This window comes from Natrinema pellirubrum DSM 15624 (assembly GCF_000230735.2).
GTDB lineage: Archaea > Halobacteriota > Halobacteria > Halobacteriales > Natrialbaceae > Natrinema > Natrinema pellirubrum.
Genome location: NC_019962.1, coordinates 446,522 through 503,540, shown reverse-complemented (window position 1 = coordinate 503,540; position 57,019 = coordinate 446,522). Strand labels below are relative to the sequence as shown.

51 protein-coding genes and 1 pseudogene (2 of these 52 cut by a window edge) are annotated in these 57,019 nt (G+C 65.3%); 19 read left to right on the top strand and 33 right to left on the bottom strand.

Going from position 1 to position 57,019, the window contains the following annotated elements:
* On the bottom strand, positions 1-477 hold the 5' portion of the coding sequence (locus NATPE_RS02475; RefSeq protein ID WP_006180166.1) for an IS1595-like element ISNpe22 family transposase. Its footprint begins 408 nt before the window's first position; 477 of the gene's 885 nt are visible here — the first part of the coding sequence; it begins with the start codon at positions 475-477; its stop codon lies beyond the left edge, outside the window.
* A gap of 676 nt (positions 478-1,153) precedes the next feature.
* Between NATPE_RS02475 and NATPE_RS20935 the strand changes: the two are divergent.
* Positions 1,154-1,831, top strand: a pseudogene (locus NATPE_RS20935) (IS6 family transposase).
* Between the two features lie 527 nt (positions 1,832-2,358).
* Here NATPE_RS20935 and NATPE_RS02460 read toward each other — a convergent pair.
* Entirely contained in the window at positions 2,359-2,616 is a 258-nt protein-coding gene (locus NATPE_RS02460; RefSeq protein WP_241432727.1) for a hypothetical protein, read from the bottom strand.
* A gap of 73 nt (positions 2,617-2,689) precedes the next feature.
* On the opposite strand from NATPE_RS02460, the gene NATPE_RS02455 reads away from it, so the two are divergent.
* Positions 2,690-4,024 (top strand): IS4-like element ISH32 family transposase, encoded by a 1,335-nt coding sequence (locus NATPE_RS02455; RefSeq protein ID WP_012289608.1) that lies wholly within the window; start codon positions 2,690-2,692, stop codon positions 4,022-4,024.
* A 514-nt stretch (positions 4,025-4,538) separates the two neighbouring features.
* Here NATPE_RS02455 and NATPE_RS02450 read toward each other — a convergent pair.
* From NATPE_RS02450 to NATPE_RS02440, 3 genes are all read right to left on the bottom strand, one after another.
* On the bottom strand, positions 4,539-5,153 hold the full coding sequence (locus NATPE_RS02450; protein ID WP_015298713.1) for a hypothetical protein: 615 nt from the start codon (positions 5,151-5,153) through the stop codon (positions 4,539-4,541).
* Positions 5,114-5,476, bottom strand: coding sequence for a hypothetical protein (locus NATPE_RS02445; protein ID WP_241432728.1), 363 nt, complete (start codon positions 5,474-5,476; stop codon positions 5,114-5,116). The genes NATPE_RS02450 and NATPE_RS02445 overlap by 40 nt, the downstream gene beginning before the upstream one ends.
* A 289-nt stretch (positions 5,477-5,765) precedes the next feature.
* Entirely contained in the window at positions 5,766-6,173 is a 408-nt protein-coding gene (locus tag NATPE_RS02440) for a hypothetical protein (RefSeq protein ID WP_006180171.1), read from the bottom strand.
* Between the two features lie 224 nt (positions 6,174-6,397).
* Between NATPE_RS02440 and NATPE_RS02435 the strand changes: the two genes are divergently transcribed.
* The gene (locus tag NATPE_RS02435; protein ID WP_172637283.1) at positions 6,398-6,664 is read left to right on the top strand and encodes a helix-turn-helix domain-containing protein; all 267 of its coding nucleotides are present in this window, start codon (positions 6,398-6,400) and stop codon (positions 6,662-6,664) included.
* A gap of 21 nt (positions 6,665-6,685) precedes the next feature.
* Here the strand turns inward: NATPE_RS02435 and NATPE_RS02430 are convergent, their stop codons facing one another.
* The 4 genes from NATPE_RS02430 to NATPE_RS02415 form a co-directional block, all read right to left on the bottom strand.
* Positions 6,686-7,087, bottom strand: coding sequence for an HVO_A0114 family putative DNA-binding protein (locus tag NATPE_RS02430; protein WP_006180173.1), 402 nt, complete (start codon positions 7,085-7,087; stop codon positions 6,686-6,688).
* Positions 7,088-7,236: 149 nt separating this feature from the next.
* On the bottom strand, positions 7,237-8,487 hold the full coding sequence (locus NATPE_RS02425; protein ID WP_006180174.1) for a hypothetical protein: 1,251 nt from the start codon (positions 8,485-8,487) through the stop codon (positions 7,237-7,239).
* Positions 8,488-8,530: 43 nt separating this feature from the next.
* Complete coding sequence (locus NATPE_RS02420) at positions 8,531-9,040, bottom strand: hypothetical protein (RefSeq protein ID WP_006180175.1); 510 nt, start codon at positions 9,038-9,040, stop codon at positions 8,531-8,533.
* Positions 9,037-9,633 carry a DUF7437 domain-containing protein gene (locus NATPE_RS02415; RefSeq protein WP_006180176.1) on the bottom strand — a complete coding sequence of 199 codons (597 nt, stop codon included), beginning with the start codon at positions 9,631-9,633 and terminating at the stop codon, positions 9,037-9,039. Before NATPE_RS02415 ends, NATPE_RS02420 begins: the two co-directional genes overlap by 4 nt.
* Before the next feature lie 225 nt (positions 9,634-9,858).
* On the opposite strand from NATPE_RS02415, the gene NATPE_RS02410 reads away from it, so the two are divergent.
* Positions 9,859-10,245, top strand: a complete 387-nt coding sequence (locus NATPE_RS02410; protein WP_006180177.1) for a thiol-disulfide oxidoreductase DCC family protein — start codon at positions 9,859-9,861, stop codon at positions 10,243-10,245.
* Between the two features lie 57 nt (positions 10,246-10,302).
* On the opposite strand, the gene NATPE_RS02405 is transcribed toward NATPE_RS02410, so the two are convergent.
* The 5 genes from NATPE_RS02405 to NATPE_RS02385 form a co-directional block, all read right to left on the bottom strand.
* Positions 10,303-11,541, bottom strand: a complete 1,239-nt coding sequence (locus NATPE_RS02405; RefSeq protein WP_015298712.1) for an MFS transporter — start codon at positions 11,539-11,541, stop codon at positions 10,303-10,305.
* Positions 11,542-11,615: 74 nt separating this feature from the next.
* Entirely contained in the window at positions 11,616-14,117 is a 2,502-nt protein-coding gene (locus NATPE_RS02400) for a heavy metal translocating P-type ATPase (RefSeq protein ID WP_006180179.1), read from the bottom strand.
* Between the two features lie 51 nt (positions 14,118-14,168).
* Complete coding sequence (locus tag NATPE_RS02395; RefSeq protein ID WP_006180180.1) at positions 14,169-15,497, bottom strand: hypothetical protein; 1,329 nt, start codon at positions 15,495-15,497, stop codon at positions 14,169-14,171.
* 114 nt (positions 15,498-15,611) lie between these two features.
* Positions 15,612-15,941, bottom strand: a complete 330-nt coding sequence (locus NATPE_RS02390) for a hypothetical protein (protein WP_006180181.1) — start codon at positions 15,939-15,941, stop codon at positions 15,612-15,614.
* A 450-nt stretch (positions 15,942-16,391) separates the two neighbouring features.
* Complete coding sequence (locus tag NATPE_RS02385; RefSeq protein WP_006180182.1) at positions 16,392-17,975, bottom strand: sulfatase; 1,584 nt, start codon at positions 17,973-17,975, stop codon at positions 16,392-16,394.
* 214 nt (positions 17,976-18,189) lie between these two features.
* On the opposite strand from NATPE_RS02385, the gene NATPE_RS02380 reads away from it, so the two are divergent.
* Positions 18,190-18,984: a hypothetical protein gene (locus tag NATPE_RS02380; protein ID WP_006180183.1), complete on the top strand. Its 795-nt coding sequence runs from the start codon at positions 18,190-18,192 to the stop codon at positions 18,982-18,984.
* Between the two features lie 24 nt (positions 18,985-19,008).
* Here the strand turns inward: NATPE_RS02380 and NATPE_RS02375 are convergent, their stop codons facing one another.
* On the bottom strand, positions 19,009-19,944 hold the full coding sequence (locus tag NATPE_RS02375) for a phosphatase PAP2 family protein (RefSeq protein ID WP_006180184.1): 936 nt from the start codon (positions 19,942-19,944) through the stop codon (positions 19,009-19,011).
* 249 nt (positions 19,945-20,193) lie between these two features.
* Between NATPE_RS02375 and NATPE_RS22530 the strand changes: the two genes are divergently transcribed.
* From NATPE_RS22530 to trpB, 3 genes are all read left to right on the top strand, one after another.
* Positions 20,194-20,334, top strand: coding sequence for a hypothetical protein (locus tag NATPE_RS22530; protein ID WP_006180185.1), 141 nt, complete (start codon positions 20,194-20,196; stop codon positions 20,332-20,334).
* Positions 20,335-20,338: 4 nt separating this feature from the next.
* Entirely contained in the window at positions 20,339-21,322 is a 984-nt protein-coding gene (locus tag NATPE_RS02370) for a YeiH family protein (RefSeq protein WP_006180186.1), read from the top strand.
* A gap of 401 nt (positions 21,323-21,723) precedes the next feature.
* Positions 21,724-22,875: a tryptophan synthase subunit beta gene (gene trpB, locus NATPE_RS02365; RefSeq protein ID WP_006180187.1), complete on the top strand. Its 1,152-nt coding sequence runs from the start codon at positions 21,724-21,726 to the stop codon at positions 22,873-22,875.
* Here the strand turns inward: trpB and NATPE_RS02360 are convergent.
* The 3 genes from NATPE_RS02360 to NATPE_RS02350 all read right to left on the bottom strand — a co-directional run bounded on the left by NATPE_RS02360 (position 22,870) and on the right by NATPE_RS02350 (position 25,218).
* Positions 22,870-23,280 carry an HIT family protein gene (locus tag NATPE_RS02360; RefSeq protein ID WP_006180188.1) on the bottom strand — a complete coding sequence of 137 codons (411 nt, stop codon included), beginning with the start codon at positions 23,278-23,280 and terminating at the stop codon, positions 22,870-22,872. The genes trpB and NATPE_RS02360 overlap by 6 nt on opposite strands.
* A 51-nt stretch (positions 23,281-23,331) precedes the next feature.
* The gene (locus NATPE_RS02355; RefSeq protein WP_006180189.1) at positions 23,332-24,393 is read right to left on the bottom strand and encodes a glycosyltransferase family 4 protein; all 1,062 of its coding nucleotides are present in this window, start codon (positions 24,391-24,393) and stop codon (positions 23,332-23,334) included.
* A 222-nt stretch (positions 24,394-24,615) separates the two neighbouring features.
* On the bottom strand, positions 24,616-25,218 hold the full coding sequence (locus tag NATPE_RS02350) for a hypothetical protein (protein ID WP_006180190.1): 603 nt from the start codon (positions 25,216-25,218) through the stop codon (positions 24,616-24,618).
* 193 nt (positions 25,219-25,411) lie between these two features.
* On the opposite strand from NATPE_RS02350, the gene NATPE_RS02345 reads away from it, so the two are divergent.
* The 3 genes from NATPE_RS02345 (at position 25,412) to NATPE_RS02335 (ending at position 29,109) form a co-directional block, all read left to right on the top strand.
* Positions 25,412-27,229, top strand: a complete 1,818-nt coding sequence (locus NATPE_RS02345; RefSeq protein ID WP_006180191.1) for a S9 family peptidase — start codon at positions 25,412-25,414, stop codon at positions 27,227-27,229.
* A 75-nt stretch (positions 27,230-27,304) separates the two neighbouring features.
* Positions 27,305-28,273 (top strand): ABC transporter ATP-binding protein, encoded by a 969-nt coding sequence (locus tag NATPE_RS02340; protein ID WP_006180192.1) that lies wholly within the window; start codon positions 27,305-27,307, stop codon positions 28,271-28,273.
* Complete coding sequence (locus NATPE_RS02335) at positions 28,270-29,109, top strand: ABC transporter permease subunit (RefSeq protein ID WP_006180193.1); 840 nt, start codon at positions 28,270-28,272, stop codon at positions 29,107-29,109. Before NATPE_RS02340 ends, NATPE_RS02335 begins: the two co-directional genes overlap by 4 nt.
* Before the next feature lie 39 nt (positions 29,110-29,148).
* Here the strand turns inward: NATPE_RS02335 and NATPE_RS02330 are convergent, their stop codons facing one another.
* A complete protein-coding gene (locus tag NATPE_RS02330) occupies positions 29,149-30,210 on the bottom strand; it encodes an NAD(P)-dependent glycerol-1-phosphate dehydrogenase (RefSeq protein ID WP_006180194.1) in 1,062 nt (353 codons plus the stop codon).
* 197 nt (positions 30,211-30,407) lie between these two features.
* Between NATPE_RS02330 and NATPE_RS02325 the strand changes: the two genes are divergently transcribed.
* Positions 30,408-31,484 carry a hypothetical protein gene (locus NATPE_RS02325; RefSeq protein ID WP_006180195.1) on the top strand — a complete coding sequence of 359 codons (1,077 nt, stop codon included), beginning with the start codon at positions 30,408-30,410 and terminating at the stop codon, positions 31,482-31,484.
* Here the strand turns inward: NATPE_RS02325 and NATPE_RS02320 are convergent.
* Entirely contained in the window at positions 31,481-32,470 is a 990-nt protein-coding gene (locus NATPE_RS02320; protein WP_006180196.1) for an NAD-dependent epimerase/dehydratase family protein, read from the bottom strand. The two genes, NATPE_RS02325 and NATPE_RS02320, sit on opposite strands and share 4 nt — an antisense overlap.
* Positions 32,471-33,127: 657 nt before the next feature.
* On the opposite strand from NATPE_RS02320, the gene NATPE_RS02310 reads away from it, so the two are divergent.
* From NATPE_RS02310 to NATPE_RS02285, 5 genes are all read left to right on the top strand, one after another.
* Entirely contained in the window at positions 33,128-34,132 is a 1,005-nt protein-coding gene (locus NATPE_RS02310; protein WP_006180198.1) for an RAD55 family ATPase, read from the top strand.
* Between the two features lie 157 nt (positions 34,133-34,289).
* Positions 34,290-35,366 carry a hypothetical protein gene (locus tag NATPE_RS22935; RefSeq protein WP_015298711.1) on the top strand — a complete coding sequence of 359 codons (1,077 nt, stop codon included), beginning with the start codon at positions 34,290-34,292 and terminating at the stop codon, positions 35,364-35,366.
* Between the two features lie 76 nt (positions 35,367-35,442).
* Positions 35,443-35,853 carry a GIY-YIG nuclease family protein gene (locus tag NATPE_RS02295; protein WP_006180201.1) on the top strand — a complete coding sequence of 137 codons (411 nt, stop codon included), beginning with the start codon at positions 35,443-35,445 and terminating at the stop codon, positions 35,851-35,853.
* Between the two features lie 49 nt (positions 35,854-35,902).
* Positions 35,903-36,466, top strand: a complete 564-nt coding sequence (locus tag NATPE_RS02290; protein WP_006180202.1) for a peroxidase-related enzyme — start codon at positions 35,903-35,905, stop codon at positions 36,464-36,466.
* Positions 36,467-36,724: 258 nt separating this feature from the next.
* On the top strand, positions 36,725-37,375 hold the full coding sequence (locus NATPE_RS02285) for a class I SAM-dependent methyltransferase (protein ID WP_006180203.1): 651 nt from the start codon (positions 36,725-36,727) through the stop codon (positions 37,373-37,375).
* Positions 37,376-37,516: 141 nt separating this feature from the next.
* On the opposite strand, the gene gltB is transcribed toward NATPE_RS02285, so the two are convergent.
* Positions 37,517-42,076 carry a glutamate synthase large subunit gene (gene gltB / locus NATPE_RS02280; RefSeq protein ID WP_015298710.1) on the bottom strand — a complete coding sequence of 1,520 codons (4,560 nt, stop codon included), beginning with the start codon at positions 42,074-42,076 and terminating at the stop codon, positions 37,517-37,519.
* A gap of 415 nt (positions 42,077-42,491) precedes the next feature.
* On the bottom strand, positions 42,492-43,973 hold the full coding sequence (gene proS, locus NATPE_RS02275) for a proline--tRNA ligase (RefSeq protein WP_006180205.1): 1,482 nt from the start codon (positions 43,971-43,973) through the stop codon (positions 42,492-42,494).
* Between the two features lie 378 nt (positions 43,974-44,351).
* Between proS and NATPE_RS02270 the strand changes: the two genes are divergently transcribed.
* On the top strand, positions 44,352-45,326 hold the full coding sequence (locus tag NATPE_RS02270) for a quinone oxidoreductase family protein (RefSeq protein WP_006180206.1): 975 nt from the start codon (positions 44,352-44,354) through the stop codon (positions 45,324-45,326).
* A gap of 155 nt (positions 45,327-45,481) precedes the next feature.
* On the opposite strand, the gene NATPE_RS02265 is transcribed toward NATPE_RS02270, so the two are convergent.
* The 9 genes from NATPE_RS02265 to NATPE_RS02225 all read right to left on the bottom strand — a co-directional run bounded on the left by NATPE_RS02265 (position 45,482) and on the right by NATPE_RS02225 (position 53,841).
* Positions 45,482-46,705, bottom strand: coding sequence for a hypothetical protein (locus NATPE_RS02265; RefSeq protein WP_241432729.1), 1,224 nt, complete (start codon positions 46,703-46,705; stop codon positions 45,482-45,484).
* A 2-nt stretch (positions 46,706-46,707) separates the two neighbouring features.
* Positions 46,708-47,295 carry a hypothetical protein gene (locus NATPE_RS02260; RefSeq protein ID WP_015298709.1) on the bottom strand — a complete coding sequence of 196 codons (588 nt, stop codon included), beginning with the start codon at positions 47,293-47,295 and terminating at the stop codon, positions 46,708-46,710.
* A gap of 48 nt (positions 47,296-47,343) precedes the next feature.
* On the bottom strand, positions 47,344-48,006 hold the full coding sequence (locus tag NATPE_RS02255; protein WP_015298708.1) for a hypothetical protein: 663 nt from the start codon (positions 48,004-48,006) through the stop codon (positions 47,344-47,346).
* Positions 48,007-48,200: 194 nt separating this feature from the next.
* Positions 48,201-48,701 carry an 8-oxo-dGTP diphosphatase gene (locus NATPE_RS02250; RefSeq protein ID WP_006180208.1) on the bottom strand — a complete coding sequence of 167 codons (501 nt, stop codon included), beginning with the start codon at positions 48,699-48,701 and terminating at the stop codon, positions 48,201-48,203.
* Positions 48,702-49,017: 316 nt separating this feature from the next.
* Positions 49,018-49,866 carry an agmatinase gene (gene speB / locus NATPE_RS02245; RefSeq protein WP_006180209.1) on the bottom strand — a complete coding sequence of 283 codons (849 nt, stop codon included), beginning with the start codon at positions 49,864-49,866 and terminating at the stop codon, positions 49,018-49,020.
* On the bottom strand, positions 49,866-50,240 hold the full coding sequence (locus NATPE_RS02240) for a translation initiation factor IF-5A (protein WP_006180210.1): 375 nt from the start codon (positions 50,238-50,240) through the stop codon (positions 49,866-49,868). Before NATPE_RS02240 ends, speB begins: the two co-directional genes overlap by 1 nt.
* Before the next feature lie 384 nt (positions 50,241-50,624).
* On the bottom strand, positions 50,625-51,713 hold the full coding sequence (locus NATPE_RS02235; RefSeq protein WP_006180211.1) for an enolase-like domain-containing protein: 1,089 nt from the start codon (positions 51,711-51,713) through the stop codon (positions 50,625-50,627).
* A 43-nt stretch (positions 51,714-51,756) separates the two neighbouring features.
* Positions 51,757-53,403 carry an ABC1 kinase family protein gene (locus NATPE_RS02230; protein WP_006180212.1) on the bottom strand — a complete coding sequence of 549 codons (1,647 nt, stop codon included), beginning with the start codon at positions 53,401-53,403 and terminating at the stop codon, positions 51,757-51,759.
* A 66-nt stretch (positions 53,404-53,469) separates the two neighbouring features.
* On the bottom strand, positions 53,470-53,841 hold the full coding sequence (locus tag NATPE_RS02225; RefSeq protein WP_015298707.1) for an Hsp20/alpha crystallin family protein: 372 nt from the start codon (positions 53,839-53,841) through the stop codon (positions 53,470-53,472).
* A gap of 571 nt (positions 53,842-54,412) precedes the next feature.
* On the opposite strand from NATPE_RS02225, the gene NATPE_RS02220 reads away from it, so the two are divergent.
* Positions 54,413-55,717: a molybdopterin molybdotransferase MoeA gene (locus NATPE_RS02220; RefSeq protein ID WP_015298706.1), complete on the top strand. Its 1,305-nt coding sequence runs from the start codon at positions 54,413-54,415 to the stop codon at positions 55,715-55,717.
* A 76-nt stretch (positions 55,718-55,793) separates the two neighbouring features.
* Here the strand turns inward: NATPE_RS02220 and NATPE_RS22070 are convergent, their stop codons facing one another.
* Together NATPE_RS22070 and NATPE_RS02215 are read right to left on the bottom strand one after the other, a co-directional pair.
* Positions 55,794-55,949, bottom strand: coding sequence for a rubrerythrin-like domain-containing protein (locus NATPE_RS22070; RefSeq protein ID WP_006180215.1), 156 nt, complete (start codon positions 55,947-55,949; stop codon positions 55,794-55,796).
* A 64-nt stretch (positions 55,950-56,013) separates the two neighbouring features.
* Positions 56,014-57,019 carry the 3' portion of an EstA family serine hydrolase gene (locus NATPE_RS02215; RefSeq protein WP_006180216.1) on the bottom strand. 122 nt of this gene lie beyond the right edge of the window, so only the last 1,006 of its 1,128 coding nucleotides appear in the window; its start codon lies off the right edge, out of view; it ends in the stop codon at positions 56,014-56,016.

Here is a 57,019-nt window from a genome sequence, read left to right as displayed (position 1 = left end):
GTCATATGTTCCGCGCCCGCGTCGAGAGAGGCCGCGAGAGCGCGACCAGCGGTCGCGCTCGCGGCCTTTCAAGCCGGCAGAGACGTAGAACTCGTCAATTTCGACCGGGCCACGGAGATCGAGTGACGGCACGTCAAGCGCTTCGGCGAAGCGCTCGACACGCCTGTGGATCGTTTTGTAGGTGACCTCGATTTCGCACTGTAACTGCCTGAGACTCGTGTTAAACCGCAAAAACGCGTAGATCGAAAACAGCCACTTGCGGAGCGCAATCTTCGAGTGAGCGAAGATCGTGCCGGTCTTATCGTTGAACGTGCGGCCGCAATCCTTACAGAGATACCGCTGAAAGTGCCCGTAGCTGCCGTTTCTGACCGTTCGGTCAGAACGGCAGCGAGGACAGGAAACGCCGTCACGCCAGCGAACCTGTTGGAGCAGGTCCGCTGCGACCGATTCCGACCCAAACACATCTAGCGGAATCATCCGTGTCGGACACCGCTGACGCGGTGTCCTTGTCCTCTTCGACTCGACAGCGGCAGCTCACCAGTATCAACAATCTCCTACAGAAGAGCGTTAATTAGGGACGATATTGTGAATAGTTGTCAGTGACATTATGGTATAACACGCCCGTAATGTGTTAATCAACAAGCGCAAGAAGTGTGAATCCTGCCATCATTGTCACAAATAAAAAGAGACCCATTACTAGGGTCTGACCTAGTTCAGATGATGTAAAGTGGATGCCCAAAACGGTACCAATTACCACACCGAGAACGGCTAAAAACGGTGCAGCCACGATGGGAGCCCATTTGTTGTTCCATGCATCCCAGTTAGTTGTGAACACCCTAGATTTCAATAATTTCCTCATTTTGGAAATAATATGGGCTACACGATAATACTTCTTGGGGGGATACGCAGGCGCACGTATAGTGAGTTAGAATTTCACATAATAGATACTTCCATTACCTGCACCTATTTCCGGATGAGATGATATAGCCGTCGTGTGGCCAGCCTGTTTCATCGTGTTTCTGGAGTCTGTTAAGGGAAATGTGGTTGAACCACTATTCATCTCAATTGTATTCGGTGAGAAAATAGTTGAGAGGGCACTGTCTAGTTGAGTCAGTTTGAGAAGTGAGCAGGTCGTTGAGTAACTTGCCGAGAGATGCTCGCAGACCTGCTCAGTGAGAGTTATGACGGGGATTTAGAAGAATCTTGGGAGAACGAGCGGACGGCGACGCCCGTCAGGGCGTTCGCCGTCCGTCTCCATCAGACTGGTTGTTCGCTTCGAGAGACAACAACGATTCTGGCTGAATTAGGCGTTGAACGCTCTCATGGTGCTGTCTAGAATTGGGTTCATCGGCTAGCTGACAGCGGCTGCGACCCGCCTGAGGCGCAGCCAAAGCGGGTCGCGGTTGACGAGACCGCTGTCAAGATAAACGGCGAGTGGTCTTGGTTGTACGCTGCAATAGACACCGAGACAAAACTGATTCTTGACGTCGCGTTATTTGGTCGGCATGACACTGATCCGGCGGCTGCATTTCTGCAGCGACTGGACGAGAAACACGATCTCTCCGAGGCTGAGTTTCTCGTCGATCAGTTCGGCTATCGGACTGCCCTCTCTCGAGTAGGATTGAGCGGTCGGGTCAACTATACCGACCGAAACCTCATCGAAAAGTGGTTTCACACACTCAAAATACTGATCGACCGCTTCCATACTTCGTGGGTGGGAAGTCGGTCGAACGTCCGCGGGTGGCTTGAACAGTTCATGCATTACTACAACCGTCAGAGACCGCATCAAGCTCTCGACGGAAAGACGCCGGCCGAGGAGGTGCTGAACTAGACAGTGCCGTTTCCTATATATGTAGAATTAACATCCCTTCTGGTTCGGGATTATTAGTATGTGGAAATTATTTGGGGAGGGGATTCTGCCATAATTTCCCACATGATTCGGTGATTGGGCAGAATGCTTAGTGATTGCAGGTTAGGAGTACGCCGAATTGGGCAGAATGCTTAGTGATTGCAGGTTAGGAGTACGCCGATGTTCAAATATTCAGCTATCTCGTGTGGTCACGTCGCCGAAGGCACCGAGACCGTCCATACTACTGGCTGTGAGAATACAGTTCCATCAACCAGTACCGGTGGTACCATCACGTTAGGGCCTAAATCGAATACGTAGTACCAGTGCATCTCCCCCGATTCACGATCGAGGGCGCTAATTGTTACCTCAGTGGGTGCGAATTCGGGTCTCTGAGCGGAAGTACGACCGTTGCAGTTTTAACGCAGATCCCTAGGTGGCCAACTGGAGCATCACGACGCCATCGTTCTGTTCGAGTTACAGAGTACAGAACAGGGTCGACTAACTAAATACTACGCCTCACGCGTTTTGAACATTCCCAGTGGAAGAAACTTTCCAAACAGAAGCTTGAGCATCAAAAGCAGCCAAGCAGCATAAAATACGCTAACGACTATGACTCTCTCTGGAGTTTGTGGACTGTAGTCACTATACGGAAGAACCGTCATCAGAACACCGGTCAGTAGCATCGCACCGGCTAATGCTACAAGTATTTTACCCATAACTATCACGAAGTCTTTCGGATCTCTCCAGCCGATATCTTCCCAAGTCATCATCCGTTCTAGTTTAGCAGAGTGTACCGTCGTCTGATTAGATATCGTTGTAACTACCAGTCAGAGAAATCCGGTGGATAGTGTGACTTACTCCCCACCGGATTCAGTGATTGTTGATCGGATTCAAAGAGCGTTTCCCTCCGATGAGTTGCGCGAGCGCGCTCGCGCAACGAATCTCGTCGAGCGTGAACGGAAATTCGACGCTGTTGCGCTGTTCTACACGCTTTCACTTGGCTTCGCTGCTGGGTCAGACCGATCTGTACAGGCTTTTCTCGAACGATTCGTCGAAATGTCCGACTGCGATGAACTCTCCTATGCAACCTTCCACGGGTGGTTCTCTCCACCGTTCGTTGCACTCCTTCGAGAGATTCTCGATGATGCCATCGAGAATCTCGATACCAGAAATGCCGACCTTAGCGGACGTCTCGAACGCTTTCGAGACGTCCTCATTGCCGATGGGAGCATTGTTTCTCTCTATCAAGACGCCGCGGATGTGTACGCTGCGACCGGTGACGATCAGGCCGGTCTGAAACTTCACCTAACAGAATCACTCTCAACTGGCCTTCCAACACGGTACCGAACAACTGACGCTAAAACCCAAGAACGGAGCCAGCTACCCACCGGCGAGTGGGTAGCTGGCGCACTTGTCTTGCTCGATCTCGGTTTCTACGACTTCTGGTTGTTCGACCGCATCGACCAGAATAACGGCTGGTTCGTCTCCCGTGTGAAAGACGACGCAAACTTCGAGATCGTCGAAGAGCTCCGGACGTGGCGGGGGAACAGTATCCCGCTCGAAGGAGAGTCGCTGCAGGACGTCCTTGACGACCTGCAGCGACAGGAAATCGATGTTCGCATCACCCTCTCGTTCGAGCGAAAGCGAGGGTCGTGCACCAGCACGACCCGAACGTTCCGACTGGTCGGTGTTTGGAACGAGGATACTGAAGAGTACCATCTCTATTTGACAAATCTCTCGAAAGACGACTATAGTGCGCCCGATATCGCACAGCTCTATCGGGCGCGCTGGGAAATAGAATTATTGTTCAAAGAACTGAAATCACGCTTCGGACTTGACGAAATCAACACGACCGATCCGTACATCATCGAAGCTCTGGTCATCATGGCCGCAATCTCACTGCTGATGAGCCGTGTTATCGTCGATGAACTCCGGAAACTGGACGTGAAACAACGGGAAAGCGCCGACGACGCCACAGCGTCGTCGCCGCAACTTCCTCGTCGACGATGTTCTCACGCTGTCGAACGCCATTCACACCTGATTCAGTTGTACGTGATGCTCGATTTAGGGTACGAACTTCCGGATTTAGATGAGTTGTTGCTGTGGGCTTCACGTGATCCAAATCCGCATCGACCGCGGTTACGTGAGCAGGTTGAGTCAGGCGAGTTCTGGTAACGAACTCGCCTGACGACCGGGGAAGCACCTGTGTCGATAGCGGCAGCGCTGGAACGGCGACGCACTCACGGCTGTGAGTGCGCCGCCTCGAAGGTATCACACAACAAATCAGCGACTGCCTGCTCCAGCGAACCCAGTCTCCTGAGCTAATCCGCCTCAATTCGGTATAGTCTCCGCTGAGATCCTGCTTCACTCCGTCACTAAACTAGAACAGATGCCCAAGTCATAGATCAAATTTCTACCCGCACCATATTAATATTTGAGGTCCCTATCTAGTTAGCGTAGTTTGAGGAACGAGAAGGTCGTAGAATGAGTTTGGAATGTTGCTCGCAGGCCTGCTTAACGAGAGCTACGCAGCGGAATTTGATCTCGATTAGATTTGGGTGGTCAGCTCAGTCCTGTCGACCAAAGCCATATCAAAAAGTGGTTTCACACGCTCAAAAACCCCATGTTGAAAACCTTTAGTGCATCCCGAAATGGGGAGGTCTACTATCTCCGGGATGATGTTGACGTCTTAGACCGGGATTTCGTCACCTAACTCGTCGGCCAAATCACTCATGATATCTATGGCCGCATCTGCCGTACAACCAGCCACATTGGTACAGCCGATGTCTGCCAGGGCAGTTGCGATCGGTACGGCAGGGAACCCGAGGCACACGAAGAGGATACAGACGGCAAGAAGCGGCCCTGTAGCAGTAGCAGCGGCACAGGGCAGGCAGCTGCTTGCCTCGATGACACAGAAGACAACGTCATCTTGGTCGCAGGATGCCTGCGCCCCAACTTCTCGAGACCCCCCTGAGAAGGACTCGGTTTGTCGGTCGGTGACCTCTAACTCAACTTTAGCAGCAGGCAAGCCGTTATTTTCCGTTGCGATCTGTGCCTCAGCCCTCTCAACAGGTTCCGCCTGAATGCGATCATATCGATGATCTTCGCTGTCGACATGAGTGATCGTGACTTCGCCAGTTTCCGACTGGACTGCCACATCCGTATTCTCACGATCGAGTTCTTCTGTATCGATGGAATGGAGGAATTTCTCAGCCTCTTCATCGGTTGCACTCCGGATCAGAGACGTTTCATCGTCCGTTACCCTCAGCCGTGCTTCAGTTCCTTCAACCCAGTCAGAGTCCACACCGCGAACCCATTCGTCGAAATAGAAACTTGCGGCGTCTGTCTCTCCTTGTGCGCGAGTAAGAGCCGTCCCGTGATTTGCAGGAATAGCGACAACACCTTCTTGCCCCCGAGTACGCGGGCGTCTTCCGAACGGAATTTGAGGTCAGGGATTTCTTTTTTGAGCTTCTCTATCCTATCCGATTCCAGCAACTGATCAATATCGATGGATGCTTCTTCTGGCGTTGCACCAACCGAGGCTGTCATCCCAAGGAGGGATGCAGTCCCAGCAGCCGCAGCATTTCGTAGGACCTTACGTCTGTTTAGGTTACGATCTTCTATCATCGTACCAACAACCAATAATCGCATTGAATATAAATATTCTAATTAGTTAATAGAATAATAATCTTTATTAAGTTAATATAATAAACCCTTCATACACTGTGATGATCGTGTTTCCCGAGTGCTGTCTGGTTTAGCAGCGCTACTGGTGTCGTACCGTCGTTTCTTGTCTATCTGCATCCCTCGATAAGCGATTAGTTCCTCAAATTAGACCAGGATAGAACCCCAGAGGCCCGAAATCGAAAATAAGCCGAATCCGTTCATACGAGCCCTGACGAACGAAATCCGTTACCTATCCATCGCTGTCCCGCTGCCGATTCTGCTCGAGCGCCCCGGGCACCGGACCTCGAAACGCCGTCGTGAGCGAGCTACTACGAGACACCCTCGGTGCATCGCCGTCGTGGGCCGCCGGGTCGTAGGGGATCGCCATCTCCGGGCCGAACAGCAGGAGGCCGACGTGGCTGGCCTCGGCTCTGATCTCTCGAACGTGCCGGCAGGCCTCGGACCGAGCGTCGGTATCCATAGTCGGAGTGGTTTCCGTTCCGGCTTGAATGTCGCCGAGCAACGACCGCGTGAGTCGGTCGATCGCCTCGAGGCGCTCGCGGACGGTGCCGTCCGTCAGTTCGGCATCGGGCGTGGATGGGGTCGATACGTCGGATCGGTCGGGACCTTCATGGTCCCGTGAATTGTCGTCGGACATGGCTTCCGTAGCTTGATACGGGAGCTGTCGCGGCCCGGTGCCCTGACACCGGGCCTCCCACGTTCTGCCGACCTGATTAGCGACAGAGCGCGTTTCCCGTAAAATACTGTCTCTATTAGAGCTGCATAAAACTAACCACTAATAGATGACTCTTGGATTGTTTATCAGTGATTTGATACCGTTCGACCGATAGGCGTAAGAAGCCATTCGGGTACAATTAGACGATGCGAAAACCCGGTGATTGGATGCAGTTACCGACTGACGAGCGGGTTCTCGAAGTACTCCACTCGTCAGGACTCATCCTCTCGCCAGCTGTCATAGGAAAGAACATCGACAAGAGTCGCGAACAGGTCAATCGCCGTCTCTCTGTCCTCGTCGAGTACGGACTCGTCACTCGAGTCGAGCGCGGCTACTACGAAATCGCTACGCCCGGCGTGCGGTATCTCGAGGGGGAACTCGATGCCGACGATCTCGAATCCGATAGCGAATAGATCCGGCGCTCACTGCGGTCGTTAGGGAGTAGCGGGGGCGGAATCACCGCCGTCGTGCGCGAAGGGACTGATGATGAGGTCGTCGTAGGGAAAGACCGGCCGCTTCGACTGGCCGTCGTCGTCGAACCGGATGATCCCCAGCGCCTCGAGGGTCGTCAACTCCTCGTGGACGTTCTTTACGTCGCGACCGACGACCCGGGCCGTCTCGCGGATGCTATCGGGGTGTTCGTCGCGGATCACGCGAAGCAGCGTGTACGTTCGCTCGTTGAACACGTCGCTTAGCTGTCGCTCGTTCGCGAACGTTACCGTCGCCGGTCGGTCGACGGACTCGCCGCCCCGCAGCGTTCGAATCGCCTCGAGGCCCTCCTCGTACAGTCCGTCGCCGTCCCCGATCGTGACCAGGAGTACGTTTGTGGTGGGCATGATGTGTCACCTGCCGTGGTCGTAGACGTGTGATCGGCAGTCCGTGTCGAGATCGTCGTCGGTCGAAGCCGTCCGCTATATCGTTAGTTCGGGAACCAACGCGGAAAGAGTACTGATTGAGGAGATCACCGAGCGGCCGCTCGAAGCGATCACACCGGCTCCCGAAGCGCCCAGCTATCCGCGAGCGGTTCGAGCCGATGCGGCTCGGTCCCGCGCTCGGCGAGAATCCCCGCGTGGAACAGCATCGTCTTCAGTTGGAAGACGGTCGGCGAGTGGTAGATCGACCCGTCCTCGAGCGGCGCTCGCCGGAGGTCGCCGTCGTCGGTCAGGACCCGGCCGCGGACGCCGTCGTCGCCGCGGACGAACAGCTCGACGGTGAAGGAGGGGTGGAGTTCGTGGAGATATTCGACGACGTCGACCAGCGACGGGTCGGCGATCCCGTCCTCGTACATGTGCTGGAGTTCCCGGACGAGCAGGCCCGTCGCCTCGTAGTCGAAGAGGACCCGCCGGACGAGCCGGCCCCACGCCGGCGCGAGGTCGACGAACCGTTTCCGCGATCGGTACCAGTCCGCGAACTCCGAAAGCGCCGCCTCGACCGACCCGCTGTGACTCTTCGCGAACCGGACGACTTCCTCGCCCAGCGGGGTCAGGGAATCGCCCTCGAGGCCCGGCCGGTCCTCGATCAGGCCCAGGAACGCGGCCCCGCGTCGCGCGTCATCGACGGCCCCGACGATGTCGTATTCCGACAGCAGCGTCGCCGTCTCACCGGCCGCGTAGTGGGCCAGCGGATACCCCAGGTAGTTCTTCGGATGGTTCAGCCCGAAGGAGGCGTCGGCGACCCCCTGGACACTCGCCTGGAACCGCAGGGCCGTCGCCTCGGTCGTCGTCCGGTTGCCGACGACGCGGGGGACCTCGAGGGGCTCGACAGAGCCCGCGCTGTCGACGCCGAGGACGCCGACGTTCAGTTCGGTCGCGAGCGTGCGATCGGTCTCGGCGATCGCGTCGATCGGCGCGGCGAGATACGCCGCGTTCGCCTCGCCGAGCCGGTCGTAGGCCTGGACGATCCCCCGCTCGGTGTCGACGCCGCCGCTGGTCTCGCCTTTCGCCTCGATGGCGATCAGGGGCGGCTCGTCGCCGACCCGCTCGACCGCCAGCAGCTCGGGCTCGAGGGTACGCACTCCCACGAGATCGGGGTAGCCGCTACCGAGTTGGACGTGGTTGAACGGGGCCAGCCGCTCGCGGATCGCGGGCGCGACCGGGCGGCCAGGGAGCCACTCCTCGCTGGCGAACTGGGTGTCGGCGACTGCGTAGGCGGCCGACTCGTCGTCGGCGGGAAAGAGTCGCCGTTTGGCGTGGGCGAGGACCCGCGGTTCCGAGAGCGGCCGGGCCGCACTGCTCATGGCTCAGGATTGCCCAGCGGTTTCAAGAAGGTTCCGGCGGCCGTTACCGATCGAGCAGGTCTTCGACGAATCGGAAGCCGTCGACGAACGCGACCGAGTCGCCGTAGCCCTCGCTCTCGAGGACGGTTTCGATTCCCTCGCCGGCAGCGATATCCGTCGTATACACGTAGACCTGTGTCGCTGCCCCGGATCCGAGTACCTGCGCGGCGAGCCCGCCGAGCGCCGCATCCGCCCGCTCCACCTCGTCTTCGGGTCGGCCGTCGGCGCTCGCGATGTACCGCTGGACGCCGTCCATCGTTCGGGAGACGACCGGCATCGAATAGTCGAGCGGCTGCGCGATACGTAGCCACCCCTCGTCGATCGCAGTATCGACCGGCAACGGCTTGCTCGAGTCGGGTATTTCGCTCGCCGTCAGTTCCTCGTAGACCCGCTGGGGAACGACGACCGGACGGTCGGCGCCGTTGAAGAACGTTCGGACCCGCCGATACCGCTCGTTCGATGGCGACCCGATCGTGACGACGAATCCCGTATCGGCGATATGAACGGTCGTCACGCGTCGTCGGTGAAATCAGTCGCGTCGTCCGCGGCGACATCGGCGAGCGACGCGCCGGACGAGTCGAGATCGAAGTGATCCTGTACGACCGGACGGAGCGCCTGCAAGATGGCCTCGGCTTCGATCGGTGAGCAATCGAGGTCCCGTGCCATCAGACGATGGGTCGTGTCACCGCGTTCTCGATCGACGGCGTACGAGAGCGCGATCGCGAGCCCGCCGACGCCGTGGCGATCGATATAGGCGTCGATGTCGTCGTCGGTCGCGCGACGGCCGACGGCATCGATCAATGCGGGTGTGATGGTGTATTCGGTCCCGGAACTGGTGAGCGTGAGATCGACATCGACCGCCGCGTACCGGTGGGGCTGATCGGTCGTCGTCGGCTCGATCAACCCGGCTTCTTCGAGGCGGTTTACGTCTGCATAGGCCGTCCCCTGCGGGAGGTCGAGCGCGTCCATGAGTTCGCTGACGGACATCTCGTCCGTTCGCGAAAGCGCCGCGTAGAGCCGGGCGAGTCGAGGTTCCTCGAGGAGATCGGCGACCGAGAGGAAGGCACCGACGACGTCATCAGTTCCGTGATCGGTAGTACGGGACATGCGAGTATCTGATTACAAATTACAGCAAAAGAGTAATAGGTGTTTCGGGGCGGGAAGTCGCCCGAACCGGCCGGAGACATCGACTCCCCGGACCGAGACCGCAACCGAACCTCGAGGTTCGATTGCGATGCCGACGAGGACGACCTCGTCGGTGGCGCCTCGAGTCCGACCCGCACTCGAGCCGGCGGGAACAAGCGTTAGTAGCGTCGGGTCCCCAGATGGGGTATGAGCGAGGCCACGCTCGTCTACGACGACGACTGCGGGTTCTGTACGTGGTGGGCCGACTTCTTCGACGACCGGGCGGATCTCCGGATCGTCGGCTTCAGTGATCTCTCAGAGGACCTGCTGGCTCGGCTGCCCGAGGACTATGAGGAATGTTCGCACATGGTCACCGACGAGGGGGTCTACTCCTGTGGGGCCTCGATCGAGGAGGCGTTCAGGCGGACGGAACTGGTCGAGCCCGCCGGCGACGCCGTTGGGTTCCTCCGGCAGTTCGAGGACTACGAACGGTTTCGGGAGCGCGCCTACCGGTGGGTCGCCGACAACCGCGGCCGATGGGGACGGTACCTCTCGAAGACCCCACCGGCGCGACGGAAGTCGGACGACGGCTAGCTCGAGTCACGCCGGCCGGGGCTCGTGACCCCGTACGGCCTCGAGCGAGAGCGACCGTCAGGAATCGCCGTACCGAAACCGCAACACGCTGCCGGCGACCGCCACGACGAGCCCCGCCGTGGCCAACAGCCCCAGCCCCGGCGCGTACGAGCCGGTGCGGTCGTACAGCGTCCCGACGAGTACCGGGCCGAGGAAGCCGCCGATCTCGCCGACAGCGAAGATGAACCCGACCGCGGTGCCGGTCAGGCGCGCGCCGATCCCCTCGAGTTCCGGCGGGATCGCCCGGATGAGCGGCGAGAGCCCGCCGAAGCCGAACCCGGTGACGAGGACGCTCCCGAGCAGGGCGAGTCCGAGCCCGCTCGAGAGGATCCCCGAAATCCCGAGCGCGGCGATCAGCCCGCAGCCGATCAGGGCGGAACGGCGGACGCCGAGCCGGTCGGCGACCGCCGGGACGGCCACCACGCCGACGACGTTCGCGGCCACCAGCAGGCTCGTCGTCCGGCCGGCCCGATCGGCCGAGTAACCTCGGGCCTCGAGCAGCGTCGGGAGCCAGCTCTGGGTACCGTGGGCGATCAGCAGGTACATCGTCCCGACGACGACCACCAGCTGCAGTTCGCGGTGGGTCAGCACGAGTTTCAGGTCGCGAGCGATCGCCGCAGGAGAGAGCGAGGAGTCCGCGTCGTCGGCGTCGTTGGCCGCTCGATTGCGGGCGTCGATCCCCAGTCGGTGCGCGACGCCGAGCCACAGCAGGCCGTACGCGATCGCGACGACGCCACTCCAGAAGAAGAGGGGCCGCCAGCCACCCAGCAGCGGGCCGAAAACGGGCCGGCCGACGGCGAAGACGCTCGCGGTCCCCGTCGACGCGCCGACCAGATAGATCGAGGACGGGAGGCCGGTTTCGTCGGGCGGGAACAGCACCGAGACGAGCTTCGGGAGCCCGAAGGTGATCGCGGTCGCGCCGACACCGATCAGGAGGGTCGCGGCGAGCAGGGAGGGGAAGCCGGCCGCGAAGCTGCGAGCGACCTGTGCGAACCCGTAGATCAACACGCCCGCAGCGAGGCTCCGGCCCGGCCCGATCCGGTCGACGACGACGCCCGAAAACAGCGCGATCGGGATGTAGGTCAACGGGACCGCCCCGGCGACGGCGCCGGCCTGGGTCCCTGAGAGCCCGAGATCGTCGATGATCGTCGAGAGATAGGCCGGCAGCGAGAACCAGACGAACATCAGACAGGTATAGCCCAGCGTTCCGACGACGACGGCCGCGTACGCGCGGCGACGGTCCATCCGTCCAGTCATCCGGCCGTGGATCGGTTACGGCGATCCCTGTAGTTTGTCCTCCCGGTACGTCTCCCCGGCATCGACTCCCCGGCTCAGTCCGCGAGCAGCGAGCGCTCGGCGTTGCCGACGATCAGCAGGGTGCCGATCACGACCGCGACGGTCGTCACCAGCGGGTTCACGAGCCCGAGAACCGCCGGTGGGATCGCGAGAGCGTTATAGACGAACGCGAGCCCGAGGTTCTGCCTGATCCGATCGCGGGCGGCCCGGGCCAGCGCGAAGGCGCGCTCGACCGCCGCGAGGTCGTCGTCGGCGATGGCGACGTCGGCCGCGTCGGCGGCCAGCGCCGTCCCGCTGCCCAGCGAGATACCCAGATCGGCCGCGGCCAGCGCGGGCGCGTCGTTGGTTCCGTCGCCGACCATCGCCACGCGGCCGTCGGCCCGGAGCCGATCGATCGCCGCCGTCTTCCCGTCGGGCGAAACGCCGGCGAAGACGTGATCGACGCCCGGATGCGCCGCGAAGGCGTCGGCGGCCGTCCCGTCGTCGCCGGTCAGGACCACGACCTCGACGCCGGACTCGGAGAGCGCCGTCACCGTCTCCTCCCACCCCTCACGCGGTTCGTCGCCGACGATCACGAGCCCCTCTGCATCCCCGTCCCGGCCGACGACGACCGGGAGCCGTCCCGCTTCCCGCGCTCGTTCGATCCGCTTCTCGAGCCCGTCCTCGAGCGTCCAGCCTCGCTCCCGGAACAGGTCCGGGTGGCCGACCAGTATCCGCCGGCCGTCGACGGTCCCCTCGACGCCGGTCGCGTGGGTGTGAAAGTCCCGGACCTCGAGGTCGCTCGCGGCGGCCGAGCCCCCGTCGGCCCGGGCCGCGCCGTCGGCCTCGCCAGTTGTCTCGCTCCCGTCGCCGAAGGCCGCCGCGATCGCCGCCGCGGCCGGGTGGGCCGCCCGCCGCTCGAGGGCGGCGGCGGCCGCGAGCAGGTCGTCGGGGGCGTCGGCTTCGCGGACGGACATCTCGCCGGTCGTCAGCGTCCCGGTCTTGTCGAAGACAACGACGTCGATCGCACGCAGACGCTCGAAGACCGTCTCGTCGAAGACGACGATGCCGCGCTCGAGGGCCGCTTCCAGACTCGTCGCGACGGAGTAGGGTGTCGCGAAGCCGAGCGCCCACGGGCAGGCGACCATGAGCGTCATGAGCGCCGCGAGCGCGGTCGCGGTCGTGCCGGCACCGGTGAGAGCGGCCCCGACGCCGACGAGGGCGGCGACCGCGAGGACGGCGGGGACGAGTCGGGCGGCGAGTTCGTCGGCCTGCCGGGTGACGCCGTGGTCGGCGCTCTGGACGTTCCAGACGACCCGGGTGAGTCGCTCGATGCTACTGGTGGTCCGCTCGCCGACGTCGACGACCGCCGCGTCGGTCGTGACGACCGAGCCACCGACCACCTCGTCGCCGGCTTCCTTCGGGACCGGGAGCGACTCGCCGGTGACGACGGCCTCGTCGACGGTACACTCGCCTTCGGCCAGCCGGCCGTCGACCGGGATCCGCTCGCCCTCACGGACGAGCAGGCGGTCGCCGGACTCAAGGTCGGCGACCGGGATTTCGGTCGTGGAGCCGTCTTCGGCGTACAGCCGGGCAGTGTCGACCTGCGAGACGGTAAGGTCGGTCAGCCGGTCGGTCGCACGGCGCTTGACGGTCGACTCGTAGTAGGTCGCGCCCATTACGAGCGAAGCGACGACGATGGTCAGATCGAAGTAGACGTCGGTCCGACCGAGGGCGGCGGTGGTCGAGGCGTACGTGTACGCGGCCAGAATCGTCAGCGCCGCGAGCAGGTCCGTCGTCGGCCGCCGAAGCTTCAGACTGACGTACGCGCCCCGGAGGACGGGCCCGCCGGTCAGGTAGACGATCGCGCCGGTCAGGACGACAAAGAGCGGGAGATAGAGGGAGCCGCTAAAGCCGGTGAACGACCCCTCGAAGTGGGCGATCGCGCCCCAGTCGGTAAACGCGGTCAGGTACATCGGATAGAAGACCGCCACGAACGGCAACAGCAGGAAGGAACCGAAGACGACGCCGACGACGTACCGCATTTCGAGCATATCGTCGGCGCGGCGCTTCCGGAGCCCGTCCATCTCCCGGGAGCGGCGGGTGCCACCGGTATCCTCGTCAGCGCTTGCGTCCTCGCGCCGGTAGGCGGTGTAGCCAAGCGTACTCAGCGCGTCCTCGAGGGCGTCCGCGCCGATCCGATCAGGGTCGTGATCGACCCGGACTGTCTCGGTGACGTAGCTCGCCTCGGCATCGCGGACGCCGTCGCGGCCCTCGGCGACGGACTCGAGGTAGGCCTCGCAACTGGCCGAATGCATGCCGTCGACCCGGAAGAAGGTCCGGACGGTCCCGTCGGTCTCCGCCGTCGTGTCCGGGCTCGAGTCGGCCGGCCGGTCCGTCGAACGGGGGCCGTCGTCGCCGGTTCCGTACTCGGCGGCGATATCGCGACAGCCGCTCGAGCAGAAGTCGTCGGCGGCCCGCTCACCGGCCCCCGAGAGCGGCGTGCCGCAGAGCCGACAGCGGTCGGTTCCGTCGCCAGTCGCGTCTCGATCGCTCACGCTAGGCGATGTGGGTTCGACGGCAATAACAGTGGCCGATCCGACCGTCGCTCATCGCCGCTCGACGACGGTCCCCTCGTCGCCGACCGCGACCGCCCGCCGTCCGTCGGGCGCGACCGCGACGGCGATCAGCGACTCGAGCGGGCCCGTATCGACCGCGTCCCAGTCGGCCCCGCCGCGCTCGTAGATGATGCCGTCAGCGTCGCAGGCGATCGCCTCCCCCTCCCGACGGGCCAGCCCACAGATCGCTTCCTCGCTGACCCGTTCCGGCGTCCACGTCGACCCGCCGTAGCGGTGGACGACGCCGTCGTCCGCGCTCACCAGACAGTCGCCGCGGCCGAGTGTCGCGACGGCCTCGAGCGTGCCGCCGGCGCCGACGGGGCCGACGCGGTCGAACGACGCCCCGCCGTCGGCCGTCTCGAAGACCGCGTCGTTCGTATCACAGCAGTAGCCGACCGCGGAGTCGGCCAGCGCCACCCCGCTCAGGCTCGAGCCGCTGCCGGGGGTGACGGGCTCGTCCCACCCGATCGTCCCGTCGCGGTATCGTCCGCGGAGGACGGCTCCGGAGCCATCGATCAGCAGAACCGTCTCGTCGCCGCTTCGGCCGGCGACGGCGACTCCCAGCCAGTTGTTCGTGATCTCGAGCGGGGCCGTGTAATCGGTGTGCAGTCCCGTCTCGGGCTCGAGTCGGCCCACCGCGCCGCTGTCACCGGCGATCCAGACCGCCGCGCCGTCGGCCGTCGCGTCGACCCCCTGTAACTCCTCGCCCTGCGCGGCCGGCCCGTCCGCGAGCGCGACCGACCACTCGGTGTCGCCGCCGGTGGCCGAGAGGACGACCCCGTCCTCGCCGACCGCGTGGGCCGCGCCGCCGTCGGTCACGCAGACGTCCCGCAGCGTCGCCTCGGTGGGAACGTCGACGGGCCGCCACTCCCGGACGTGGGGCCGCCTGGTCTCGCTGGCGGCGTCGGTCCCGGATGCTCCGCCGCTGGTATCGACATCGGGACGGTCGTCGTCCGAGCCGAGAGCGACGCCGTCGTGTCCGTCGCGGTCCGCGGATTCGGCCGCCACATCCGGGCGCTCGAGCGCCGTGTCACCGGTCGCCGCTCGATCGGCGGTCGTCGCCGCGCGGTCTCGAGCGGCCGACGGTTCGCTCGCCCGGTCGGTCGCGGCATCCCGTCCCGCGGACGGCCGCCACAGGTACAGGGCGATCGGCGGGACGACATAGGACGCCAACGCGAGGGCGATGAACGCGCGGTGATAGACCGACAGCGTCCCGAACGCCGTCAGTCCGGCTGCCGCGACCGCGTGGATCCAGGTCTTCGTGTACTCGCGAAAGAACGGGAGGAAGCCGTCGCTCGAGCGTTCGTCGTGGGTGGCCATCAGTTCCGTGACTGTCGTCTTGCCTACCGGACTGGGGAGCAAAAACGTGCTGCAGGCAGTCCCCTCGGTCCCATCGACCGGAAATGAGAGCCCGTCGGGGTGGGCGACAGAGACTCACGATTCCGTCTCGAGCGAGACGGTGAGGACGCCGTTGTTGTAGAACGCGTGGCGATCGGCTCCGAACTCGAGGCCGGGCGGGAGCGGCGTGACGGTGCGTTCGAGGGTTTGGTCGTCAGTCGTGGTGGTCTCGTCGCCGAGGTGGCCGTCGGTTCCGGCGCGGTCGACCGCGAATCGGAGGCGACGCGAGCCGACCTCGACGGTCACGTCGTCCATCGCTGCGGGGGCGACGTCGACGGCGGCGCGGAGTCGCTCGGCCGACGCCTCGTAGACGACCTGCGTGGGGAACGGGAACGACGCCGGTTCGGCGGAGCCGTTGGCGGACATGGCTCCACGTTCCGACGGCGGTGGGAAACCGTCCGGCGTGTACAGTTGCGCGCTTGATACCGTTGCACCACGGCCTTCGGAACAACGTGCGGTGGCGCGCGCTGTCGGTCGCCCGAACGATAGTGAGGGCGGCCGATGACACTGCGCGAGGGATGAGAGACGGAACGAAGTGACCGAACGAATCGGCTGGGGAGGACGTGGTAATCCCTAGTAGCCACGATAGCAGAACGGTCGTTGTGATATCGATCTCGACCGATCTATTGAGAAATCGGTTCAAAAGAGCGTTCTGCTATCGTGGCAACACGGAGGGGCCTCGCCCTCCCCAGCCGATTCGCTCACTGCGCTCGCTCATCCCTCGCGCAGCGTCGTCGCCTCCCCTCACTGACGTTCGGGGAGCCGCCAGCGCGCGCCACCGCACGGGGTGTGAGCGGTCACCGGCCAATCACGCCGTCACAGATAGCCCAGATCCGCAAGTCGATCTTTGGTCCCCTCGCGCATCTCGACCTCGCCCGACTCTCCGGCCGCCTCGAGCGGGTCGAACCGCGCCTCGAGTCGCCGCCGGAGCGCCCGGACCCGATCGGGTTCCGCGTCGCTGATATCGGTTCCCTCGAGCGGGTCCGATCGAACGTGATGGAGGCGTTCGAAGCCGTCGTCGCCGCGGACGTACTTGTAGTCGGCCGTCCGGACCGCCCGCAGCCGCCGGTCGAACGCGCGGACGCGGTCGGGGATCGCGCCGAAGCGGGCCTCGAGGCGCTCGATCGAGGGCTGCGGGGCGACGTACTCGGCGAAGACGGCCTCACGGGGGTCGTCGTCCGAGTCGGGATGGAGCGACCGGCTCGACCACCCCTCGCGGAGCGCGGGGTCGTCGATACCAGCCGTCTCGAGCAGGGTGGCAGGGAGATCGAGCAGGCTCACGAGGTCGTGGCGGGCGTCGCCGCCGATGAAGGGCCCGCCGTGGGCGACGAGGGGGACGTTCAGCAGGGTGTCGTAGAGGTTGTACTGGTGGCCGAAGAAGCCGTGTTCGCCGACGTGTTCGCCGTGGTCGCCACAGACGACGAAGAGGGTGTCCTCCCACTCGCCGGCGTCGGAGAGTGCAGCCCGGAGCCGGCCGACCTGGTGGTCGACGTAGGTCAGTTCCGCGCGGTAGAGGCCCCGAAGCATGGCGAACTCCCGGTCGGAGATCTCGTAGTCCTCGCAGTCGTAGGCTCGGGGGTCCTGTCTGATCGCCGTCGCATCCTCGTAGCTGGCTCCCTCGGGGAGGAACCGCTCGGCGTACTCGCGGGGCGGGTCGTACTCGACGTGGGGCTCGATGAAGTTACAGAACAGGAAGAAGGGACGGTCGTCACTTCGGCTCTCGAGCCAGTCGGCGGTCCAGTCGACCGCGCGGGCGGAGCCGTCGTCGCCGGCCGGTTGGAGCAGTTCGCTGTAGAGGATGTTGGCGGCATTGACGACGGGGTTGCCGTCGAAGAGCCGCTCGCGGGTTGCGTCGAGTTTCTCCCGGAAGTCCTCGCCGCGGACGACCGCGCCCATGTCGGCGTCTGCCTGAATGTACTGCCACCCCTTGCGCAGTCGGTCGAAGCCGCGGTCGAAGCCGAACTCCTCGGTGATCCAGGTGTTGTTCGAGACGCCGACCGTCTCGTACCCCGCGTCAGCGAAGGCTTCCGGTAGCGTCCGCAGGTCGCCCTCGAGATAGGTGTGGCCGCCGTGGGTGCCGTGTTCGGAAGGATAGGTGCCGGTAAACAGCGACGCGTGGGAGGGCAGCGTCCACGGCGCGGTCGCGAAGGCGTTCTCGAAGGCGACACCCTCGGCGGCGAGTCGCGCCACCGTGGGCGTCGGGCGCGCGCCCGTGCCGTCGCCGTTCGCGGCCCGATCACCCGGACGCGATTTCGAGCCGACGTGATCGGGACCCGCCGCGGTCCCCTCCGAAAGCCCTTGCAGGCCGACGCTTTTCGACCGCGCCGTGTCGAGAACGACGAGAACCACGTTCCGCACAGTACGATGTGACTCGTCGTCACGTCCGTTCGAGTCCGACATGGATGGGGGTATCTCCACGCGGTGGAGGGAAGGTCACCAGCCCGGAGTATGCAGGGCCGTAATCAGTTCTATCGCCCGATTTGTCGTCGGAAGCGCTCCAGAACCGCAATATCCGATATCGCTCGAGGCGGGCGATGACCGGGACGGTCCCGGCCGGGTAGTCAGTTGCCGGTCGAATCTTCATCCGGCCGGACGGCGTACCAGCGATGAACGGATGACTGCACCCCACGACGACGCGACGACCGACGAATCGATCGATGACCGACCCGGAATCGAGGACCTCACGGACCGCGAGGAACTGGTCGACCCGGAGAGCGGACTCACAGCGGCATCCGACGCGCTCGGGGGCGGGGCGCTCCCGGTTCTCGGCGGCGGCCTCCTGCTCGCGGCCGCCGTCCGCTCGCTGGCCGCGAACCGCCGGCGGGCGATCCCGCTTGCCGTCGCCGGGGGCGCGCTCGCCGGGTACGGGCTTCGCAGACGTCGTTCGAGCGCCGAGAGCGATGGCGTGCCGGCTGTCGAGGGCGGCACCGACGGGAAAGACGTCTCGGACGCGGCCAGTGCGGCCGCCGAACGGGTCGACTCCGGCCGGGAGTCCGAGATCGAGGGCGACGGCGAGATCACGGCCGACCGGGGGATCGACGACCCCGCGGACTCGGGCTCGCGGATCGAGTTCACCGACGAGCCGGACGAGGACCCCTCGCGGTCCCGGCCAGATCTCGGAGCCGACGAGGGAGAGCCCCGACGCGAGACCGGGACGGACGAGGTGGAAGTAGACGTCTCCAACACCGCGATGGCCGACGAGACCAGCGAGGCGACCGGGCCGGACCCGACTCAGGCCCAGCCGACCCAGACGGCGGAGACGGAACCGGAGGCCAGCCCCGCTGAGGACGCCTCCGAGATGAAAGTCGAGCCGCCCGATGACGACGAATCCGAGTCGGAGACGGACGACGAGGCGGCAACGGACAACGCGGAAGCGACGGACGACGAGGCGGACGAGGACGAGAAATAAACGCGGTCCTCGCCCCCGACGGACTTACTGCGATCGCGAGGGCGACTGACGCCGAAGGCAGTTCTCGAGGTCCGAGTGGTAGAGAACGGGCGCCGCGACGAACGCAGCGGCGGCGACGCCGAGAACCCCGCTCGCGGCGAGCAGCGGTTCGGGCCAGTAAATACTGGTAAGCACGGCCAGCGACGCGGCCGCGAGGAGGACGGCGACGGCTCGCGCCGCGAGCGGTCGGCTCGTTCGTATCGGACCGTGTCCGGCCTCGAGCCCTCGAGCGAGGGCCGGGAGCTGCCAGCCGGCGAACGCGCCGATCGACGTGCCCAACAGGAGGACGGCGTCGGGGTCGGCGTCGCTCGTGGCGACGGCGATGGCGGCGAACCCGACCGCGAGCCCGAGTCCGAGCGTGCCGCGGCGGGTTGGATACCGATCCAGCAGCCGCCAGAGGAGGACCAGAAACGCCAGCCCGACGCCGACGCCGGCGACGACGTCAACGAGGTAGTGGACGCCGAGCCCGACCCGAGAGAGGCAGACGGCCGTCACGAGCGCGGCGGCGGTGAGATACCGCTGCCGTCGCGTGCCGACCGAGAGGTACTCGGCAAGGCTGACGTAGACGACCGTCGTCATCAGGGCGTGACCGCTCGGAAAGCCGTAGCCAGTCGCGGTCGCCGTCGCACGGTGGAGCGGCTGAACCGCCGCCGGCAGCGCACCCGCCTCCACGAGTACCCGCTCGGGCCGGGGGAGGGCGAAGACGTGCTTCAGGCCCGTGATCAGCGACAGGCCGGCTACCATCGCGCCGAGTACGGCGGCGGCCTCGTCCCGGCGGGCCGTCGCCCCCCAGTAGGCGACCCCCACGATCAGCCCGAGGAACCAAACGTCTCCCAGTTGGGTCACGAGCCCGAGCAGGACGACGGCCCACTCGGGGGCGACCTCGCGGAACGCGTCGAACCACTCGAACCCTCGAGACATACCCCACGCTACGGGCGACGGGATACATAAGCGATTCCGACGAGCGCGGCCGGCCCGATTCGCGATCCACAGCCCGTATTTCAACGCCCACCCGGTGCCGCCCGAGATGCTCGAGGCCTCGAGCGAGTCGTCGAAGCGAACCGACAGTCCGTCGATCGAATCGATCTGCCGAATATACCGGAAACATGCGCCGGGATCTACGACGGAATCGACAACAGTTAACTACGGCCGTCTCTCGAACACGGACACATGTCGACCGATGGCTGGCTGCCGATCGGCGACGCCGTGACGGATCGCTGGACGGTCCTCGAGCGCGACTGGCAGAGCGTGCTGATCGGCGCGGCGATCGTCGCACTCGTCGTCCTCCTCGAGTTGCGGATTCCGTGGTGAGGCGATGAACGGGCGTCGACTACTGCCGGGCCTGCTGGCTCTCTGTCTGGGTGCGCTCCTCGCCCGAACGCTCGCCGGCGCGCTCGGCGTCAATCATCTCCTGCTGGCGATCGCGCTCGGATTCGTCGCGGCGAACGCCGTCGGGATTCCCGATTGCCTCGAGCCCGGTATCGAGACGCACAAGCTCTGGCTGGGCACGGGGATCGTACTCATGGGCGCGTCGATCTCGCTCGAGACCGTCCTCGAAGTCGGTGGAGTCGTCCTGCTACTCGTCGTCGGCGTGACCGCGACGACGCTGCTGGTCGTGGAACTCCTCGCACGCAACGTGTTCGGGCTGGCCGACCGAATGGGGTCGCTGCTGGCGGCCGGTGCCAGCATCTGTGGCGTCTCGGCGGTCGTCGCGGTGGCCGGCTCGATTCGGGCCCGCGAGGAGCAGATCGCATACGCGGCCGCGACGGTCCTGCTGTTCGACGCGGTCACGATCGTCGTCTACCCGATCGTCGGCGATCTGTTGGGTCTCTCGGGGATGGTATTCGGGACGTGGGCCGGCGTCAGCATGTTCTCGACCGGTCCCGTCGTGGCCGTCGGCTTCGCCCACTCCGAGGCCGCCGGACAGTGGGCGACGATGACGAAGCTCTCGCGAAACGCCCTGATCGGCGTCGTCGTTCTCGCATACGCGAGCTACTATGCACGCGCGGCCGGCGACAGTCGTCCCTCCGTTCTGACACTCTGGGACGAGTTCCCGAAGTTCGTGCTGGGATTTCTCGCACTCGCCGTCGTCGCGAGCGCCGGCGTCCTCTCCTCGGCCCAGTTGGCATCGATCGAGAACGCCTACAACTGGTTGTTCGTGGTCGCGTTCGCCGGCCTCGGCACCGAGATCCGACTCGCCGATCTCCGTACCACTGGGTGGACGCCCGCCGTCGTCGTGCTGATCGCACTGCTTGCCAGTAGCGCCCTCTCGCTCGCGGCACTGGTCCTGCTGTTCTGAGCGGAGCGACCCGGACCCAATACCGCGGCCGTAGTCGTGTTCGAGAAGCCGGCAAAATACGCACCATCCGATCGACGCTGGGATAGCCGGAACCGCTCGCTTGGACAGCCATGTGGGGCTGACGGAGCAGGATCACGAAACGGCCGGCCGATACCGCGTCATTTCAGATAGCTGTCTGGTTACCGCAGCGACCAGCCGATCCACGGCACCGACGAGCCGGCTCCGGAGATCCGCCGCCGGCTCGGCGATGTCCAAAGCGGTCTCGGCCGCCTAGCTCCGTTCCGAAGCCGCGGCTACGGCCACAACGTCCGGCCGCACGAGACGCCAAGTCCCGTCAATGGCGCCCGTCGCGGCCGGACAGCACAGAAGCTATTTGCCGCCAGCATGTCAGTCACAGACGTATGTCCAACGGAGCATTCGAAGGGTACGGTGGCAGACACGTCCCCGAACCCCTACAGGAACCGCTCGAGCAGTTGGCCACCGCGTACGACGACATCGCGGCCACCGACGAGTTCCAGTCGGAGCTACGCGACCTGCTCGAGACGTTCGCGGGCCGACCGACGCCGCTGTACTACGCGCGGAACTTGAGCGATCGCTACGGGGCCGACATCTATCTCAAGCGGGAGGACCTGCTCCACGGCGGCGCACACAAGATCAACAACTGTCTCGGGCAGGCCCTGCTGGCGAAGCAGGCCGGTCGCGACCGGCTCATCGCCGAGACCGGCGCCGGCCAACACGGCACCGCGACCGCGATGGTCGGCGCACTGCTCGGCCTCGAGACGGAGATCTACATGGGGGCCAAAGACGTCGAACGCCAGGAGATGAACGTCTTCCGGATGCGGCTGATGGGTGCCGAGGTCAACGAAGTCACCCGCGGCGACGAGGGGCTGGCCGACGCCGTCGACGCCGCGCTCGAGGACTTCGCCGAGAACGTCGACGACACCCACTACCTGGTCGGCAGCGTCGTCGGCCCGGACCCGTTCCCGCGGATGGTCCGGGACTTCCAGTCGGTGATCGGCGAGGAAGCCCGCGAACAGATCCGAGAGCGGACCGGGGACCTGCCCGACGCTGCCGTCGCCTGCGTCGGCGGCGGCTCCAACGCCATCGGGCTCTTCCATGCCTTCCGCGACGACGACGTCGACTTCTACGGTGCCGAGGGTGGCGGGGAGGGGGCCGGTTCGAGCCGTCACGCCGCTCCGCTGGCGGAAGGGAAAGACGACACGATCCACGGGATGAAGACCAGAGTCATCGAGGACGACGTCGAGGTTCACTCCGTCTCGGCGGGGCTTGACTACCCCGGCGTCGGCCCCGAACACGCCATGTTCCGCGAAGTGGGACGCTGTGAGTACACCGGCGTCACCGACGACGAGGCGCTTACGGCCTTCCGCGAACTCAGCGAGACCGAGGGGATCATCCCGGCGCTCGAGTCGAGCCACGGGATCGCTCGCGCGATCGAACTCGCTGAGGCGGGCGATCACGACACGATCCTCGTGAACCTCTCGGGTCGCGGCGACAAGGATATGGAGACGGCGGCCGCGAAATTCGAGCTATAGGACCGACCGGACACGGCCCGTCAGGTCGGCTGCCGCGTCGGGCTCGAGCGGCGTCCGTGACAGCGACAGTCGCACGTCGTCGTCCGTTCGGCGGGGGACCAGATGGACGTGTGCGTGGTCGACGCTGCCGACCAGCGGGCCGCTGGTGTGGAAGACGCTGAACCCGTCGGGCTCGAGGACGGACTTGAGCGCGGTCGCGACGGTACGGACCGTCTCGAAGACGGCGGCTGCTGTCGGCTCGTCGGCGGTCACTACCTCCTCCGCGTGGGCGCGTGGAACGATGAGTGTGTGTCCCGGTGTAGCAGGGTTCTCGTCGAGGAAGGCAAGCGTCCGTTCGTCCTCGTGGAGGACGTGTGCCGCCTGCTCGCCGGCGACGGTCCGGCAGAACTCACAGTCGTCGTGCATAGCCGAATGTTCTCACGAATTAACAAATAGCTATCTCCGGCCGCGTCGCGATCACAGCACGCCGTACTCGTCCCGAACCGTTCGGTACAGGTCGCGGTACCGTTCGGCCACCACCGATCGGTCGTAGTCGGCGAACCGATCGTCGTACTCGCGATGCTCGAGATCGCGCGCCGCGAGGATCGCCTCGACGAGTTCGGTCTCGCTGGTGGTCCGGAATCCTCGGTCCCAGCCCTCGACGAGTTCGTGTGCGCTCGAGTCGACGTGATACTCCACGAGCCCGACACAGCCGGCCGCGAGCGCCCACAGCATCTCCGTCGGGAACACGCAGTGGTCGGCCGTCTGGGCGAAGACGTGTGCGCCACGGTAGGCCGCGATCCGCTCCTCGAGGTCGAGATCGCCGGCGAAGGTCACGCGGTCTTCGATCCGGAGGTCGCTCGCGAGCCGTTCGTACGTATCGCGTTCCGGCCCGTCGCCGACGACTGTCGCCTGCCAGTCCCGCCCTCGCAGTTCCGCGAGGGCCAACAGCAGGCTCTCGAGGTTGGCCCCCTCGTCGAGCCGGCGGGCGTAGATCACGTCGACCTGCTCGGCCGGCTCTACCGCCTGGATTCGGTCGCAGTCGATCGGGTTCGGGACGGGCTCGACGAGGTCGCCGTCCGCGCCGAGTTCGCGGACCCACGTCGTGACGAGCGACGACGGGGTGACGATCCGATCCGGCCGCCGGGCGGCGGCCCGCGTCCAGCGCGTCTCCGTGACGCCGCCGTCGCCGTACCACTCGAGGACGAGCGGGGCCCGCGCGAGCCGCGCGCCCCACTTGGCGGCGACGACCTGACTCGCCGGCTCGGCGCTGGCGTGAATCACGTCCGGGCGCGCGGCGGCGAGGACGAACGGAAGACGAAGCAGAAAGGAACTCCTGGCCTCGAGGCCGCTCGAGACCGCGTGATAGGTGATCCCGTTTCGCTCGAACGTCGCGTCCTCGCCGGCCCAAAAGCCCGCACAGTAGCAGTGGACGTCGTGGCCGTTCTCGGCGAGGATCTCACAGACGGTTCGGAACCGCTGGTTCGTCTCGGTATCGCGGTGGTGAGCCGTTTCGAACGAGACGAACGCGATTCGCATACTCGGCGGCAACGGAGCCCCGGGCTATAAAGTCACTTTTTTCACTCGATTCGTCGGCCCGCGGGTCCGCGTAAGCGGGCGGCCGCCGGTCCCTGTCGGGGCCGGACTGGCACGGCCCGAACCGTGGCAGTCGACCACGAAACTCCGCCGTGGCGATCCCCGTCCGTGTCGGGCGCTTGGTCCGTGACCGACACGAACCCACGACGTCAGTTGTGGAAGGAGTCAGTCACCGCTGGCGTTGGCGGAGTCGTCGTCATCGCCGAAAAACGAGTCGATACCCTCGAAAAAGCCGTCGTCGTCGCTTTCGGTGTCGGTCTCCGTCTCACCGTCACTGCCGTCCTCGTCCCCGGTATCGCTTTCCGCCGAGTCTGCTCCGTCGTTCCCACCGTCCGTCTCGTCACTATCGTCGTCATCATCGCTTCCGATTGTCTCGTCACTATCGTTGTCATCATCGCTTCCGATCGTCTCGTCGCTGTCGTCGTCATCGTCGCCAACGGAATCGTCCGCGTCATCCAACTCGTCACTTCCGTCGCCGTCCGAGTCGTTCTCGTCATCCGGATCTCCATCCCCGGACGCCTCATCGCCGTTCTCGTCCCCACCGTCGTCACTCGAAGCGCCATCGTCACCGTCGTCGCTGTCGGAATCGTTGCTTTCCACGTCGAACTCCGGCTGCTCGACTCCGCCGTCGGTCGTCGAGTCCCCGACCGGATCCCCCACGAACAGTTCCGACCCGACGGCCGCGACGGTGAGCCCGAAGGCCGCGAGGATGAGAACGGTCGTCACGAGGACGACGCCGACCGACGAGGCGTCGGTTTCGGTTGCCATCGAGTGACGCCACTCCCTCGGACGGCTTTGTTAACCGATGCAATTCCGCGACGGGGACGAACGGATCCGGCCACGGCGCTCGAGCGAGCGTCCACGGGCCGACTGCGAGAAATCGGTCCCTACTGGGGCCGTGGCTCCGCGAGCGAGTCCGGTGACCGAAACGATTACTCCCCCGCGTCCGTACGGCCCTGGCATGGGTTACGACATCGAGCGCTACCTCAACATTCGCAGTGCCTACGGTGCTTCGTTCGGTCCCGAGGGGGACCGACTCTCCTTTCTGATGGATACGACCGGCACGTCGCAGGTCTGGACCCTCGAGGGACCACGGGAGTGGCCCGAGCAGCGGACCTTCTACGACGAGCGGGTGACCTTCGCCTCGTGGTCGCCCGAGCGACCGGAACTGATCTTCGGGATGGACGAGGGCGGCAACGAACGCGCCCAACTGTTCAGACTCGACGCCGAGACCGGCGAAATCGAGAACCTGACCGCGATGCCGGATGCCAAACACCGCTGGGGCGGCTGGAGCCACGACGGCGACCGGTTCGCCTTCACCTCGAACCGCCGCGACGAGTCCGTCTTCGATGTCTACGTACAGGACCGGGACGCGACCGGCGACGAAGCGGAACTGGTCTACGAGGGCGACGGCTGGCTCTCGCTGTCCGGCTGGAGCCCCGACGACTCCCGGCTGCTGGTCTCGCAGGCCTACTCCAACTTCGATCAGGACCTCTCCGTCCTCGACCTCGAGGCCGACGAGCCCGACCTCGATCATCTCACGCCCCACGACGGTGACGTCCGCTACCAGAGCGCGAGCTGGGCACCGGACGGCGAGGGGATCTACCTCGTGACCGACGAGGGCGAGGCTGAGACGCTCTATCTGGCATATTTGGACCTGGCGACGAACGACCTCGAGACGGTCATTGATGGGGACGGCTGGAACGTCGACGGCATCGCGCTGGACGACGAGACGGGCCGGTTCGTCTGTTCGCGCAACGTCGAGGGCTACACCGAGTTGACCGTCGGCGAGTTCGATCCCGACGACCCGACCGCGTTCGAGACCTTCCCCGACCCCGACCTGCCGGGCGGGGTGGCCGGCGGCGTAAGCTTCGACCCCGACGCCGAACGGTTCGCCCTCTCGACGAGCGGCGACACCGTCAACACGAACGTCTTCGTGGTCGATATCGAGACCGGCGAGGCCGAGCGCTGGACCGACGCGCCGACCGCCGGCATCCCCCGGGAGTCGTTCGACGGCTCCGACCTCGTCGACATCGAGAGTTTCGACGGGCTGGACGTTCCCGGCTTTCTCACCCTTCCGGACGAGTACACCAAGGGCGAGACACCCGTCATCGTCGACATCCACGGCGGCCCCGAGAGCCAGCGCCGCCCCTCCTTCTCTTCGGTCAAGCAGTACTTCCTCGATCGGGGCTACGCCTACTTCGAACCCAACGTCCGGGGGTCGTCCGGCTACGGCGCGGACTACGCGGCGCTGGACGACGTCGAGAACCGGATGGACTCGGTCGCGGACATCGAGGCCTGTGTCGAGTGGCTACAGGGCCATCCCGCGATCGACCCGGATCGGATCGCCGCCAAGGGCGGCTCCTACGGCGGCTTCATGGTACTGGCCGCGCTAACCGAGTACCCCGACCTCTGGGCCGCCGGCATCGACGTGGTCGGGATCGCCAACTTCGTCACCTTCCTCGAGAACACGGGCGACTGGCGGCGCGAGTTGCGGGAAGCCGAGTACGGGAGCCTCGCCGAGGACCGCGAGTTCTTGGAAGAGATCTCGCCGATCAACAACGTCGAGAACATCGCGGCCCCGCTGTTCGTCCTCCACGGCGAAAACGATCCTCGCGTCCCGGTCGGAGAGGCCGAACAGATCGCCGAGCGGGCCGCCGAGCAGGGCGTTCCCGTTCGAAAGCTCATCTTCGAGGACGAAGGCCACGGCTTCTCGAAACTCGAGAACCGTCTCGAGGCCTACAGCGAGATCGCGGCCTTCCTCGACGAACACGTCTGATCCCCCACGGGAGGCCGAATCGGTTCGCGGAATTATTACAAAAACTATACATGACGTGATCGTGGACTGACGAGTATGGCCGCCATCGAAACGACTTCGTTGACCAAGCGGTACGGCGACTCGGTCCTCGCCGTCGACGATCTCGACCTGACCGTCGAGGAGGGAGAGATCTTCGGCTTCCTCGGTCCGAACGGGGCCGGGAAGTCGACGACGATCAACATGTTACTGGACTTCGTCCGTCCCACCGACGGGAGCGCAACGGTGCTGGGGTACGACGCACAGGACGAAACCGGAGAGATCCGCGAGCGGATCGGCGTCCTCCCGGAAGGCGCGACCCTCTACGAGCGCCTGACCGCCCGCGAACACGTCGAGTGGGTCGCCGACACCAAAGGTGTCGATACCGACGTCGACGCGCTGTTAGAGCGCGTCGGGATCCTTGAGGACGCCGACCGGGCCGCCGGCGGCTTCTCGAAGGGGATGCGCCAGCGGCTCGGCCTCGGGATGGCGCTGGTCGGCGACCCCGAACTACTGCTCCTCGACGAGCCCTCCTCCGGGCTCGACCCGACGGGGATTCAGGACATGCGGGAACTGCTGCGAGCGGAGGCCGACTCGGGGACGACCGTCTTCTTCTCGAGTCACATCCTCTCGGAGGTCGAGGCGGTCTGTGACCGCGTCGGCATCATGAACGAGGGCCGGCTCGTCGCCTTAGACAGCATCGAGAACCTCCGGGACGAGTCGACCGGCGCGGCGACGATCGACGTCGAACTCGCCGAGGCGGTCGATCCCGACGCGCTCGATGTCGGCTCGATCGAGGGGGTACAGCGGGTCTCCGCGGACGGAGATACCGTCACTGCGGTCTGTGACGAGCCCGCAGTCAAGGTCGATGTCGTCCGCCACGTCGACGAGCGGGCGATCGTGACCGATATCCTCTCGACTGACACCTCGCTCGAGGAACTGTTCAACCAATACACCGGGGCCGAGAGCGCGGGCGAGGGATCGGTCGCGCCGGAAGCGGAGCAGCGAGAACAGGAGGTGTCCGCATGAGCGCACTCTCCGTTGCCAAGCGGGACTTCCTGAACGTTCGGCGGGCCAAGCTCGTCTGGATCCCTGCCCTGCTGTATGCCCTGTTCATGCTCGTCTTCTACTGGGGCCAGAGCAGTCGTCCGGAACCGGACTTCTACATGGTCCTGTGGAGTCTGGCAGGCGTCGGCGGGGCGCTGGTCATCCCGCTCGTCGCGATCGTCGCGGCGTATCTCTCGATCGCCGGCGAGCGTGGGTCCGGCAGTATTCGCTATCAGCTGAGTCTCCCGGTCTCGCGGTCGGACGTGGTCGTCGGCAAACTGCTCGCCCGTACCGGCGTCGTCGTGGCGTCGCTGCTGATCGCGTTCGCCATCGGGATCATCGCCGCACAGATACTCGTCCCCGACATGACCCTCGAGTACGACGGCTACGCCGCCTTCGTCGCGCTGACCCTGCTGTACGCCCTGGCATACGTCGCCGTCGCCGTCGCGATCTCGGCGGCCACCGCGAGTCGCTCGCGGGCGATGACCGGCGCGATCGGCTTCTTCTTCGTGTTTAACCTCGCGTGGAACTTCCTGCCGGTTAGTCCCGTCCAGATGGCCGAGTTCGTCTTCGAAGAACTCGGTGTCGACTACAGCGACTCGCTGCTGGACCTTATCTTCAGCCTCAGCCCGACTGGGGCCTACCTCAACGGGATGAAACTCGTCTTTCCGGACGATTTCACCGCCCTACAGGCCACGACGGCTGGGACCAATCCGTTCTACATCCAAGGCTGGTTCATGCTCGTGATCCTCGCCGGCTGGATCGTCGTCCCGCTGTTGCTGGGCGCATGGCAGTTCCGTCGAACGGACCTCAGCTAAGAACGGTTCACACTGCCGACTGCGAACCGCTTCGTCGCGTCAGTCGATGACGCCAGTTTTCGTCGCCACGTCTCGAGCCGCCCGTTCGTTCATCCCGCTGCCCAGAATCGTGTAGCGGTCGCGGATCTCGTGGCAGGTCGTCAACGCCTCGATGACGGTCTCGTCGTCGATTCCCAGTTCCGCCGCGGTCGTCGGCGCGTCGATGCTCGCCAGCGCGTCACGGATGGCCCGCCAGATCCCGTCCGCTCCCTGGTGGAGGTAGGCGGTCATGATCGAGCCGACGCCGACCTGATGGCCGTGTAAGGCCGCACCGGGTGCCAGTCGGTCGAGTTGGTGCGAAAAGAGGTGTTCAGCCCCGCTGGCCGGCCGCGAGGAGCCGGCGATGCTCATCGCGACGCCGGAGGACATCAGCGCCTTGGTGACGACCCAGGCAGACTCCTCCAGGCCCGGCCGGATGAGGTCGGCGTTGTCGACTAAGATCTCGGCGGTCATCTCCGAGAGCGCAGCGGCGTACTCGGAGTACTCGACGTCCTGGAGTCGCTGGGCGAGCCGCCAGTCCATGACGGCGGTGTAGTTGGAGATGATGTCGGCACAGCCGGCGGTCGTCAGTTCCCACGGAGCCTCGGCGAGGATTCCCGTATCGGCGACGACCGCCAGCGGCGGTTCGGCGGCGACGCTGTGTCTGGAGTCGCCGTCCGGTACCGAGCCGCGATTACTGACGATCCCGTCGTGGCTCGCCGCCGTTGGAACGGAGAGAAAGCCCATCTCGAGGTGGTGGCTGGCCAACTTCGCGATGTCGATGGCCTTCCCGCCGCCGATGCCGACCAGGTAGGATACTCCTTCGGCCTCGGCGACCTCGATCACCCGCTCGACGGCGTCGAAGGTCGCTTTCTCGATCGTGACGATCGCGGGCTCGATCCCGGCGGCCTCGAAGTCGGCCGCGATGGGATCGGCGGCGACCTCGCGGGGTGTCGGACTCGTGACGAACAGCGGCCGCCCTTGCAGGTGGAGGTCGTCGACCACGTCGACGACCTCGCTGCGAACGCCGTGGCCGACCACGACGTTTCGCGGGAGGCGGATCCACGTCGACTTCTCGAACATACCGGATCCCACACACCCCCGGGACATGTGCTTTTCCTCAGCGCCCCGGCCAGGACGATCCCCGACGCGGTCCGGGACGACGGTGATGACGTCGCGATCGGCGCCGACGGCCCGCTCGAGCGAGCGATCACCGGCGGCGAAACGATCCGTCGACACGATCGGCAATATTATAAGATTTCCAACTTCAATGGCCGCATATGCTCGGCCTACTCGCGCTCTGGTTCGGACTGCTCGCCGGCGGCTACGTCGGGGGCCGGTACTACGGCAAGTATTCGCTCCGACGCACCGATGCGGAGGACCGCTCCCGCGGGACGTATCGACTCCTCGCCGTCGTCGGTCTCGTAGCCCTGCTTGTCCTCGCGTTCGGCGGCCTCGTCGACGCGACCGAACGCGCGCTCGCGGCCGTCCATCCGGCGCTGGCGGGCGGGGTCGCCGCGCCGCTTTCCTGGCTCCCGACGGCGGGCGGAACGATCGCCGCCGTCCTGGTCGCGTACCTCGGCATCTTTCCGTTCGCCCGCGAACGGCGCGACCTCGAGATCAGTGCCGGAACGGCAGTCGGCCGCCTCGCAAAGTACCTCGGGGCGATTACGCTCTTCGTGGTGGTCGCGCTCGCGCCGTTTACGGCACTGGTCGCCGCCTCCGACCCCAGTCCGCTGTGGATTCCGCTCCTGTTTGCCGTCCTCGCCGTCGGGTGCTACGCCTGGCTCCAGTACAGCGTTCGGCTCTCGCAGACGATCACCGCGCCGACGCCCGACCAACGCCGACGGCTCGAGGCCGCGGCCGACCGGGCCGAACTGGCCGCGACGATCGCCGGCGTGATCCCGGGTCGCGAAACCGAGGTCGCCGGCATCTACCTCGACGGGCCGTTCTGGAACCGACGCACGTACGCCACGGACTACGCGTTCGGGGTCCTCGACGACGAGGAGCTGACAGCACTGTGTGCGCGGGCCAGCGCCGCGGACGAACGATGGCTCCTCGAGCGACGGGCGCTGGTCGTCGCGGTCCTCTTCGGACTGTTCCTGACGCTGGCCGTCTGGCTATCGATGGCCATCGCGCTCGTCGCGCTCGCGGTCACCGGGCCGTTGCTCGCCCGAGCGCTCCAGCGCGCCGAGTTCGCTGCGGATCGGGACGCGGCACGGGCAGTCGGCGCAGATGCCCTCGAGCGCGCGCTCGAGGCCGGGACCGACCTGGCCGACAACCGGAACCGCCTCCATGAACGGCTCGCCGCGCGGCCGTCGACGAGCCGACGGCTCGAGCGGCTCCGCGACGCCTAAAGCGTCTCGAGGATCGCCAGCACCCGCTCCTCGGCCTCGCGGTCCGGTCCGTTGTCGTCGCCGTCCCGATCGCTCTCGAGGTGATCGTCGACCGTCCGGGCCAGCGAGTCCTCGAGCGGCGTCGATTCCCAGCCCAGCCCGGCGAGTTTCGCCGTCGAGAGGACGTGCGGATAGGACCGATAGAGCGGGTAGTCCTCGAGGGAGATCTCGCCGGCTGCGAGTTCGCGCGGCCCGGCGTGGACGATCTCGACGTCGGTCTCGAGCGCGTCGGCAAGTCGCTCGACCAGTTCCTCGAGCGGGACGAGCCGCCGGTCGCCGACGTTGTAGGCCTCGCCGGGCTCGCCGCGTTCGGCGACGATCCGCAGCGCGGCGGCCACGTCCTCGACGTAGACGAGATGGCGGAGGTTCGTTCCGTCGCCGGGGACGACGACGCGGTCGAAGTGGTTCACGCGATCGACCCACCAGTTCAGTCGTTCGGTGTAGTCGTGGGGGCCGTAAACGATCGGCGGCCGGACGACCATCGCAGGCACGCCGTCGTCGGCCGCCGCGAACGCCGCCCGGTCGCCCTCGGCCTTTCGATTCCCGTAGGTCTTGAAGCTATCGTCAGTCGCTTGGTCGGGCGTACACTCGTGTAACGGCGTCTCGCCCTCCCGCTTGGGGATCTCCTCGCGGCCGTAGGCCGCGCCGCTCGAGACGTAAACGTAGGCCTCACAGTCCGCGAAGATCCGGGTGGCGGCCCGGACGTCCTTCGGGTGGTAGGCCACGCAGTCGAAGACGGCGTCAGGGTCGACGGTCGTTGCGGCCGCCTCGAGGGCCGTGTCGTTCGTCCGGTCGCCCTCGACGTGGGCGACGCGGTCGTCGTCCGCGAAGGGGTTCTCGCGGGTACCCCGCGTGAACAGGGTCACGTCGTAGTCGTGATCGAGTAGTTCCGCGACGAGGTGGCGGCCGATAAAGCGCGTGCCGCCGATGACTAAGGCGTCGTCCATACCGACCCGTCACCGCTGTCGGGGAAAACGATGGCGGACGAGCGGTCGAGGGGATTTGGTCCGCTTGCGTCCCGCGATGGAATCCGACACCGATCACGCGTCTCCCGTGTCTGCCGAAACAACCGACCCATGCCGTGGCGCGCGCTGTCGATCGGCCGAACGGCAGTGAGGACGATCGACGACACTGCGCGAGGGATGAGCGAACGAAGTGAGCGAATCGGCTGGGGAGGGCGAGGCACCTCCGTATTGCCACGATAGCAGAACGCTCTTTTCAAGGCTATATTTAATAGATCGCTTGAGGTTGCGTAACAACGAGCGTTCTGCTATCGTGGCTACTAGGAGGGATAACCACGTCCTCCCCAGCCGATTCGTTCGTTCCCGCTGGTCACTCACTCATCCCTCGCGCAGTGTCATCGACTGCTCTCGCCGTCGCTCGAGCAGTCGACAGCGCGCGCCACCGCAGGTCGACTGAGCGGGCCAGAGGGTGTCGCTGACCGAACTCGCGGTCTCGTCGAAACACCGTCGCGATCGCTCGCCGTTGGACTGACGCGTCGCTGTCGATCGACCGATGCCCACTCGAGCGCCGTTCGAGACCCGTCGGTACGGTCGCCTGCAGGGACGGGTTCTTTGCCGCCGTCGGTGGTAGGGCGGGTCGATATGTCCGACCAGCTCTGGACCGATCGCGCCCGGGAGTACCCCCTCGAGTGCGATCACTGCCACTATCCGATCCCCGGCGAGCCCGAAGCGGACGAGGACGGCCGCTACTGTTCGGCCGCCTGCCGCGAGGCCGCTGGCGACGGCGCGACGATGCCAGACCCCGATGCCTACAAGCGGGTGATGACAGGGGTCGAACCGCTGGACTCGCTGGTTCCGGACGGGATCCCGGCCGACTCGTTGCTCCTCCTGTCGGGCGATGAGGGCACCCGCCGGGCCGAACTCGGGACCGAACTCGTCTGGCGCGCCCTCGAGCGGGGCGAACCCGCGGTCGTCTGTTCTGTCGCGAACCCGCCGACGGCGACGCTCGAGCGCTTCTACGAGAACGGCTGGAACGTCCTGCCGGCGCTGGAGCGCGACCGCCTGCGGATCGTCGACTGTTTCACCCATCGGCTCGACGACCGCGACGAGTTTCGCGCCGGGCGAAACGAGTGGGCGACCTTTCTCGGCGAGGCCGCCGCCGACGCGGTCGTCGAGGTCGAGGCTCCGAGCGACCGCCGCGAGGTGGCAAACGGGCTTCACCGGGCGCTCGACGACCTCGAGATGACCGAGACGGGGCTGGTGACGATCGACTCGCTGGACGAACTCGAGTCGCTTTCGGGTTCCGGGCTCGTCCACGACTTCGTGAAAGACGTTCGAGCGACGGTCTGTATGGCCCGGTTCGTCCCGATCGTCGCCGCAGCCACGACGGCGGGGCAGGCGGCGTATCCCGAAACCGAGCGGGTCTTCGACGGGATCGTCGACCTGCGGCTGCGCGATGGGGGCGCGGCGGAGACCCGGCACAAACAGCTCGCGGTCCGGAAACTGACCGGGGCGGCGTTTCTCCCCCAGTGGGTAACGTACGACTACGAGCCCGCCCGCGGGCTGTTCGCGTCCGGCCCGAACACGGACACTCGACAGGCCCGCGACCTCGGGAACGGGTCCACCCAATCGGCCCAGCGCCGGTAGCGGCCGGGGAGTGGAGGGTCAGTTCCGACGCCGACTGCACGCGAACGCACGCTCAGGCTTTATCCCGGCGTTCGGTATAGGACCGACCGCAGTCACACACCGACCAGCGGCGGGCGCGTCGTTCGAGCGTCAGTGAGAGACGATCCACAGCCACACCATGACCGATCGAAACCGGGACCGAGATCGACGGCGTACCGAGCGATCGACCGACCGCGGACGCGGCACGCGAGACCACGGCGGCGACCGGAACCGCGAGGACAGCGACCGCGGCTGGCTCCACGGCCTCTTCAGCCGTGGCGAGAGCAAGGATCGAGGGACACAGGGCCCTGAACGCGGGCAGGAACAGCGCCGGGCCGACGGTCGCCAGCCCGACCGCCAGCAGCAGGGGTCGGACCAGCGTCGTGAGCGGAGTCAGGGGGCAGACCGCCAGCGCGGCCAGCAGTCCGGCCGACGACGAGGCGGGACCGGACAGCAGGGCGGCCGCAGAAGGGACAGCGGCTTCGAAACGAACGCGATGCAGGAGGCCAACCTCGAGTACGGCGGCGAGGCCCGCCACGAGAAACACCGCGGCGGGCAGCGCGGCATGCAGGGCCGACGCGGACAGGGCCAGCAGCGGGGAGAGACGGGGAGACAGCACGAACAAGGCCAGCAGCGCCGACAACCCGCCGAGCGGGACCAACGCGGCCAGCGCGGCCCCACGGAGCAGGGACAGCGGACGGGGGGCCAGTCCCAACAGCATCGAGAGGAGACGCGACGCGAAGACGACCGACAGAGAGCCCAGCAGCGCTGGCACGAGAACCGCGATGCCCAGCCGGGCGCGACGACGAGCGAGCAGGACCGACAGCACCGCGGGCAGCAACACGGGAGCCAGTACCAACGGGGCCAGCCGGAGTCCCGTCGCCACCAGCGGAGCGCGGGCCACGAACCCGGACGGCAGCGGGACCGAAGTGTGCAGGGAACGGGCCGTTCGCAACGGGACTACGGCGACACCCAGCAGTTCGACCGCGGCGAGGACCGCGATACCACCGGCGGGCGCATGAACCGCGAGCAACAGTCCGGCGGCGGCCTCGAGTACCGCCAGCAGGGACGACGCTCCGAGCAGGGCGACTGGACCGAGTCCCGCGAGTCGCGGGGCTCGAGCGGCGAGGAGAACCGCCAGTTCCAGGACGACGACATGAGCAACCGACGGCACGTTCACGAGCGCGATCCGACCCCCGAGGACCGGTCGCGCTGAGACGCGGCCAACAGACGCCAACTCCCGCCGAGCGACATCACCCTCGTTTTTGTCGGCCCCGTTCCGAGGGTGCGATATGGGCGGCACGTACGTTCTCGTAATCGAGGCGACGCGAGCGGCGACCATCGAGGTCGGGGCGCTGGGCGAGCGGGAATTTGCCGCGGGCGCGTATGCGTACATCGGGTCGGCGTTCGGCCCCGGCGGCTTCAGCCGGGTCGATCGCCACCGCGAACTGGCCGCCGGCGACCGCGAGACGCGCCACTGGCACGTCGATTACCTGCTCGGCCATCCCGCGACGCGACTCGAGACCGTGATCACGTTCCCCGATGCCGATCGGGAGTGCGAACTGGCGGCCGGGTTGCCGGGGGAGCCGGTCGACGGGTTCGGCGCGTCGGACTGTGACTGCAAGGCACACCTCCTCGCGGTTCCCGACGCGGCGACGGTTCGAACCGCCGCAGTCGACGCAGGCGGCGTCGCCGACCAGTAACGCCCACGTTCGCCGGTGCGTTCTTACGCCTCCTTGTAAAACGGTAGCTATGGCCAATTCCGACACTGACTCGACGGCCGAACCGACAACGGAACTCGATGATGACGCGATGGCTCAGTTCCCGGTTCCCGCGTTCGACGACCTCCCTGCGGACCTGCGGGAGCGAATCGCCGAGGAGACCGAGGAAGCCGGGTTCACGCCCAACGTGTTCTCGGCGTTCGCGTACAAGCCCTCGCACTTCCGGGCCTTTTTCGCGTTCCACGACGCGCTCGTCGAGGACACCGCCTTAGAGCGCGAGGAGATCGAAATGATCGTCGTCGCCGTCTCCGGCGTCAATCACTGCTACTACTGTAACGTCGCCCACGGCGCGCTTGTACGGATCTACGCCGAGGACCCGCACCTCGCGGATCAGCTGGTCGCGAACTACCGGACCGCGGACATCAACGACGCCCACCGAACGATGCTCGACGTCGCCGTGAAGCTGACCGAGCGGCCGACCGAAGTCGGGCCCGCCGACCTCGAGGCGTTACGGGAGGCCGGCTTCAGCGAGGAGGCGATCTGGGACATCGGAGCCGTCACGGCCTACTACAACATGGAGCGTGTCATAGAATAGTTCTCAGGAGGCGTTGTTCACGGTTTCGCCCTTGAGCAAAACCCATGACTGACGAAATTCATAGGATTACACGCGAATTGGAAGCTGTATAATCGCCAAGTTGAGGGTATGAGACGTATTCTATGACACGCTAACAACATGAGCAATCGCATGGCGACGTTCGCCGAGATGCGCCCCAACGACGAGTTCCATACGCTCGGGCGGGAGTAAATCACACAGCGACCAAAGGCACTTGTCGCTCACGGGAGACGGGCAGCCATGGTCGACAGGGAAGACGTCCGCTGTGCGTACGACGAAATCACGACGACGTACACGAGCGAGCGAGTCGCGACGTACGACGAGTCCGAGTCGGCAGCGCTCGAGGCGCTGTTCGATTCGGTGCCGGACGGGTGTCGCCTCCTCGATGCCGGCTGCGGACAAGGAACCCCGGCGCTCGAGTACGCCCTCGACCCCTCGAACGAGTGCGACCCGGAGCTAGCCGTCGGGCTCGACCTCTCGCGGGGACAACTCGAGACGGCGATGCGGCTCGTTCCCGACGCGGCGTTGTGTCAGGGAGAGATGAGTCAGCTGCCGTTCGCTGCGGACACGTTTGACACCGTCACGGCACTGTATTCGCTGATTCACGTCCCGATCGACGACCATCAGACGGCGATCGAGGCGTTCGAACGCGTTCTCAAACCCGGCGGACGGCTCCTCCTCACGGAAGGGTGGACCGAATGGACCGGTTCGAACCCGAACTGGCTCGAGAGCGGGACCGAGATGCAGTGGCACATGGCCGGGGCGAAAGCGACACGTGAGCAGCTCGAATCGGCCGGGTTCGAACTGGTCACGACGGGGGAGTTCACTGACGCGCTCGCCGACGAGGAGGACGCTCGGTTCCCGTATTTCCACGCGCGGCTGGCGGAGTGATCGACCGTCGAAGAACGGGACGGAACACAGTAACGCGGGCGAAACGCCACCGAACGCGTCATACGGACCACTGGCAGTCAGTTCCGGCGCGACCGCGAGCCGTCCTGCGATCGCTCCGGAAACCAGTGACAGCAGCCTAGATCAGTCGTCGCTCGCCGCGAAGCTGGCCGATTCGGCCGCGGCCGCGGCCTCGGGTTCGCCGGGCAGTTCGTTGCGCACGTCGTCGCTGCCCTGTTCGGTGATCGCCTCGTAGTAGGCCTCGGGCATGACCTTCACGAAGGCCTCGAGCGCGCGCTCCCAGTTCTCGAGCAGGAGTTTACCCCGCTCGGAGCCGGTGTAGGCGACGTGGTTCTCGACGAGTCGACGGAGCATCCGCTCGTCTTTCTCCTCGAGGTCGTCATGGAGCGAGACCATGCCAGTGTTGGCCTTGGCTTCGAACTCGTCGTCGGGGTCGTAGACGTAGGCGACGCCCCCACTCATCCCCGCGGCGAAGTTCTTGCCCGTCTCCCCCAGCACGGCGACGACGCCGCCGGTCATGTACTCACAGCCGTGGTCGCCGACGCCTTCGACGACGGCCTTGGCGCCGGAGTTACGGACGGCGAAGCGCTCGCCGGCGACGCCGTTGACGTACAGCTGGCCGTCGGTCGCGCCGTAGAGCGCGACGTTGCCGATCGAGACGTTCTCGGTCGGGTCGTAGGCGGCGGTCTCGGGCGTTCGAATCGTGAGCTTGCCACCGGACAGGCCCTTGCCGACGTAGTCGTTGGCGCTGCCGTCTAAGTGCATCGAGACGCCGCTTGCCAGGAACGCGCCGAAGCTCTGGCCGGCGGTCCCTTCCGCGTCGACGGTGATGGTGTCCTCGGGGAGGCCGGGCTCGCCGTAGCGGTCGGTGATCCGGTTCGAGAGCATCGCGCCGACGGTGCGGTCGACGTTGGTAACCTCGGTCTCGAGGCTGACCGGCTCCTGGTCCTCGATGGCGTCGGCCGCGGCGGCGATGAGATCGCGGTCGAGCTGGTCCTCGAGTTCGTGGTCCTGCTCGCGGATCTTGCGTCGGACCTCGCTGCCGGGGTCGGCAAGCACCTCCGAGAGGTCGACGTTGCGGGCCTTCGGGTGGTCGACGTCGTCGCGCTGCTCCAAGGCGTCGACCTGGCCGATCATCTCGTCGATCGTCTCGTAGCCGAGTTCGGCCATGATCTCACGCAGTTCCTGCGCGATGAAGGTCATGTAGTTGATGACGTGTTCGGGCTCGCCGGGGAACCGCTTGCGCAGGTCCTCGCGCTGGGTAGCGACGCCGACCGGACAGGTGTTCTTGTGACACTGCCGGGCCATGACACAGCCGCCGGTGACCAGCGAGGCGGTGCCGAAGATGTACTCCTCGGCGCCCAGCAGAGCGGCGACGGCGACGTCGCGCCCGGTCTTCATCCCGCCGTCGGCGGAGACGCGGATGCGGTCCCGGAGGCCGGTCCGACAGAGCATCTGGTTGGCCTCCGCGAGGCCGAGTTCCCACGGGAGGCCGGCGCTCTTGATCGACGTCTTGGGCGAGGCACCGGTCCCGCCGTCGTGACCGGAGATGTGGACCACGTCGGCGTTTGCCTTCGCGACGCCCGCCGCGACCGTCCCGATGCCGGCCTCGGAGACGAGTTTGACGTTGATGTCGGCCGTCTCGTTGGCGGCCTTGAGATCGAATATCAGCTGTTTGAGGTCCTCGATCGAGTAGATGTCGTGCAGCGGCGGCGGCGAGATCAGCCCCACGCCGGGCGTGGACTTGCGGACGTGGGCGATCATCTCGTTGACCTTCGAGCCGGGGAGATGGCCGCCCTCGCCGGGCTTGGAGCCTTGGGCCATCTTGATCTGTAGCTCGTCGGCGTTCGAGAGATACGTCGACGTAACGCCGAACCGGCCGGAGGCGACCTGTTTGACGTTACACTCGCGTTCGGTGTTGAACCGTTCGGGCGGCTCGCCGCCCTCGCCCGAGTTGCTCTTGGCGCCGAGCCGGTTCATCGCGATCGAGTTGTTCTCGTGGGCCTCCGGCGAGAGCGAGCCAAGCGACATCGCGGCGGTCGAGAATCGCTGGACGATGTCCTTGATCGGCTCGACCTCCTCGACCGGGATCGGATCACGGTCGGAGTCGAACTCGAGGAGGCCACGCAGGGTCTGGAGGTTCGTCTGTTGGTCGTTTATCTTTGCGGCGAACTCCTGGTAGCGCTCGTAGTCGTTCGAGCGGACGGCCTGCTGGAGCGCGCCGACGGTGTCGGGGTTCCACTGGTGGTGGATGCCGCCCGAGCGGTGTTCGAACTCGCCGTGGCGGTCGAGGTCGGACTCCTCGCCGTCGTCGCCGAAGGCGGTCGCGTGGCGCTCGCGGAGGTCCTCCTCGATCTCGGCGAGGCCGATCCCCTCGGTACGGTTCTCGGTGCCCTCGAAGTACTCCTCGACGAGGTCGGAATCGAGGCCGACGGCCTCGAAGATCTGGGCGCCCTGGTAGCTCTCGACGGTCGAGATCCCCATCTTGGCCATGATCTTCAGGAGGCCGTCCTCGACGGCGTTGACGTAGGCGTCAATGGCGACCTCGGTGTCGGCGCCGTCGGGACCGGCGGTGATGTCCTCGATCGTCTGGTAGGCGAGGTACGGGTTAACCGCGCCGGCACCGTAGCCGACCAGCGTCGCGAAGTGATGGACGGTCCGCGGATCGGCCGATTCGACGACGAGGCCGACGTGATTGCGCAGGCCGTTGCGCACCAGGTGGTGGTGGACGCCGCCGGTCGCCAGCAGGCTCGGGATCGCGATCCGGTCCTCGTCGACGTTGCGGTCCGAGAGGACGATGACGTCGTGGCCACCGTTCTCGATCGCGTCGACGACGTCCTCGCGGACGCGCTCGACCGCGGCCTCGAGGTCCGCGCCGAGGTCGTCGCTCTCGGGCTCGTAGGTGATATCGATCGTCGCGGACGTGATCCCGTTTGCCGAACAGTCACGGACCGACTCGAGTTCGGCGTCGGTCAGGATCGGCGAATCCAGCACGAGCTGGCGGGCGTGTTCGGGCGATTCGTCTAACAGGTTGCGCTGGAAGCCCAGCCGCGACTCCATCGAGGTGACGAGTTCCTCGCGGATATAATCGAGCGGCGGGTTCGTAACCTGTGCGAACAGCTGTTTGAAGTAGGAAAACAGCGGTCGGTTGAACTCGGTCAGCACCGACAGCGGCGTGTCGTCGCCCATCGAGCCGACGGGGTCTTTCCCCTTCTGGGTCATCGGCTCGATCAGGTTCTCGAGTTCGTCGTGCGTGTAGCCGAACGCGGCCTGTTGGTCGCGCAGTGCCGAGATTTCCGTCTGTGGCGAACGGTCGTTCGTGGTCCGAATGTCGTCCAGATGGACCTGTTCCTGGTCGACCCACTCGCCGTATCGGTCGTCGGTGAGGTCGTCGAAGACTTCCTCGTCGGGGATGACCCGCCCCTCCTCGGGGTCGGCGAGGAAGAGCTGGCCGGGCTTGAGACGGCCACGTTCTTCGATTTTCCCGGGCTCAGTCTCGAGCGCGCCGGCCTCGCTGGCCATGATGAGCTGGTTGTCGATCGTGACGTCGTACCGGCACGGGCGCAGTCCGTTACGGTCGAGGACTGCGCCGACGCGTTCGCCGTCGGTCGCCGCCACGAGCGCGGGGCCGTCCCACGGTTCGACCAGCGACGCGTGGAAGTCGTACCAGTCCTTCCGATCGGGATCCATCGCGTCGTCGCCCCGCCAGGCCTCGGGAACGAGCATTCGCAGGGCGTGTGCGAGGTCGCGGCCGTCCTGCATCAGCAGTTCGAGGGCGTTGTCGACGCTTGCGGTGTCGGACTGGTCGGGATCGTCGATGATCGGCTTGACCGCCTCGAGATCGGAGAGGACGTCGCTCTCGATGTCGGTCTCGCGGGCCCGCATCCAGTTGATGTTACCCTGAATGGTGTTGAACTCGCCGTTGTGGATGATGTTGCGGTACGGATGTGCGAGGTGCCACGCGCCGAGCGTGTTCGTCGAGAACCGCTCGTGGACCATCACGAACGTCGATTCCATCCGCTCGTCGGTGAGATCGGGGTAGTAGGCGGGGACCTGGACGCCCTTGAGCAGCCCCTTGTAGACGACGGTATCAGCATCCAGCGAAACGACGTAGAACCGCTCTTTGTTCTCGATGTCGGCGTCCTCGACGGCGTTTTCCAGCGCGCGTCGAGCGACGTAGAGCCGGCGGTCGAAGTCGTCCTCGGAGAGATCGTCCTCGGGTGCGACGACGACCTGGAAAACGTCGGGTTCCGAGTCGACGGCCGTCCGGCCGAGATCGTCGTTGTTCGTCGGCACGTCGCGCCACTCCAGCACCTCGAGATCGTAGGTGTCGAAGGTGTCGGCAGCGAGATCGCGGAGTTGCTCGCGCGCTTGGTCGTCCTGTGGCAGAAAGAGCGAGCCGACGGCGTAGGTCTCGGGGAGATCGGTCTCGAGAACGCTCTCGAAGAACGAATCGGGCGTCTGGAGCATGATGCCGGCTCCGTCGCCGGTGTCTTTCTCCGCGCCGGTCGTCCCGCGGTGTTCGAGGTTTTCGAGCAGTTCGAGTCCGTCGGCGACGATGTCGTGGCCCCCGTCCCCATCGAGATCCATGACGACACCGACGCCGCAGTTCGACCGCGCGTCCGCGGGGTCGGCGAGCCCCTGTGAACGCTCGGTGGATGACTCCATATGTGGCTGTGACATACACCCCCGTAGCGGGAACAGATATAAGAGGCTAATCCATTATGGCTAAGTGTATTATAAACACATATAGACCAATATAAGGTATATGTAAACACCTTAGTTTCGACTATCGGTGCCGACTATCGGACGGGAAAACACGCAGTCGTCGGAGCGACGAACGAAATCCCGACCCGGAAACGCGAGTTCCCGGTGGCGGGACGAAATGTCAGAGGCACGTAGTGTTCACCCACCAGAGTGAACACCACATCCATTGGAACGGTATCCTCCCCTAAGCAATCTTGGGCTAAAGAATTAGGTGTGCGTGAAACAGTCACCCGTGTAAACGGTCCGTTCAACGTCCCCACGAAACTGCGCCCGATCTCGAGCAGACGTCGAGTCCGTACAGCGGTGAAAAACGGAGATCGGCCGGGAACGGTCAGTACGACTTCGCGAAGTAGGCGATCTCGTCGGCGGGATCGCCACAGACACCACACTCGTCGTGGTCGGGTTCGGGTACTTCACCGCCCGACGACCCGCCCTCGTCCTCGAGGGGTTGCATGACGATCTCGGCGGCGATCTTCTCCTTGATAACCTCCTCGCAGGCCTCGTCGCCACACCACGGCGTCTTCACGTAGCCGCCGTGTTTCCCGATCGTCCCGAGGATCTCCTCGGGGCTGTGGGCCTCACGGACGTTGTCCTCGAGGGTTTCCTCGGCGGCCTCGTAGAGTTTGTCGTAGATCTCCTCGAGATGCTCGTCGACGGCGTCGACGATCCCGTCGCGGTCCTCGACGGTCTCCTCGTTGTCCGGCCGGTGGACCAGCGTGGCTTCCTCGTCCTCGACCTCGTAGGGACCGATCTCGAGCCGCAGCGGCACCCCGTTGAGTTCGTGTTCGTTGAACTTGAATCCGGGATTGCGCTCGTCTCGGTCGTCGAGTTCGACGCGGAAGCCGGCGTCCTCGAGGTCGTCGGCGATCCCCTCGGAGTACTCGAGGACCTCTTCCTTGGTGTCTTCCTGCCAGATCGGGACGATGACGACCTGCGTGGGCGCGACCGTCGGCGGCAGCACTAGCCCCTGATCGTCGGAGTGGGTCATGATGAGCGCCCCGAGCGCGCGCCAGGAGAGCCCCCACGAGGTGGTGTAGGCCGTCTGTTCCTCCTCGTCCTCGTCGACGAAGGAGATGTCGAAGGCTTCGGCGAAACTCTGGCCGAGGTTGTGGCTGGTCGCGCCTTGGACGGACTTGCCGTCGGGCATCAGCGCCTCGACGGTCGTCGTGGTGTCCGCACCGGGGAACTTGTCGTGTTCGGGCTTCTTGCCCCGCAGGACCGGGATCGCCAGCACGTCCTCGTAGACGCGCTCGTACTGGCCGAGTCGGGTCCAGACCTCCTCCCACGCGCCCTCGTTGCTGGCGTGGGCGGTGTGGCCCTCCTGCCACATGAACTCCTTCGTGCGGAAGAACGGCTTCGTCTCCGTCGCCTCCCACCGGACGACCGAACACCACTGGTTGAGCCGCATCGGGAGGTCGCGGTGGCTGCGCGTCCAGTCGGCCATAAACGGCGCGATGATCGATTCGCTCGTCGGTCGTACGGCGAGGCGTTCCTCGAGTTCGTCGTGGCCGCCCTGGGTCACCCACGCGACCTCGGGGTCGAACCCTTCGACGATGTCTTTCTCCCGCTCGAGGAAGCTCTCGGGGATGAACATCGGGAAGTAGACGTTGTCGACACCGGTCTCCTTGAACCAGCCGTCGAGCGAGTCCTGAATCGCCTCCCAGAGGGCGTAGCCGCGGGGCTTGGTGACGATAAAGCCGCCCATCGGTGCGTAGTCCGCGAGGTCGGCCTTCTGGACGACCTCGGCGTACCACTCGCCGGGCTTGTGCGATTTCGACTCGGTGATGCCGAGTTCCTGACTCTCGTCGCTCATTAGTACGACATGCAGTCAGCGCGGGCTTAAACCATGCGAAGAGCAACGCCCGCTCGCGGCCGCCGTTCGGGTCCGCGTACCGGAGGTGTTTTGTACCGATAGCCAGTTGGTGGGAGTAGGCGGCACGGTCGGCCGGCCCCTTTCAGCCGTCGCGGTTTCCGTGGCGGTTCCGCTGTCCGACCTACACCGTCTCTCTAACACTCTCGAGCGCCAGCTATCGTCCCTGCATCCACCACCGAACCGGTACCGACGGGACCACGGGCGACTCGAGCAGTCACGTCCGCCGACAGCAATCGGAGCGAAACACTCGGAAACCCTTGCTTCGTTTCATCCGGTTCTCACAGGTTTATGGACGCGACCGTCTTATAGGGGATCGACATGAAAGCAATCGAGGTCGACTCTTATGGCGACAGTGACGAACTATCGGTCGTCGACGTCCCGACGCCCGAGCCCGGCGCGGGCGAGGTACGAATCGAAATCAAGGCCGCGGGCATCAACTTCGCGGACATCATGCAGCGACGGGGCCACTACCCGGACGGACCCGAAGCCCCCTACGTTCCCGGCATGGAGGCCGCGGGAACGGTCGACGCGGTCGGCGAGGGCGTCGACGATCTCTCGGTCGGCGACCGCGTCGTCGGCATGCTCGATACCGGTGGCTACGCCGAGTACGTCACCGCCCCGGCGGCCATGCTCTTTCCGGTCCCCGAGGCGATGAGCTTCGACGAGGCCGCCGGCTTCCCCGTCCAGTTCCTCACCGCTCACGCGAGTCTGTTCGAGTGGGGCGGTCTCGAGCCGGACGAATCCGTCCTGATTCAGGCCGCCGCGGGCGGGGTCGGCACGGCCGCCGTCCAGCTGGCGTCGAACTACGGCGCGGAGGTCTTCGGCACCGCGAGTACACAGGAGAAACTCGACCTCGCGGCCGAGCTGGGCTGTGATCACCCGATTAACTACACCGAGACGGACTTCCGCGAAGTCGTCGAGGCCGAGACCGACGGCGAGGGCGTCGACCTCGTCTTAGAAAGCGTCGGCGACGACGTCTTCGATCGCAGCCTCGACGCGATGAGCCACTTCGGACGCATGGTAACCTACGGCGTGGCCAGCGGCGTTCCCGCCGAGGTCAGCAACCAGCGGCTGCTCTTCGAGAACAAGACGGTCAAGGGATTCCACCTCGGGCAGGCCACCATGCACGACCCGGACCGGGTCATGAAAGCGATCCCCGAACTCACCGACGGGTTCGCGAGCGGCGACCTCGAGGTTATTCTGGGCGAATCCTTCGCGCTCGAGGACGCCGCCGAGGCCCACCAGTACATCGAGGACCGGAAGAGTTCCGGGAAGATCGTGCTGAAGCCCTGAAAACGGCTTTCAATCCGGCCCCCGAGTCGGATCTCAACGGAAGGAGCCGATTTCGAATTCCTCCGTGATCTCAGCCGACGATAAAGCGCACCCGAGACTGGGCGACCGATCGAAGTTCAAGTGAGACGGACCACGCCAGCAGCCGCGACGCAGTCTCAGCCCAGCCACTCTTCAAGCGTCCGCTCGATACCGTCGATATCCTCGAGATCAGCAATCTTATCGAGAGCATTGCACATCATTTCGAGATCCTCGTCTTCGTCGAACGTCTCGAGGTGGGCGACACGACCGAGCGAGACGAGCAAGTCGTGCTTGTCCGTCTTGACATCGAGATCCATTACCTTCGTGACGACGTTCTGGCTATCTGGCTCCTCGAGACGAACGAACGACGGTGGGATAGACTCGTGGAGCAACGCCGAGACCATTTGCTCGTCGCGTGTCGTGTCATCCGGACTGTCATCGAGCATTCGGCCGATCACGTCGGCCTTGCCTCCGGAATCGTCTTCGACGACGTTCCGGACGAAGCTGCCGTCCTCGAGTCGCCGGAGATCACCCCGTTCGTCGACGCGCACGCGGACGAGGTGGAGGTCTTCGTTGCGAAATTGCTCGCTAATATCGTCGCGGTAGACGCAGACGTCGGCACCGATCTCACCGCGATCCAGCGTAGCGAACGGATCGGACAGTCCGTCAGACTCATCGTCAGCCGTTGCTCGCTCAGCATCGGCCTCTCCCAAGAGATGCTCGTCGGCCGGCAGTTTGCTGTGATATCCCTCCCACGGCGTTCGTGTCGTGATGATGAGGATGTTCCCGTTCTCGAGTTCCTCGACTTTCCAGGCCGGAGTCTCGAGGACGTATTCTCTACCACCGAGTTGCTCGATCACCGGCTCGGAGTAGACGCCCAACCATGGGATCCGCTCGATATCGAGTGGGAACTCGAATGGGAGAACGGTCTCTGGCGAGGGAGTGGTCGGTTCGACATGCGTGTTGAACGTCGAGACGTAGATGGGATCTAACTCGACGCCGAGCGAGCGTATGAGAGCAACTAAGTCGCGCGCGAATCCGGTATATTCGTCGTCGGGATCAGCATCCACCGAGACGAGCGTATTAGCGGTCGTCGTGATATTCAGCACCGAATCTATCGGACCGTCCCAGCCGTCGATCCTGAAATTTAGCTGCACCGCTCTATTGCCATCGTATACGGCCGTTCTATTTCTATCGCTGAGCGTGACCGTGTCGGTATCCGGAGGTGCCGCTGATTCGGTAACGAGCCCCACCTCCGCACAGGCCGACAGCGTCGGGCTGACCAACTCGTCGTACTGCGGCCGTTCCGTACTGTGGAACGAGACGAAGACACTCCCGTCCATTCGCAGTCGCTCACTCACTATTATTCACCGACTTCCTCGAAGCCTTTGAACTCCATTGTAATATCATGGAAGTCGTCTTCGATTATATTTGCAGATTGGGCCGGGTTATCGACATCTTTCACTGGGCCATCGACCCTTGTTAGGAAACCATCTGCGGTTTCGTTAGTCTCGAAGAACCTCAAGCGACTCGAGAACCTGTTCCATCTCTCAGACAGCATTGGCATCGAACCCGCTTCGCGAGCGACGCGCCCGTGGCTGACGAGTAACTCCACCTTGTTGATATCGCTGTCGAGAGCCACGAGCCTCGAGACGACGGTCGCATCGGACGAATTGGCGGGCCGAACGAATGCCGGCGGGATGGCCTCTCGGAGTACCGCCGACACCAGAAGATCGTCTTCGGCCGCGTCAGCTGGAACATCGGCGAGCATCGCCATCATGGACGCAGCGTCGTCGCCGGGGTCGTCATCGACGATATTCTGGCCGAATACGTCAGTATCGATACGTCGAAGGTTCCGCTGGTCGTCAACGTAGACACGAACGAGTTCGAGATCATCGGTGCGGAACTCGGGCGCGGTTTTCTCGCGAAGAACACAGAGATCGGTGCCCATCTCGCCCGTCTCGAGGGCTACAAACGGACCGTCGATCCCATTGTCGCTCTAGTGAGTGTCCTCGGCGGAACTGCGGGTCGCAGTCGGTTCGTGGACCGACGTCGTCTCGAGAAAGTCGGCATCCCTGGGCGGCGTCCAGTCCTTCCTATTCCACGGGAAGTCCGCCTGAACGACGACCGTGTGACCGCTCGGTAGTTCCGCTACGTACCACAACGACCCGTCAAACATCTCCGAACGGCCACCGAAATCCTCGAGTATCGACTCGGAATAGATCCCAAAGATCGGGAGTTCTGCGATGTTCTCAGCGAGCGGCCGATCGGTTGGCCAGACTTGCAACGGGTCGACAAACCCCAACATCGGAGCATAGTCGACCTCGAGCGCCATCGTAAGCCGGCAGATGACTTCGAACAGCCGGTCGACACGCCGCTGATACTCGTCGTCTTCGACGCCTCTTTCCCACGGGTTGTCGAACCAGGGTGTCCCCGCGATGACGATTTCTGGTGCTGGTGCTGAACTGTCGGCGTCTGATTCGAGCCGAATCTCGAAGTCCCATTCGTCCCCGGAGACGAGCAATACGGATGAGTCCGGGTTTGCGGTGGGTTGCTCGGTCGGGATCCTCTCAACTGCCAGTCCAACCGCCGTACAGACAGCTCTACTCACCCCGCTGGTATCGTCAACTTCGATCGACGTGTAGTATGGAAGGCTCTTCATTGACCGAGAGTCTCGTAGCTAGTGTACTGGATTCGGATGTCGTCTGCGTTACCTCTCTCGTTTGCTTCTATGTCTTGTTTCGTGTTCAGTCATTTCCCACGGTGGATCGCAACTGTTTCGCTTGGGTATTCGTCAGCCCGTCTCCAGTGTCTTCCCGCGAACCGCCCCCTCGTCCACGGACAACCGATGCTCCGTTATTCGCGACTCTCGAGGGACACTCCCCACTCGAGATCGTGATCGACGAACGCGGCCTCGTCAAGGGGCTCGCCGCCCTCGAACCGGAACTCACCGGCCACGGTGTTCCCCTCGAGGACGCCGGGCAGCCAGAGGTGGTCGTCGTCCCACATCCGGTCGTAGGGCACGTCGTCGACGGGGACCCATTCCGGATAGGCCTCCTCGGACGACGTGGGTTCGCCCTCGAACGATCGGGAGCGGTAGACGTGACAGAAGGTGTGGGCCTCACCGTCGAGCAGAAAGGTGAGTTCACCGGCTTTCTCGAGATCCGTGACCTCGAGGCCGACCTCTTCCTCGGTTTCGCGGACTGCGCACTCGCGAGGGGTCTCGCCGGGTTCGCACTTGCCACCGGGGCCGTTGTACCAGCCCTCGCCTAGGCCGCGGCGTTTCTCGATGAGGAGGACTTCCTCGTCGGCGTCGCCACCCTCGCGGAGCGGAAAACACAGCGTCGCCTCGATCATACGCGGGGATTCGCTCGGAGCGTGAAAAGGGTGTACGCTCGCTTTGATACCGGCTCGAGTTCGTGAGGAGAGGGGAGTCCGGAAGGGCTGTGCTGCTATCGTGGCAACAGGGGATCGCCACGCCCTCCCCAACCGATTTCTGCTCACGGGTGCGTAGCACCCGTTCGCATGGTTCGCGGGACCTCCGGTCCCGCGCTAACGCTCGTTCCCTTCGGTCACTCGCTCATCCCTCGCGTGAAGTCAAGCGACGGCTCGCATGGCTCGCCGTCGCTCAGCACGCGCCACCGCAGTACACCGACGGAGAGCGAACCGATGGTCACCCGTCGGCGTGCGAAAAGACGAACTCCCGAACCAGTTTCGCGGCCAGCGCGGCCGCCTGCCCGTCGTCGCGGTCGTTGACCTCGACCACGTCGAACCCGCCGGCCTGCGGTGCCACGTCCCGCACCACGTCGCGGAGTTCGCGGGGCTCGAGCCCGAACGGTTCTTTCGTGCCCGTTCCCGGCGCGTAGCCGGGGTCGGCGGCGTCGATGTCGACGCTCAGGTAGACCTCGCGGTCCGCGAGCCGGCCGTCGGGCGTCCAGTCGCCCACGTCCTCGGGCGGGACGACGGTCACGTCGTCGTCGGCCGCTCGGTCCCACTCGCCCTCGCTGCCCGTGCGGACGCCGAGCAGGATGACCTCCTCGACCGAGTCGACGTCCTCGAGGATCCGCCGGGTGACGGCGGCGTGTGAGAACCGCTCGCCGTCGTAGGCGTCGTACAGATCGAGGTGGGCGTCACAACAGACGACCACCTCGGGTTCGACTGCGCGTGCGCCCGCGAGCGAGACGGTGTGTTCGCCACCCAGCGTCAGCGGGACGGCGTCGTCCCAAACGGCCTCGCGGAGCGTACTCGTGAGGTACTCGAGATAGGCTTCGACGTCGTTCCACGCACGGACGTCGCCGCGATCGACGACGCCCAGGTCGGAGAAGTGCTGGTCCGTCCGGTGATCGTAATCATCGAACGGTTCGGCAAACGAACGGATCCGGTCGGGACCGAATCTGGTCCCCGGCTGAAAGGTCGTCGTGGCGTCCAGGGGCGCACCGACGACCACGAAGTTCGTGACTCCACGGTCGGCAGCGTCCGCCGCGTCGGTCACCTCGCCGTCGTCGGCCGCCCCGGGAAACATCAGACGATCTTTCGCTGGTCTTCCATCTCGAGGTACTCGATGTTCTCGTCGGGGGAGACATCGATGTCCTCGGGGACCCGCATCGTGATCGTCTCGTACGTTTCGAGGTCCATGACCTGCATGTCCGAGCCGTCGACGGAGACGACCTGCCCGTTTTTGCGCTCGATAATCGGGACCCAGATCTTCGCGTCGACGGGCTGGGAGAGCGAGCGTTTCTTACCGTCGAAGACGCCCTCAGCCTCGACGCGGGCCTTGGCGCTGCCGTGTTTGCCCGGCTTGGCCGTCGAGTAGGCGTTGATCTTACACGGTGTGTCCTCGATCATGACGTAGCTGCCTTCCTGGAGATCGCGAACTTCGGTCTGCTGTTTCGCCATGTCCCGGCGTAATCAATCGACGTGCATAAACCGTTTGGAATGGCCGCTGGCGTGCGTTCGATGTACTCACAGGGCCGGTCGGGTTCGTCGCGGACGGCCGTTCCGCCCGACGGTCGGTCGGTCGGGAGCCGACGGCCAGTATCGGCGCGGAACCGCCGAGCCGTATCGCGGCCCGGGCGGTATCTCGTTGGCTGCCGGAACCGCATCTATTTTTGAGGAGGATCAGAAACCGAACGAGTGTCCGGGTAAAAAACTCACATCCAGGCTGGACCGCACGCTCACATCCATCCAGTCCAACCCGGACATCTTCGATTGCGGTCACACGAGTAAAGTGTTGCTGGCCGACCAGTTGGGGACCCGAACGTCGATCGATCCAGCGCCCGCTCAGCCGTCGAACGCTGAGCCGAACCCGACGGCATCGGTCACGGGCTCGAGCGGGCTCGCCGGCAGTCCGTCCGCGACCCCGGGATCGTTGTACGCCCGCGGCGCGACGTCGTTGGGGCCGTCGGGATAGCCGATCGCGGCCAGCGTCTGGAGCTGGGCGCGACCGACCCCGAGTTCGAACTGCCCGCCGCCGTAGCACCGGATGTCGTGGTCGTCGCAGTAGCGCAGCGTCTCGCACAGCGACTCGAGCGAGCCGAAGCGCGAGGGTTTGATGTTGAGCCAGTCGGGCTTCCAGGGCAGCGCCTCGACGTCGGCGACGCCGTGGATCGGCGCGTCCCACGAGACCCGCGCTCGGACCTCGGGATCGTCGAACAGCGGTCTCGTCTCGTCGGTCAGGTCGGGGTCCTCGATGACGGCCTCGGGGAACGACTCGAGGACGCGTTCGTACAGGTCGGGGTCGGCCGGCACGTCGACGTCGGTCCCCTCGTAGTGGCCTTTCAGGTCGAGGATGCGGACGGCGTCGGTCCCGACCGCCTCGTCGATCGCGTCGACGAGGCCCGCATCCCACTCGGGGGTCGGATCGAGCTTGAACTCGAGGTCCGGGATCCGATCGCGCAGTCCCGCGAGCCGGTCGGCCGTCGGCGGATCGCCCAGTCGGGTGCTGGCGACGAACCGGACGGGATCGAGGCTACGATCGAGAACGCTCCCGAGGTCGGTCTCTGCCTGCCGAAGTGCGAGGTCCAGTGCAGCGCTCTCGAGTCCCCAGCGCCGGTAGTTCCGGAAAACCTCCCGATCGGGCGCACCGCCCGGGAACAGGTCGAGGCCGTCGAGCCGGTCGGCAAAGGCGTCGAACGTGTACTCGCCGGTGAGATCCGGCAGCCCGGTCTCGGCCAGCCGGTCGTGATCGGCGGTCTCGTAGGTGACGTCCTCGCCGCGTCCCGTGACCGTCCCGTCCCCATCCGGCGTGGGCCCCGACAGCGAGATCACCGTCGTTACCCGGGTGAAATCGCTCGTGGTCTCGCGCTCGAGGCGGGCCGTCGAAACGTCGTCGATCGACAATGAGAGGTCGGCGATCCGATCGTACTCCATACTGCCCCGACGACAGCGAGCCCCAAGAGCGTTGGCGGTCCCGCTACTCGTTGCCGCGGCGCTGGCGGAGGTTCTGGCGAGTGAACTGCGGTCGGGCACCGATTCCCTTGGCCGAGCGGAACGACCGGTAGAGCTGGATCAGCACGATAATCGAGAAGACCGCCGCGACGACCGAGGCCCGCGGGGCCTCGAGGGCGTATAAGACGCCCATCGAGAACAGCGACATCGTCAGGAGCATGCCGTAGACGAGCCGCTTGGCGAGGTTCTCGAAGACGTTCGACTCGTCCTCGACGCCGATCCGGACGTAGAGGTCGTCGCGATCGAGCCGGTCGAGGGCCCGCTCGGCCTTGGGGGTGATCCGGGTCAGGGATTGGCCGGTCCGCCGGAGTTGGTCGCCCGTCTCGTCGATGTACTGTCGGATGGACTCCTCGCGGTAGCCCTGTTCGGTCAGGTAGTCGGTCGCGACGGAGATGAAATCGAAGTCCTCGTCTAAGGTCACGCAGACGCCCTCGACGACGGTCGCGACCCGAAGAACGAGCGCGAGGTTCTTCGGGAGCCGGAGCGGGAACTCGTAGATCGAGTCCTCGACCTGCCCGACGATCTGATTGACCCGGTACTGCTCGACGTCCTCGCCGCGGGCGTCCTGGATGGCGATCTCCATGACCTCGGCCATCACGCCTCGATCTGCCTCCGGCGAGAGCGTCCCGATCTCGACCAAGGCGTCGAGGATGCCGTCGATGTCCTGGTTGGCGACGGCGATATAGAAGTCGACGATCTTCTCCTGAACGAACGGATCGACCCGACCCGACATCCCGAAGTCGTAGAAGACGATCAGCCCGTCGTCGGTCACCGCGAGATTTCCGGGGTGGGGATCGGCGTGAAAGACCCCATCGTCCATGATCATCTGCAGGTAGGACCGTTCCAGGTTCTCCGCGACCTGTGTTCGGTCGATCCCTCGTCGTTCGAGTTCCGCGACGTCGTTGATCTTCGTCCCCTCGACGTACTCCATGGTCAGCACGCGGGACCCGGAGTGGCTCCCGATCACGTCGGGGATGAGAAAGCGGTCGTCGTCCGCGAAGTTGCCGCGGATCTCGGTGAGCATCTCCGCCTCGCGCTCGTAGTCCATCTCCTCGCGGATCGTCTTCGAGAACTCCTCGGCCAAGTTCTCGAGCGAGAACGACCGGGCGTCGTCGACGAAGTACAGCAGGATCGGCAGGGACCACTTGATCACCCGCAGGTCCGCCTGCACGAGCGACTCGATGTTCGGTCGCCGGATCTTCACTGCCACGTCGCGGTGGTCGGTACCGTCACTGCTCTCTCGTTCGCGCTCGCTCTCGGCGTCGAGGCGCGCGCGGTAGACCTGTCCCAGACTCGCGCCGCTGATCGGTTCGGTGTCGAACTCGGCGAAGCGCTCGTCGACGGGGCCGAGTTCGTCCTCGAGGACGGTTTTCGCCTCCTCCCAGTCGGCCGGCGGCACGTCGTCTTGCAGCGACGCGAGGACGTCGACGTACGCCGGTGGGAGGATGTCGGGCCGGGTCGAGAGCAACTGCCCCAGCTTGATGAAGGTCGGCCCGAGCGTCAACAGCGACTCGAGCAATACCTCGGCCCGGTGGCGATGGGTCTCGGGATCGACTTGCCGCCGGCGACCGAACAGCAGGAAGCGCCGCCGGTCACGAGCGTAGGCCAGCAACAGCGGGAGGAACTGCCAAGCGACGATGACGAACCGCTTGTATGCACGGAGGGAAGCCAGCCTCTGTCACCCCGTTTGGGCGTCTTCGTCGACGACGTCGATCGTCGTCTCCTCGCCGGTCCCGCGTTTCGGCAGCGTCAACTCGAGGACGCCCCGGTCGACCGTCGCTTCGCCGCCGGCGTCGGAGGCGTCGTCGGGCAGCGGGAGGTCCACCTCGAGAAACAGCGACCGGTTCTCCTCGAGATAGCGGTAGTCGCCGGCGGGGTCTTTCTCCCGTTGGGCGTCGATGGAGATCCGGCCGTCCTCGATCGCGACCTCGAGCGACTCGGCGGAGACGCCCGGGACGTCGAGGACGAGGAGATAGGCCTCCTCGCTCTCGAGCAGATCGAAGAAGACGTCGTCGGAGAGATCCCGCAACGCGTCGCGGAGCGCTGACATAGATACCGGTTCGAACGCCGATACGAAAAAGGCCGCGGTCGCGGCGATCCGTCGATCGCTCGAGCGTCCCGCGGGGAGAGAGACCGTCCGCCAACGGGCCCCCTCGAGTCGGGCGACGGCGGGCAATCGATGTGCGGTGGCGCGCGCTGTCGGCCGCCTGAGTACTTACGAAGGCGGGCGAGAACATTGCGCGAGGGATGAACGAACGAAGTGAGTGAATCGGCTGGGGTGGGTGTGGCCCTCATTGTTGCCAGATAGCAGGACGCGTTAGCTGCTGTTCACGGCAAAAACCACGCTCTGCTCGAGACGACTAGATGGTCGACCTGAATAGATAGTCGACTGGAGAGAGAAGCGTCCTGCTATCGTGGCAACAGGGATTTCCTCGCCCTCCCCAGCCGATTCGTTCGCTCCGTTCAGTCGCTCACTCATCCCTCGCGCAATGTTCTCGGCCGTCCTCGCTAGCGCTCGGTCGGCCGACAGCGCGCGCCACCCACGTCGAACGATCCACGAACGGCGGTATCGGACGGCGGGTTCCCCCACGCTTTTGGCCTCCGGCGACCCGATTCAGGGTATGGAAGGAGCCGACCGCGAGCGCACGGAGGCCGGGTTCAAGGTTCGAACGCCGGTCGACGAGGCGCGCCGGATGCTGCAGGAGGCGGTCGTGGGGGGCGAGGAGGGAGACGTTCCCTGCGGGACCGAGACGGTCGACGTCGATCGCGCGGACGGCCGCGTCCTCGCCGCACCCGTCGAATCGGCCCGCAACGTCCCCCACTACGAACGGGCGGCGATGGACGGCTATGCCGTCCGGGCTGGCGACACCTTCGGGGCCAGCGAGCGCTCGCCGGAAGTGCTGCGGATCGCAGCCCCGGACGGCGAGGGCGACCACGCCACCGCCGACCGGATCGAGCCGGGCACGGCCGCGCGGGTCCACACCGGCAGCGCGCTTCCCGAGGGGGCCGACGCCGTCGTCATGATCGAACGGGTCACCGAGCGCGAGTCGGTCGGCGAACTCGAGGTCGAGGACGCCCTCGCGGAGGGGGAAAACGTCGCGCCGGTCGGCGAGGACGTCGAGGAGGGCCAGCACCTCTACGACGCGGGCCACCGGCTCCGACCGTCGGACCTCGGCCTCCTTCGTTCGGCGGGCTACGGCAGCGTCGCGGTGGCCCAACAGCCGACGGTCGGCGTCGTTCCGACGGGCGAGGAACTCGTCGCGGGCGATCCCGGCCCCGGCGAGGTGATCGAGACCAACGGGCTGACCGTCTCGCGGCTGGCCCAGCGCTGGGGCGCGAAAGCGACCTACCGCGACGTGGTCACCGACGACCCCGAGTCGCTGCGCGTGGCAATCCAGCGCGATCTGACGAAAGACGTCGTCGTCACCACCGGCGGCTCGAGCGTCGGCGAACGGGACCTGTTGCCGGAGGTGATCGACGACTTGGGCGAGGTACTGGCCCACGGCGTCGGGCTCAAGCCCGGCCACCCGGTCTGTCTGGGGATCGTACAGGACACCCCCGTCCTCGCGCTGCCGGGGTATCCCGTCGCCTGCATCGTCAACGCCGTCCAGTTCCTCCGGCCGGTCCTGCGGTGGCTCGAGGGTACCGAGCCCGACCCCCACCCGACGACGCGGGCCCGCCTCGAGCGCAAGATTCCCAGCGAGCCCGGCACGCGGACGTTCGCGCGGGTGCGACTCGAGGAACGCGACGCGCCCGACCGCGGCCCCGACGAGCCCCGCTACGAGGCGGTCCCGACGCGAGCGAGCGGGTCGGGCGTCCTCTCGAGCGTCGCGCTGGCCGACGGCTGGGTGGTCGTCGACGACGACCGCGAGGGGATTCCGGCCGGTGAGACGGTCGCTGTCGAGGACTGGGAAGTGAATCCGTGAGACGACACCGTGGCTCCACGACCGGGGCCACTGTCCGCACACGCGCCACGGAACTGCCGCCGAAACCGCGTCGGACCTACTCGAGGGACTTCGCCCGGTTCTGGTACTCGCCGCCGCAGTCGCAGATGCCGGGATGCGTAGTCGATTCGACGATGTCGCCGCACTCGAGACACTCGTAGGTCGACGCGGACACCGGATCGTTCTCGCCTTCGACGTCCTGATCGTGGGGCATACCCTTGCTTATATCTCGGTTTACATAACATCTCGGCGAGTTCTCACGACGGCGGGTCGTCGGCTCACCGGATCGCGTGCCGGACCGCGTCCCCCAGGGCGTTGACGCGGGCGACGTGTTCGTAGGAGCCGTCCCGGACCCCGTTGGTCACGTACGAAAAGCCGACGTTTTCCTCGGGGTCGGCCCAGCCGACGCTGCTGCCCAGCCCGGCGTGGCCGAAGACGTGTTTCGGCGAGAGCGTGCCGTAGGGCGCGACCGTCGTCCCGCCCTTCCAGAAGCCAAGCGCGAACCGGCCCTCGCGGCCGATCGTGCCGTCGGCCTCGGTCTCGGCCTGGACCTGCGTCATCCGCTTGACCGTCTCGGACTCGAGCAACTGCGTCCCCTCGAGTTCGCCGCCGTTGGCCAGACAGGCGTAAAAGCGAGCCATATCGCTGGCGGTGCCGATCCCGTTGGCAGCCGGGATCACCGCGCGGTGGACCTCCTCGGAATTGAACGGTGCTGCGACCTCGGCGTTCTTTCCGAGCCCCTCGTCGGGATCGCGACAGCGGTCGAACGGCTCGAAGCCGACCAGCGTCGCGACGTCGTCGTCCTCGTCCTCGCGCAGGCCGATCCCGGTGTCGGCCAGTCCGAGCGGGTCGAAGACCCGCTCTCGAGCGGCCGCCTCGATCGGCGTTCCCGATACCCGGCGGACGAGTTCGCCGACCAGCCAGCCGAACGTCAGCGCGTGATAGGCCGGCGTTTCGCCGGGCGTGAAGTTCGGTTCCATTTCCTCGAGTTTCTCGACGACGGCGTCCCAGTCGCCCCAAAGGTCGGGCCGGTCGTCGATCTCGCCGCGGTTGAGCCCCGACGTGTGGCTGAGGACCTGTCGGACGGTGATCTCGGCCTTTTCGGTTCCCTCGTCGGCGAACTCGGGCCAGTGGTCGACGACCCGGTCGTCGTAGGCGAGTTCGCCCTCCTCGACCAGCGAGTGCAGCGTCACCGCCGCGTAGGGCTTCGTACTCGAGAAGAGGATATGCCGTGTCTCGCGGGTCTCCTCGGGGCCGTCGGGCGCTTCGACCCCGCCGGCGAGA

Coding starts and splice junctions, on each gene's coding strand:
- NATPE_RS02460 (WP_241432727.1), bottom strand. CDS start 2,616: ATGACTTGGGAAGATATCGGCTGGAGAGATCCGAAAGACTTCGTGATA.
- NATPE_RS02445 (WP_241432728.1), bottom strand. CDS start 5,476: ATGATAGAAGATCGTAACCTAAACAGACGTAAGGTCCTACGAAATGCT.
- NATPE_RS02440 (WP_006180171.1), bottom strand. CDS start 6,173: ATGTCCGACGACAATTCACGGGACCATGAAGGTCCCGACCGATCCGAC.
- NATPE_RS02435 (WP_172637283.1), top strand. CDS start 6,398: ATGCGAAAACCCGGTGATTGGATGCAGTTACCGACTGACGAGCGGGTT.
- NATPE_RS02430 (WP_006180173.1), bottom strand. CDS start 7,087: ATGCCCACCACAAACGTACTCCTGGTCACGATCGGGGACGGCGACGGA.
- NATPE_RS02425 (WP_006180174.1), bottom strand. CDS start 8,487: ATGAGCAGTGCGGCCCGGCCGCTCTCGGAACCGCGGGTCCTCGCCCAC.
- NATPE_RS02415 (WP_006180176.1), bottom strand. CDS start 9,633: ATGTCCCGTACTACCGATCACGGAACTGATGACGTCGTCGGTGCCTTC.
- NATPE_RS02410 (WP_006180177.1), top strand. CDS start 9,859: ATGAGCGAGGCCACGCTCGTCTACGACGACGACTGCGGGTTCTGTACG.
- NATPE_RS02405 (WP_015298712.1), bottom strand. CDS start 11,541: ATGACTGGACGGATGGACCGTCGCCGCGCGTACGCGGCCGTCGTCGTC.
- NATPE_RS02395 (WP_006180180.1), bottom strand. CDS start 15,497: ATGGCCACCCACGACGAACGCTCGAGCGACGGCTTCCTCCCGTTCTTT.
- NATPE_RS02390 (WP_006180181.1), bottom strand. CDS start 15,941: ATGTCCGCCAACGGCTCCGCCGAACCGGCGTCGTTCCCGTTCCCCACG.
- NATPE_RS02385 (WP_006180182.1), bottom strand. CDS start 17,975: ATGTCGGACTCGAACGGACGTGACGACGAGTCACATCGTACTGTGCGG.
- NATPE_RS02380 (WP_006180183.1), top strand. CDS start 18,190: ATGACTGCACCCCACGACGACGCGACGACCGACGAATCGATCGATGAC.
- NATPE_RS02375 (WP_006180184.1), bottom strand. CDS start 19,944: ATGTCTCGAGGGTTCGAGTGGTTCGACGCGTTCCGCGAGGTCGCCCCC.
- NATPE_RS22530 (WP_006180185.1), top strand. CDS start 20,194: ATGTCGACCGATGGCTGGCTGCCGATCGGCGACGCCGTGACGGATCGC.
- NATPE_RS02370 (WP_006180186.1), top strand. CDS start 20,339: ATGAACGGGCGTCGACTACTGCCGGGCCTGCTGGCTCTCTGTCTGGGT.
- trpB (WP_006180187.1), top strand. CDS start 21,724: ATGTCCAACGGAGCATTCGAAGGGTACGGTGGCAGACACGTCCCCGAA.
- NATPE_RS02360 (WP_006180188.1), bottom strand. CDS start 23,280: ATGCACGACGACTGTGAGTTCTGCCGGACCGTCGCCGGCGAGCAGGCG.
- NATPE_RS02355 (WP_006180189.1), bottom strand. CDS start 24,393: ATGCGAATCGCGTTCGTCTCGTTCGAAACGGCTCACCACCGCGATACC.
- NATPE_RS02350 (WP_006180190.1), bottom strand. CDS start 25,218: ATGGCAACCGAAACCGACGCCTCGTCGGTCGGCGTCGTCCTCGTGACG.
- NATPE_RS02345 (WP_006180191.1), top strand. CDS start 25,412: ATGGGTTACGACATCGAGCGCTACCTCAACATTCGCAGTGCCTACGGT.
- NATPE_RS02340 (WP_006180192.1), top strand. CDS start 27,305: ATGGCCGCCATCGAAACGACTTCGTTGACCAAGCGGTACGGCGACTCG.
- NATPE_RS02335 (WP_006180193.1), top strand. CDS start 28,270: ATGAGCGCACTCTCCGTTGCCAAGCGGGACTTCCTGAACGTTCGGCGG.
- NATPE_RS02330 (WP_006180194.1), bottom strand. CDS start 30,210: ATGTTCGAGAAGTCGACGTGGATCCGCCTCCCGCGAAACGTCGTGGTC.
- NATPE_RS02325 (WP_006180195.1), top strand. CDS start 30,408: ATGCTCGGCCTACTCGCGCTCTGGTTCGGACTGCTCGCCGGCGGCTAC.
- NATPE_RS02320 (WP_006180196.1), bottom strand. CDS start 32,470: ATGGACGACGCCTTAGTCATCGGCGGCACGCGCTTTATCGGCCGCCAC.
- NATPE_RS02310 (WP_006180198.1), top strand. CDS start 33,128: ATGTCCGACCAGCTCTGGACCGATCGCGCCCGGGAGTACCCCCTCGAG.
- NATPE_RS22935 (WP_015298711.1), top strand. CDS start 34,290: ATGACCGATCGAAACCGGGACCGAGATCGACGGCGTACCGAGCGATCG.
- NATPE_RS02295 (WP_006180201.1), top strand. CDS start 35,443: ATGGGCGGCACGTACGTTCTCGTAATCGAGGCGACGCGAGCGGCGACC.
- NATPE_RS02290 (WP_006180202.1), top strand. CDS start 35,903: ATGGCCAATTCCGACACTGACTCGACGGCCGAACCGACAACGGAACTC.
- NATPE_RS02285 (WP_006180203.1), top strand. CDS start 36,725: ATGGTCGACAGGGAAGACGTCCGCTGTGCGTACGACGAAATCACGACG.
- gltB (WP_015298710.1), bottom strand. CDS start 42,076: ATGTCACAGCCACATATGGAGTCATCCACCGAGCGTTCACAGGGGCTC.
- proS (WP_006180205.1), bottom strand. CDS start 43,973: ATGAGCGACGAGAGTCAGGAACTCGGCATCACCGAGTCGAAATCGCAC.
- NATPE_RS02270 (WP_006180206.1), top strand. CDS start 44,352: ATGAAAGCAATCGAGGTCGACTCTTATGGCGACAGTGACGAACTATCG.
- NATPE_RS02260 (WP_015298709.1), bottom strand. CDS start 47,295: ATGGGCACCGATCTCTGTGTTCTTCGCGAGAAAACCGCGCCCGAGTTC.
- NATPE_RS02255 (WP_015298708.1), bottom strand. CDS start 48,006: ATGAAGAGCCTTCCATACTACACGTCGATCGAAGTTGACGATACCAGC.
- NATPE_RS02250 (WP_006180208.1), bottom strand. CDS start 48,701: ATGATCGAGGCGACGCTGTGTTTTCCGCTCCGCGAGGGTGGCGACGCC.
- speB (WP_006180209.1), bottom strand. CDS start 49,866: ATGTTTCCCGGGGCGGCCGACGACGGCGAGGTGACCGACGCGGCGGAC.
- NATPE_RS02240 (WP_006180210.1), bottom strand. CDS start 50,240: ATGGCGAAACAGCAGACCGAAGTTCGCGATCTCCAGGAAGGCAGCTAC.
- NATPE_RS02235 (WP_006180211.1), bottom strand. CDS start 51,713: ATGGAGTACGATCGGATCGCCGACCTCTCATTGTCGATCGACGACGTT.
- NATPE_RS02225 (WP_015298707.1), bottom strand. CDS start 53,841: ATGTCAGCGCTCCGCGACGCGTTGCGGGATCTCTCCGACGACGTCTTC.
- NATPE_RS02220 (WP_015298706.1), top strand. CDS start 54,413: ATGGAAGGAGCCGACCGCGAGCGCACGGAGGCCGGGTTCAAGGTTCGA.
- NATPE_RS22070 (WP_006180215.1), bottom strand. CDS start 55,949: ATGCCCCACGATCAGGACGTCGAAGGCGAGAACGATCCGGTGTCCGCG.